This is a genomic window from Cryobacterium sp. PH31-AA6, from assembly GCF_030063195.1.
Classification (GTDB): Bacteria; Actinomycetota; Actinomycetes; order Actinomycetales; family Microbacteriaceae; genus Cryobacterium.
In genome coordinates, this window is record NZ_JASISS010000011.1 from 1 (window position 1) to 57,402 (window position 57,402).

Here is a 57,402-nt window from a genome sequence, read left to right on the forward strand (position 1 = left end):
GGTGCAACGCGCGCCCGCTTCCCGAACGCGGGCCGCGAGACCCGGAGGCGCCGGCGGTGCTCTCCAGCGGCGGATGCCGGCTCGTTCCCCTAGAGCCGGTACAGTCGTGCTTCCCAGGGGCCGAGGGCAGATCCGCCGCCGGGCGTCGGGTAGTTGGCGAGGACGAGCTCTGCGCCGGTCACGTCGACGGGGAGCGGGACATCCAGACGGGTGTCCGACGCGTTCGCGACCACGAGCAGGGTTTCGTCGCCGAGGGTTCGGGTGAACGCGTAGAGCCGCTCGTGTTCCGGGTCGAGCAGGGTGAAGGAGCCGAGCGCGACGACGGGGCTCTCATGGCGGAGGGCGATCAATCGCTGGTAGAACCGGAACACGCTCCGCTCCGCGGCCCGGTCGGCCGCCACGTTGATCTCGGTGTGGTTCGGGTTCACCGGGAGCCAGGGCGTGCCGGTGGTGAAGCCGGCTTGCTCCGTCCCGTCCCACTGCATCGGCGTGCGCGCGTTGTCGCGGCTCATGGTCTGGACCCCCGCGAGCACGGTCCCCGGGTCAAGGTCGAACTGGTCCACGGCCTCGCGGTAGTGGTTGAGCGATTCGAGGTCGCGGTAGTCGTCGATCGAGTCGAACCGCACGTTCGTCATCCCGATCTCCTCGCCCTGGTAGACGTAGGGGGTGCCGCGGTGCAGGTGCAGCACCAGCGCCCAGAGCGTCGCCGACTCGTAGCGGAACTCGGTGTCGTTTCCGAACCGGGAGACGAGCCTCGGCTGATCATGGTTGTTCAGGTAGAGGCTGTTCCAGCCGGTCTCGGCCAGGCCGTCCTGCCAATGCGCGAGGTTCTTCTTCAGTGCGGGCAGGCTGCGGGGGAGCACCTCGAACTTGTTCGCGCCCTGGTCGAGCCCGACGTGCTCGAACTGGAAGATCATGTCGACCTCGGCGCGGCCGGGGTCGGTGAAGAGCCGGGCATCGTCGGTGTTCACACCCGGCATCTCGCCGACCGTGAGGTGCTCGCCGTCGCGCCGGGCAAAGACGGCCTCGTGCATCTCCTGCAGGAAGTCGTGGATCTGCGGGCCCATCGGGGAGCCGCCGCCGGTCGCCGGCGCCGGGCCGTCGATCAGATCGACCTGCTTGGCGATGTAGTTGATCACGTCCATCCGGAACCCGTCGACGCCCCGGTCGAGCCACCAGTTCATCATCGAATAGACCGCTTGGCGCACCTCGGGGTTCTCCCAGTTGAGATCGGGCTGCTGCTTCGCGAACAGGTGCAGGTAGTACTCACCCGTCGCCTCGTCCAGGGTCCAGGCCGGGCCGCTGAAGGCACTGCCCCAGCCGTTGGGCGGGCCTTCGTCGCCCTGGGGCTTCCGCCACCAGTACCAGTCCCGTTTCGGGTTCGAGCGTGAGGACCGCGACTCCCGGAACCAGGCATGCTCGTCGCTGGTGTGGTTGACCACGAGGTCCATCACGATCTTGATGCCCCGCTCGTGCGCCTCGGCAACGAGCAGATCGAACTCCGCCAGGTCGCCGAAAACGGGCTCGATCTCCCGGTAGTCGCTGATGTCGTAGCCGTTGTCGTGCTGCGGCGACGGGTACACGGGGGAGAGCCAGAGGGCATCCACCCCCAGCTCGGCAAGATATTCCAGTCGGCCGCGGATGCCGCCGAGGTCGCCGATCCCGTCGCCGTCTGAGTCCGCGAAACTGCGCGGATAGACCTGGTAGACCACGGCGCTGGTCCACCACGGGGCTGCGCCGGGTTCGCCGGGGAGGGCGACGGTCGGGTGGGAACTGGTCATTTGATGGATCCTCTCATCAGGCCGGAGATGCGTCGCGGGTTCGCCGGTCGAATCCGGGGTGCGCGGCCACCTTGCCATATTCTTTCTATCCCGAAAGTAATCGGGCTGTCAACTCCGATGCATCGGCCAGAATTGGCCAGGCATTCGGCTGGGAGTTAGTATTTTGTGTCAATATGGAAGAAATCGCCGCGGGCGATCGCCCGACCCAGTCGTGCGCCACACGAGGACCGAGGGAGCCGCCATGCCCGCAGCGACGGCGACGGATGCGACGTCCGCCGTGAGCTCGTCCGCCGTGAGCTCGTCCTCCCACGAACTCGCCAGGGCCGTGCTCATCCACGGGCCGATCGCCCGCAGCGAGCTCGGCCGGCGGCTCGGCCTTTCGCCGGCCAGTCTCACCCGGCTCAGCAAGCCATTCCTCGATCGCGGCCTGTTCGTCGAGGCCGCCGAGGAGCACGACGGCACGGTCGGGCGTCCGGCGAGACCGCTGGACGTGCGGGTCGGTGCCGGCCGGTTCATCGGCGTGAAGCTCACCGGCGACGACGTGTTCGGCGTGCGCACCGACCTGCGTGCCACCGAACTCGCCGCAGCGCAGCGCGCCCTGGCCGGCCATTCGCTGGACGAGGTCGTGCGTCAGGTCACCGCGGTCGTGCTCGAGCTGGACGGCCCGGAGGGGGTGACGGCGCTGGGCGTGTGCATCGGCGGCTCCGTCGTCGGCGGAAGGGTCGTGCGGCGCGCCCCCTTCCTGGGCTGGCACGACGTGGACCTGGCCGGCGCGCTCGAGGCCAGGCTTGGGCTCCCGGTCACGATAGAGAACGACGTGGTGGCGCTCACCACGGCCGAGCAATGGTTCGGTGCCGGCCGCGGCACCCCCGACTTCGCGGTGCTCACGATCGGCGTCGGCGTTGGATACGGGCTGGTCGTGAACGATCGCGTGATCGTGACTCCGGACACCGGCCTGGGTCTGGGCGGGCACATCCCGCTCGACGCCAACGGCCCGATCTGCCCGGAGGGACACCGCGGATGCTCCCGGGCCATGCTCACGAGTTCGAGCGTCTGCGGCCAGGTCGGCATCGCTCTCGGCCGGGAGGTCGACTACGACGAGGTGCTCCGGCTCGCTGCGGAGGGGAACCCGGCGGCGGCATCCGTGGTGCTCGCGACCGGACGTGCCCTCGGCCGGATGATCGCCGTGATCGCCAACATCGCCATGCTCGACACGCTCGTGCTCGCGGGCGAGGGCATCGGACTCTGGCCACTCGTCGCCGCCGAAGCCACCGCGGCCGCCCGCCGCGACCGCGACCCGGATGCCGCGCCGCTCCGGATCGAGGTCGACGACGCGGGGGTCTCCTCCTGGGCCCGCGGCGCGGCCGCGACGGCGATCCAGGCCTCGCTCGACCGCCTGGTCCTTCCGCAGTAGCGGCACGCCGGCGAACTGGCGGCGGCCCGAGGGGGGACGAGGCTCGCCCTCCGAAAGCCCTGGCCCTGTCGTGGGCCCGAGCGGCTGGAATAGGATCGGGCATGCAGCGGGCGGCGTCTGAACCTCTGTGCATGATCTGAAACGGGAGGCCGGAAATGCAGTTCGGAATCTTCACGGTCGGCGATGTGACCCGCGACCCCACGACCGGCCGCACTCCCACTGAACACGAGCGGATCACGGCGATGGCGGCGATCGCGGTCAAGGCCGAAGAGGTCGGCCTCGACGTGTTCGCGTCGGGTGAGCATCACAACCCGCCTTTCGTGCCGAGTTCGCCGACCACCCTGCTCGGCTACATCGCGGCGAAGACCGAGCGGATCATCCTGTCGACGTCGACGACCCTGATCACGACCAACGACCCGGTGAAGATCGCCGAGGATTTCGCGATGCTCCAGCACCTCTCCGACGGGCGAGTCGACCTCATGCTCGGGCGCGGAAACACCGGCCCGGTCTATCCCTGGTTCGGCAAGGACCTCGGCCGGGGCATCCCGCTGGCCCTGGAGAACTACGCACTGCTCCGTCGGCTGTGGCGAGAGAACGTCGTCGACTGGAGCGGCCAGTTCCGCACCCCGCTTCAGGGATTCACCGCCACACCCCGCCCGCTGGACGGGGTGCCGCCCTTCGTCTGGCACGGCAGCATCCGCAGCCCGGAAATCGCCGAGCAGGCCGCGTTCTACGGCGACGGTTTCTTCGCAAACAACATCTTCTGGCCCAAGGAGCACTTCCAGAAGCTGATCGGCCTCTACCGGGCCCGGTTCGAGTACTACGGCCATGGCAGCGCAGACCAGGCCATCGTCGGCCTGGGCGGCCAGGTCTTCATGCGCCCGAAGTCGCAGGACGCCATCGACGAATTCCGCCCATACTTCGACAACGCGCCGGTCTACGGCCACGGTCCGAGCCTGGAGGACTTCACCGAGCAGACCCCGCTCACCGTGGGCAGCCCGCAGCAGATCATCGACCGGTACGCCGGCATGCGTGACTTCTTCGGCGACTACCAGCGCCAGCTGTTCCTGATGGACCATGCCGGCCTGCCGCTGAAGACCGTGCTCGAGCAGCTCGACATCCTCGGCGGCGAAGTCGTCCCGGTCCTCCGCAGGGAACTGGCGAAGAACCGCCCGGCGCATGTGCCGGATGCCCCCACCCACGCCAGCCTGAAGGCCGCCACCCGCGCCTGACCCCGGCCCATCCCAGTCTGCCTCTTCGCCGAGCTGTGAGTTGTGCACGCTTTCCCGCCGGGAAAGCGTGCCGATCTCACAGTTCGGCGTGACGCCGGGGCAACGTGGGAGGGGATGTGACGGGTCAGCCGGGTTTGACGTTCAGGAGTTGAACGAGCAGCCCCGGTCCGCAAGCGGCCGTGAATGAGGCGGGGCTGACCTGCACGGTCAGCTTCTCTCCCGCGGTGAGCGCCAGCCCGGCCTCGGAATACAGTGCGAGTTCGGTGCCGTCGTCGGTCAGGAAGGCGTAGCACGGGCCGGTTCCGCCGGTCGTCACGGTGCCTGTCCGCCAGATGGTGCCCTGTAGATCCGAGGGGTCCGTGGGGGGTTTTGCCGGAGGGGTGATCGTCGGCGGTGTCGTCGACGACAGGGACGGCTCGGGCGAGCCTGTCCCGTTCAGATCGGGTCCCCCCGCGCCGCCGGCACAGCCCGCGAGCGCGAACCCGGCGAGCAGGAGGATGGCTCCTGCCCGCCGGGTTCGCGCGACGCGTGACATGACGCGTCCTCCGTCGATGGGGCTCAGGTTCTCGGCTGCGTGCTCGAGATCCGAATCGTCATCGACGTGCCCTTCTGCTTCGTCACCTCGATCTTCACCCCGGCATTGGCCACCTTCACACCCTGGCCGATCGCCTCGATCCCCTCCCAGTTTTTCGTGTCGTCGAACACGGGCTGAGCGGGCAGCCCGCGGATCGTGGAGGGCTGGCTGTTGACGTTGAGCGTGAACGAGTCCGCGTTGAGCAGGCTGAACGGGGCGTCGTACAGCTGAATCCGGTTCCGCCACGGTGCCCCGCTTGCTCTGGTGAGGGGCTGAGGATGAGCGTCCACATACAGATTGCGTCCGGCTCCCGGGTGAGCGCTGACGTTGTTGTCGGACTGCGACGTGTCCCAGTAGGAGATCATCAGTCCCTGTTGGTACGCGAAGTGCTCGACGAGGTCTGGCTTCGTGTTCGCGAACCCGAAGTTGTACGGTCCCGTCTTGAGATAGCGGTCATAGCCGACGTAGGAGCGATTTCCGGCGATGTAGTAGTTGTCGTACTCCGACGTTTCGACACCCGTCGTGCGGATGAAACCGTTCGCCGTCCACCCCGGATCGAGCGTCTCCGCCCCATCCGAGAAGAGCACCGTCGCACCAGAGCTGATGCTGATCTCGTCGATGAAGATGCCGGAGGCCAGGCTCGGATCGTTGCCCTGCGCCGCACCGTCGGTCACGTAGCTGAAACGCAGATCGACCGTCTTTCCGGCGTAGGCCGAGAGGTCGAAACTGGCGGGCTGCCAGCCGTTGCTCTGGCCGTCGATGCCGTTGCCTTCCGCCGCATTCGCGATGGTGCCGGCCAGGGCCGTCCAGCCCGATCCGTCATTGACCTCCACATAGGCGTAGTCACACGCGTCGGGACCGCAATCCTCGATGTTCCAGTTTGCCTGGAAGGCGAGGGTCGCCGCACCGGCGGGCAGCGTCACGCGTCGGGCGAGGGTCTGGCCGAGATTGTCGCCCTGGCCGCTCCACCACTCGTACGTTCCGGCAGCCGGGCTGACCAGCGTGTTCGTGACGGTCTTCTTCGGGAGCACGACGACGGCGGCCTGCGGCTGTACCGAGTTGTACTCTTCCGGGCCGAGCTGGAGGGTCTTCTTCTCGCCGGCCTGCACCACGTCGTAGTCGAGCCAGCCGAGCTGGAGTTTCTCCCATGCGCCGATGTCACCGGGCTTCTCGCCGAGCGCCTGGCCCGCCGCGCCCAGTCGACTCTGCGACATCAGGGTCCACCACTCGTTGTTGTTGCTCGGGCCGCCCGCGGTGTCGTAGTCGTCCGGGAGTCCCAGATCGTGACCGTACTCGTGGGCGAAGACACTCAGTCCTCCGTTCTCCGGCTGGATTGTGTAGTCGCCCACCCACAGGCCGGTACCGGGGATCTCGGCGCCGCCGAGCAGGTTGCCGGCCGGGCCCGTCCGTCCGGCCTGGTTGAAGTAGGCGTACCAGCGGTGGCTCCAGATGGCGTCTTCACCCTGACTGGGGTCACCGTCGGCCTGGTCGCCGCCCGAGTGCACGATCTGGAAATGGTCGATGTAGCCGTCCGGCTCGTTGAAGACGCCGTCCTGGTCGTAGTCGTAGCGATCCCACTGGTCATAGCTGGCCAACGCCGTCTTGATCTGGGCGTCGCTCTGGCCGGCGGACTTCTGGTCGGCGACCCACTGGTTGAGCCCGTCTCGGACCAGATCCCAGGTGTTGCTGCACACGTTGGAGGCGCAGGGGAAACCGTCGGAGCGGCCGTAGCGCGCCTCGTTGAAGGGCACCTTCACCCAGTCCGAAACCTGACCGTCGACGCTGTAGCGACCGGACGATTGGGCCTCGTAGTAGGTCTTGAGCGACTCGACGCCCGCGCCCGTGCCGAAGTACAGCTTCTGGTAAGCGGCCGGGTTGTAGTCGGCCTGCCAGACGGTGCTGTTGTCGACGGCGCGGTCCGGCTGCGGGATCGCGTTGTGCAACGGACCGTTGAAGACGGTCGGGCCCGGGATGCTGGGGGCGGTGTCCTGGTCTGGGTAGGCCGGGTCGCGCTGGTCGCCGAACTCCGTCAGGATGACGAAGATCTTGTCGGTCTTCTCGCGTCCGATCTCGACGAATTTGTCCTGCTTCGTGCCATCGCGACCCTTGCCGCTGAGCTTGACGACCGTGCTTCCCCCGCTCCGGGTCGCGGTGGCCTCGCCGTTGAGGACCTGTTGAACCGCTTCCTCGCGGAGCGCGCGGCGCTTGTCCTCGGCCGGGTTGGGCAGTTCGTCGGACTGGGGTGCCCCGACGGAGGTGTCCGCCGGGGGTGCGGCCGTGGGTGGTGACGCAGCAGCGGCCAGCGGCCCTCCCACGAGGCCGGCCGCGACGAGCGCGGCTCCGGCAATGGTTGAGACGAACGTGGACATACTTCGGCTTTGCTTATGGCTCATGAACTGGTCCTTTTCGTGGAGGGACACCGTGACATCATGCCGGGAAGTTGCGCAGTGGCCCCAACCTAGCGGTCTGCTCGGCCCTCAAACGGGGGCTGAAGATAACGTTTCGATCACGCACGCCGCTGCCGACGCTCGAGGCCGGGGCAGGCTGCCGCTCCGCCGCAGTGAGGGGCTCAGATTTGGGGAGGGCCCTCCCCGCGCGGGATACTGGACGGGCGGCGCGGAACGGATGCGTCCAGCCCCGGAAGCAGACCAGATGACCAGCGCGCCCCCGCAGCCCCCGACGGATGCGCGTGCGGCGTTCTTCGCGGCCCGCCCGGCCATTCCCGGCACGGTCGATCTCACGGTGCGCATCGGTACCCTCACCCTCGCCAACCCGGTCATGCCGGCCTCCGGCTGCTTCGGCCCCGCCCTCGGCCGGCTGATCCCGGTGGAGGAGCTCGGCGCCGTCGTCACCAAGACCGTCTTCGGCACGCCCCGCGGAGGCAACGCCGCCCACCGCCTGACCGAGATCCACGCCGGGATGGTCAACAGCGTCGGCATCCCCAGCCGCGGGGCCGCGGGCTACCTCACCGATCTGCACCCGCGCTACACGGAACTCGGCGTGCCCGTCATCATCAGCGTCGGCGCCCATCGCCCCGGCGAATACGCGCCCGTGATCAGCGACCTCCACGGTGCCGGCGATGCCTACGAGCTCAACGTCTCCTGCCCGAACCTGGACCGGCTGGGCACGGATATCGGTGCCGACCCCGACGCCATCCTCACCGTCGTGCGCGCCGCCCGACGGGTCACGGACAAACCGCTGATCGTCAAGCTCCCCGTCCTGGCCTCCTCGATCGCCGAGTGCGCGCTCGCCGCCCAGGAAGCCGGCGCGGATGCGGTCTGCGTGGCCAACTCGATCCCCGCACTGCCGCTTCAGCCCTACACGCGCAGCCCGGCCCTCGGCAACATCATCGGCGGGCTTTCCGGTCCGTCGATCCGCCCGATCGTGCTCCGGCTGGTCTGGCTCGCCGCCCGCGCCGTGGAAATCCCGGTGATCGCCTGCGGCGGGATCGAGACCGCCGACGACGCCCTCGACTACTTCTCGGTCGGCGCGAGGGCCGTGCAGGTGGGCACCGCGAACTTCGGCCGACCATTCGCCATGGTCGAAATCGTGCGCGCGCTGCAGCAGCGCTGTGCAGACAACGAGGCGGTCGGCATCCGTGACCTGATCGACCTCTGGAGGGTGCAATGACCGGCACGGCCAACACCGCCCGCGAGGCGCTTCGGCGCCAGCAGGCCTTCACCGCGGCCGATGAGGCCGCACTCGAGGGCCTCATCGCCGTGCGCCCGGCCGCGGCGGCCCCTCGGCCGGCACCGGTCTGGGACGACGCCACGGTGCTCGAGCACACAGCGGTGGGCGATCGCTACCGCCGCCTGCTCCTGGCCACCGGCACGATCGCCCGCACGGCGCTCGCCGGGGCTTTCCTGATGATCACGGTTCCGCCCAGCGGCGGCGAACGGATCCTGCTGCCCCGCCCGATGGCGATCCACCGACGGCACCCTGAGGCCGGGACCGTGGAGGTCATCTACGGGATCGCAGGCCGCGGCACCACCGCGCTCGCCGATGTCGGCGTGGGGGAGCGCCTCCTCGTCACCGGGCCGCTCGGCCGCGGGTTCGAGTACCCGCCGGGCGCGCGCACGGCCCTGCTGATCGGACGCGGGGTCGGCGTCTGCGCCGTCATGGGCTCGGTCGAGGATGCCGCGGCGCAGGGCATCGAGGCCACCGTCGTGCTCAGCGGGCGCAGCCTGCCCGACCTGATCGGCGTCGCCGACTGCGCCGAACTGGGGGCCGCGGTCATCGCGGTCACCGACGACGACGGTTCGAGTGGCATCCCCGCACTCGGCGAACGGCTCCGGGCCGAGTTCGGCACCCGCCCGCCGGCGGTCATCCTGGTCTGCGGCGCGGGCGTGCTCGCCCGCCTGGCAGCAGAGCTCGGCGCCGAATGGGGCGTTCCGGTGCAGGTCTCGCTCGAGGCGCACATGGCCTGCGGCCTCGGCTACTGCCACGGTTGCGCCGCGCCGGTCGCCACCGGCGCGGAGGTCGAGGGGCCGCTGGTCTGCGTCGACGGTCCCGTCTTCGACGCCGTGCTCCCCGGCTCGGCGCGCTGAGCGCACCCGGTGCCGCCCGCCGTGCCAACCGGCAATCGGGAGGCGCTCTGTTAGACTGGTGGAGGTCAATCTCCGGATTGGCCGAACAAACGGAGCAGGTCGGCGGAACGCTGGCCCTCGGTGGTGGTTTCCCAACGCAGGTGGCAGCATCCGCGGATGGTGAACTTCTACTGGTGGCCAGCTCGAGCACAGAGTGACGCGCCCACGCCGGTTGAGATATCAACCGCACGAGTCGCGCACCGGCAGTGTCGTTCTGCCTGATTCCCGCTCAGACGCCCCACTCGCGCGCCATACGGGCAAACGAGTCTAAAAAAAGGAGAGAACCCCCATATGGAGGGTCCAGAAATCACGTTCGCCGAAACCGTTATCGATAACGGCAAGTACGGAACTCGCACCATCCGCTTCGAAACCGGCCGTCTCGCGCAGCAGGCGCAGGGCTCAGCCGCCGCCTACATCGACGAAGAGACCATGCTGCTCTCCGCGACGAGCGCGAGCAAGAACCCCAAGGAGAACTTCGACTTCTTCCCGCTGACCATCGACGTGGAAGAGCGCATGTACGCTGCCGGCCGCATCCCGGGCAGCTTCTTCCGCCGCGAAGGTCGCCCGTCGACCGAGGCCATCCTCACCTGCCGTCTGATCGACCGGCCGCTGCGCCCGTCGTTCGTCGACGGTCTCCGCAACGAGATCCAGGTTGTCGTGACCGTGCTGGCCATCGCGCCGGACGAGTACTACGACGTGCTCGCGATCAACGCCGCGTCGATGTCGACCCAGCTCGCCGGCCTCCCGTTCTCCGGCCCGATCGGTGGCGTTCGCGTCGCTCTCATCCCCGATGAGAACGGCTCCGGCCAGTGGGTCGCGTTCCCGAAGCACTCGCAGATCGTCGACGCCGTGTTCAGCATGGTCGTCGCCGGCCGCGTTGTGACCGACGCGAACGGCGCGCAGGATGTCGCGATCATGATGATCGAGGCCGAAGCCACCGACAACGCGTGGAACCTCATCAAGGGCGGCGCCATCAAGCCGAACGAAGAGGTCATCGCCGAGGGCATCGAAGCATCGAAGCCGTTCATCAAGCAGCTCATCGAAGCGCAGCAGAAGGTTGCCGCCTCGGCCGCCAAGCCGACCGGCGCCTACCCGGTGTTCCCGTCCTACCAGCCGGCCACCTACGACGCCGTCGCCGCTCTCGCGTACGACCAGCTGAAGGCCGTCTACCAGATCGCGGACAAGATCGAGCGCCAGAACGCGGATGACGCGCTCAAGGCAACCGTCAAGGACGCCATCGCCGCGAAGGTCGAAGCCGGCGAGCTCGAAGCCGGCGCCAACGCGCAGGTTTCCGCCGCGTACAAGTCGGTCACCAAGCTCGTCGTGCGCTCGCGCGTGCTCAACGAGGGCATCCGCATCGACGGCCGTGGGCTCGCGGACATCCGCCCGCTCGACGCCGAGGTTGCCATCATCCCGCGCGTGCACGGTTCGGCGATCTTCCAGCGCGGCGAGACCCAGATCCTGGGTGTCACCACGCTGAACATGCTCAAGCTCGAGCAGACGATCGACTCCCTGAGCCCGGTCACCAAGAAGCGCTACATGCACAACTACAACTTCCCGCCCTACTCGACCGGTGAAACCGGCCGCGTCGGAACGCCCAAGCGCCGCGAGATCGGCCACGGAGCGCTCGCTGAGCGTGCCCTGGTTCCCGTGCTGCCGACGCGTGAGGAATTCCCCTACGCGATCCGTCAGGTGTCTGAGGCTCTCAGCTCCAACGGTTCGACCTCGATGGGTTCCGTCTGTGCATCCACCCTCTCGCTGCTCAACGCCGGAGTGCCGCTGCGCGCCCCGGTCGCCGGCATCGCGATGGGCCTGATCAGCGACACGGTTGACGGAAAGACCCGCTACGCGGCCCTGACCGACATCCTCGGCGCCGAAGACGCCCTCGGCGACATGGACTTCAAGGTTGCCGGCACGAGTGAATTCGTCACTGCGATCCAGCTGGACACGAAGCTCGACGGCATCCCCGCGTCGGTGCTCGCCGGCGCGCTCACCCAGGCCAAGGATGCTCGTTCGACCATCCTCGCCGTGCTGAACGCCGCCATCGATGCCCCGGACGAGATGGCCCCGACCGCGCCCCGCGTGATCAGCGTGCAGATCCCCGTCGACAAGATCGGCGAGCTGATCGGCCCGAAGGGCAAGACGATCAACGGGATCCAGGACGAGACCGGCGCCGACATCTCCATCGAGGAGGACGGCACCGTGTACATCGGCGCCGTCGACGGACCGTCCGCTGAGGCCGCCCGTGCCATGGTCAACTCCATCGCGAACCCGACCAACCCCGAGGTCGGTGAGCAGTTCCTCGGCACCGTGGTGAAGATCGCCGCCTTCGGCGCGTTCGTCTCGCTGCTCCCGGGCAAGGACGGCCTGCTGCACATCAGCGAGGTGCGCAAGCTCGCCGGTGGCAAGCGGGTGGAGAACGTCGAAGACGTGCTCGGCGTGGGCCAGAAGGTCCTCGTGGAGATCACCAAGATTGACGACCGTGGCAAGCTTTCGCTCGCCCCGGTTCTCGAAGAGTCGGCCGACGCCGACTCGGCGGACGCATCGGTCACCACCGAGGCGTAGTCTGGAAGTTCTACCGACAACCTCTCGCCAGGTTAGTCGGTTAGACGGAAAGCCCGTCCTGCTCCGGCAGGGCGGGCTTTTTCGCGTTCTCGGCACTGTTCCTTGCCTCGTCGCTCGTCGCTCGTCGCTCGTGGCTCGCGTCGCGGAAGCCGGCCCGCGGCCCGCGCCGCGCCGGCTTCTCGGCGGCGTGCCATGAGCGCCGCGCGCGCCTTTGGCGGGCTCGGAGCAAATTTGCGGGATTCCTGGGATAATATGGCTGCGCACCCGCTCCCGTCCCCCCACGGTCGAGCGGGTGTTTCATCTGCGGGCCGCGGGGGCGGCCCCGGCCGGAATCACTCGTCCAGGAGTTCGGTGATCGAACGGAGCATCTCGGGGGAGACATCGCCGAGGGTGCGAGCCGCGAAACTGACGACGCGCTTGGCCCGGAGCTTCTTCACGAAGGCGAGCTGGGCATCCACCCGTTCCGGGATGTCGTCGTCGGAGCCGAGCAGGTAGGCGGGCGGGATGCGGAAGAACGCGGCGATGCCGGACAGCAGCGCTACGTCGGTGACCAGCGGGCCGGTGCCGGCGATCATGTAGGCCCAGCGTGCGCGGGAGAGCGAGAGACCGCGCTCGCCCAGGCCCTCCGCGATCGCCCGGTACGTGTATGGGGTGTTGCCCTCGGCGACGACAACATCGAGCAGGAGGTTGAGCTTGCGGGCAAGCTCCTGCTGGGGGGTGAGGGCCGGGTCGGACGGCACGAGGGGGGTGATCATGGCTTCAGCCTCTCGGGCGCGTCGGGTGCACGGGCGGCGCTAATCTCGCTCGCCGGGTCCGCGCCGGCCCGGACCGGAGTGAGGCGCCGGCGGGGCTCGTCCGCCCGCTCGGCGTGGGTGTGCCGCTCGACCGCCTCGAGGAGGGCGCGTTCGGCCGGAGTGGCGTCCTGCGGGTGGAGAAGCAGGCTGTCGCGCACCTCGACGTAGCGCCGGTAGAGACGCGCTCCCGGCTCACGTGCGAGGGCGAGGAACAGGCGAGGCGCAGCCGCTTCGAGGCTGAGCTCGGGGGAGTCCGCGATCAGCCGTTCCCAGAGCGGTGTGATGCGCAGGAGGAGTGCCCGCTCTCGCAGGCTTCGCTGCACCGACGCGACGCTGTCCACCGCGGTCGTCAGGCCCAGGCCGATGGCGAGACAGATCGGGGCCGTGATCAATGCCGCGAAATACGGCACCCTGGACCAGTTGGTGAATGCCTCGTCCTGGTGCAGGCTCGACATTGTCGCGTTGGTCAGGCTCACCACGGAATAGACCAGAACTCCGAGGCAGCCGACGGCCACGAAGGCGAGGGAAACCCTGGTCACCCTTCGGCGCTGCCTAGGCAGGTCGGCCAGACACGCGCGTGCGACGGAAACGGAGAAATAGGCGAGAGCGATCCACGTGGTCGAGGCATACAGCGTGTAGTCCCAGCGGCTGACGAACATGTGTTGGATGCCGTCCGTGAGACGCCAGTCGCTGCCGAAGAACAGGGCAGCCTGAACGGCGATGATGACAAGGCCGACGGCGATGGTGCCCCGTTGCCTCGCACGGGTGATTCCGCCTTCGACCGTGGCATCCTGCACGAGGCTGTCGACCAGGGCCAGTGCGATGATGGCGAAAGCGTGGAAGACGAAATAGGTGATGTTCACGCCCCCGATGGCGGGATCGACGATATCGTAGATGGGCGCTGGCTGCAGGGTCATCGCGGCCGCAAAGACGACCAGGAACCAGAACAGCAGCAGTCGGCGGCCATGCAGGGCGGCCTTCAGGCAGAGGAGCGCGGCAACCCAGAGGAGACCAGCCATGCCGATCTGGATGGCGCCCAGCATCAGAGCACCCTTCCGAACCCGGTGCGCGGGCCGATGCGGGCATCGGTGCGATCGCCCAACATGACCAGGGCGAGTTCGTCGCCGATGGCCTCGGCGAGGGCCTCCTGCTCGTCGGTGAAGCTGCTCCGGGAGAGCGCGTGCACGATCGCGTCCATCGGGATCAGCGGCGCCAGCAGCGCGACACGTTCGGCCGGGAGGAGTTCCTTCTCATGCCGGAGGATCATGTGCCCGTACTCGTGGTTGATGAACTGCTGGCGGTGCACGGCCGATTCGGTCGGCGCGTAGTGCACCCGTTCGAAGTCCTCGCCCGCGATCTCCAGCCACAGTCCGCAGACCCCGGACGTGACCATCTGGGCACTGGCGGGTCGGATCACGATGCGTTTCCGGCGCAGGCCCTCCATGTGACTGTGCAGAGTGTCGGCCGTGAGCGGCCGCGGCAGGTCGAGGTCGGCGACCAGTTGGCGGGCCCGCTCCCGGCGTTCTTCGCGCTTCACGCTGGTCTCCGTTTCGTGGGTCCGCGGCGTGTTGGCAAACGTTGGACATGTCTAATTCGTGCTACCGTTGGATTCGGTTGGACATGTCTAGGCTACCGGTTTCCGGAACCGCCCGGACCTCTGTGTGATCTGCGCGTCACGTGTCGGGCGAAAGCGGGGGGCATGTGGACGTTCGCGTGGCGCGGTGCGGTCGGGGTGGGACCGCACCGCATGCCCTGCCCATCTATTTGAGAATATTGTAAATTAGCGATATGCTCGGGTGGTGTCGACCACCGGACTGCCCATGGCCCTTCTCAAGGCCGAACTGTTCAAATCGCTCGGGCATCCCCTGCGTGTGCAGGTGCTCGAGCAGCTCGTCGGCGGCGAACGCTCCGTCGGCAGCCTGGCCGAGGCGCTCGGTTCCGAACTCTCCAATCTCTCGCAGCAGCTCGGCGTGCTCCGCCGGGCCGGGGTCGTCATCACCCGGCGCGAGGGCAACACGATCTACTACGGGCTGCGCGATCCGATGGTCGCCGAATTGCTCGCGGTCGCCAAGCGGATGCTGGTGGCCACCCTCGAAGACTCCAACGCGCTCCTGCGCACGATCGAGCAGGACATTCCCTAGCCGTCCGGGAGGCGCTACAGGTCGTTCCCCGCGTAGGACTGGTTGAAGCTCTTGTTCACCAGGGGAAAGTCGGGCACGATCGTCTCTGCCAGCGCCACCGGAAGGGCCGGCCAGTTGAAGTAGGACGGATCGACGATCTTCACCCGGGTGAGGCGGCCGTCGGCGCCCAGCTCGGCCCGGTGGCAGATCGTGCCGCGCCAGCCCTCGACCAGGGAAACCCCGGCGCCAGGCCCGACGGGGTCGACCGCCCGGCCGCTGCCCAGTCGGCCGTCCAGGCGGCGGATGAGATCGGTCGCCACGGCGATGGATACCGCGAGTTCCCCAGCGCGCACCCGGTAGCGGCCGAGCACGTCCCCGCCGGTGTCCGTGACGACGTGGAACGCCTCGCCGAGGTCGACGAACGGATGGTCGCGGCGGGCATCCGCGTCGATGCCGGAGGCCCTCGCCACGTAGCCGAGCGTTCCCATCGCCTCGGCCTGAGCGGTCGGGAGGGGCGCGGTGCCGGTGAAGCGATCCCGAACGATGGCGTGGCCGAGGGTGACGGCGATGATCTCCTGCATCTCGGCCCCAACCCGGTCGAGCTCGGCGGGGTCGGGGAGCGCGAGCACGGCGGCCCCGCCGATGGTCAGGCCGCCGCGGAGGTACCGGTGCCCGGTCACGGCCTGGTTCAGGCGGAGCAGGGTCTCCCTCAGCCGCTGGGTGTGGGAGTGCACGATGCCGAAGCCGACGTCGTTGGCGAGACCGCCGAGGTCGGACACGTGGTTGTAGATGCGTTCGAGTTCGAGCAGGAGGGCGCGCAGCATCCGGTCCTCCTCGGAGACCTGGATGCCCGCGGCCGCCTCGACGGCCATCAGCCAGGCCACGGTGTGGCCGGCGACGGTGTCGCCGGTGACCTGTTCGGCCAGCTCAACCGCGTCGCGGGGGAGTCGGCCCTCGAAGAGCCGTTCGACGCCCCGGTGCATGTACCACTGGCGCGCTTCCATCCGCACGATGGTCTCGCCCACGACGGAGAAGCGGAAGTGGCCGGGGTCGATGATCCCGGCGTGGATGGGGCCGACCGCGATCTCGTAGACGCCGGGTCCCTCGACCTCGACGAACGGGAACGACTCGGTGTCGGGCAGGAACTCGGGATCGGCCATGGCGTCCCGGCGCATCGGGTACCAGCCGCGGGGCCAGTGGCCGTGCCGCACCAGTCGGAACGGCTGCGGGTGGTCGGCCGGGCGCACCCCGAACAGGTCGCGCATGCCCCGCTCGAAGTTGCCGGCCGGGTAGGAGAGATCGGCCAGGCTCGGCACCCAGGCGTCGTCGTAGGGCACCGGCACGACCAGATCGATCCGGCGGCGCGGGTACACGGCCGCGAAGGAATACACCACGCGCAGGGCGTCACCGTCGTCGTGGCAGGTGATGATCGCGAGCCGGTTCCCCTCCGAGAGCACGGCGGCGGCCTGCTCCCGGAGGTCGTCGCGAGCGACGGGGCGCACGTCGGGTTCCTGGGTCGGCTGGGTCGACATCGACGGGGTCATTGGATTCCTCCCAGAACGGCGGCCGCGCGCGCCAGGAGCGTGCCGACCGGCTCGGCGATGAAGGCGACCACCGCGGTGGCGCCCAGGGCGAGGAAGAGGGGCAGGCGGGGGCCGTGGGACGACCGGTCCGGCGGGACGGCGTCGGGACGCTCGCCGGTCACGGCGTCGCCGGCCCCGTCCAGCCTGGTTTCGGCCGCGACGCCCGGTGCGGGAGCGGCGGCCGGGGCGCCGATGGTCATGGCGACCGTCAGCCGGGTGAGCGCGGCGAAGATGACGAGCAGCAGCACCAGCGCGATTCCGACGACGACGCCCAGGCCGGCGTCGAAACCGGCGACGATGATGCCGATTTCCGAGAAGAAGATGCTGAACGGGGGAAACCCGACCAGGGCGGCCATGGCGATCAGCCACGGAACGGCGAGGCCTGGGCGGCGAACGAGCAGGGCACGGACATCGTCGATCCGGGGGGTGCCCTCCACCTCGAGGATGCGGCCGGAGAGCACGAACAGCGTCGCCTTGGTCAGGCCGTGGCCGAGCACGTAGAGCAGTACGGCGGGCAGGGCGGCGGCGCCGATGGCGGCACCCACAGCCATCATCCCCATGTGCTCGATGCTGGAGTAGGCCAGCATCCGTTTGAAGTCGCGTTGCCGGATCAGCAGGGCTGCGGCCACGAACAGGGAGAGCAGGCCGCCGACGCTGAGCATCACGCGCAGGAAGTCCGGCCCGATCACGGCGTTGGTGATGGTTTGGATGCGCAGGATGGCGTAGAGGGCGACCGCGAGCAGAACCCCGCTCATCAGCCCGGAGACCGGAGCGGGCGCCTGGCTGTGCGCGTCGGGCAGCCAGCTGTGCATCGGGGCGAGCCCCGCCTTGGTGGCGAAGCCGAGCACGGCGAGTGCGCCTCCCGCCCGGATCAGGGTCGGGTCGAGCGGCAGGCCGGTGCGGCTGAGTTCGAGCCAGGACAGGGTCGGTTCCCCCGTTCCGCGTGAGGCGGCGTAGATCAGCACGATCCCGAGCAGGGCGATGGCGACGCCGACCGAGCCGAGGATGACGTATTTCCAGGCGGCCTCCAGCGACGAACGGGTGCGGTGATGCCCGACCAGGAAGGCGGTGGTGATCGTGGTGGCCTCGACGGCGGCCCACATCAGCCCGATGTTGTCGGCCAGGACCGCGAGCGACATCGCGGCCAGGAACACCGAGATCAGGGCGTCGTAGGAGCCGGCGTAGCGGCCGGGAACAACGGTGGCATGGCCGAGCCCGCCCCAGGTGGACACCAGTCCGACCGCGCCGACGACGGTGAGCATGTAGGCGGACAGGGCGTCCGCTCTGAGCAGTCCGCCGCCGAGGTCGGGGACCGTCCCCGCGAGCACCGCACCGTCCAGGAGCAGGCCGGAGGCGAGCACGGCGGCGCTGGACCCGACCGGGCCGAGGCGAGCGAACTGTCGCGAGCCGCCGGCGAGGCTGAGCGCGGCCAGGACGACCGGAACGGCCAGAGGGATCCACAGGGCGAAAGACATCAGTCGTGCAACTTTCTGAGCTGATCAATGTCGGTGTTGCCGAACTTATTGCGCATCCGGCCGGCGAAGACGTAGAGGATGACCACGACCAGCAGCACGTCGAGGGAGATGCCCAGCTCGAGAAACAGCGGAACCCCGCCGGAGGTCAGGAACGCGACGGTGGCGATGCCGTTGTCGAGCACGAGGAAGCCGATCAGCTGCGAACCTGCCTGCCGCCGGGTGACCAACAGCAGGAAGCCGATCAGCACCATGGCGAGCCCGATCCCGGCGGCGTGAGCCGAGACGCTCGAATCGTCCCGGAGCAACCGGCTGGCGACGACGTAGCTGAGGATGGTCAGCAGCGCCACGGTCAGGAGGCCGGCCGTCGGATTCAGCCGCGGCGCCTCGTCCGTGCGCGTGGTGGCGCGGGTCTCGTGGGCGAGCACCCATGGCAGGCCCATCCCTTTGACCAGCAGTACGAGGACGGAGACGATGATGACCTCGGCCGCACCCTCCTCGACGCCGATCACGGCCACCAGGGCGGCCAGAGCGAAACCTTGTGCGCTGAGCAGCCGGATCGAGGCGAGCAGGGAGTGGCGCCAGACCATCAGCGCGCTGGTGAGCAGCAGGGCGCCGGTGCAAAGGCCGATCAGTTGGGGGTAGACGGTGTCGAACACGGATGCTCCTAAGCGACCAGGTAGGAGGCGGTCACGGCGAGCAGGGCCAGGGCGAACGACCCCGCCAGCAACTCGGGCACCCGGAACAGGCGCACCTTGGCGAGGAAGACCTCGCCGACGCTGAGCAGGGCGCCGAGCACGAGCACCTTCACGGTGACGGCGGCCAGGCCGACGAGCACGCCCGCCACGGAGAAGTCGGTCAGAACGCCCCAGGGCAGGATCAGGTTGCTGAGCAGGCCGAGCAGGGCGGCGAGCTTGAGCCAGGAGCCCAACTCGAGCCAGGCCAGGTCGCGCCCGGACGCCTCGAGAACCATGGCCTCGTGCAGCATTGTCAGTTCGAGGTGGGTGGAGGGGTTGTCGATCGGCAATCGGCTGGTTTCGGCCATGATGGCGATGGCCAGGGCGACCATCGCGAGCAGGCTCACGGGTGAGATGATCACCGCCGGGTTCTCCAGCCGGGTCTCCACGATCAGCGACAGGGTGGAGGTGCCGGCCGGGATGGACAGCGCGTAGACCGCCAGCAGCAGGGTTGGTTCGACCAGGGCGGCCACGGTCATGTGCCGGCTGGAACCCATCCCGCCGAACGCGGTTCCCGCGTCCAGGCCGACCAGGGCCAGGGCCACCACGCCGATCAGCATGATCGAGACGATGACGAAGAGGTCGCTCGGCACCAGCGGCAACGGCAGCGTGCCGACGAGGGGCAGCAGCACGCAGAGCAGCAGGCTGGAGACGAGGAGGGCGACCGGGCCGACCGTGAGCATCCAGCTGCTGTCCGCCGCACGCACCGGGTCCTTGGCAACGAGCTTGCGCACGTCGCGCCACGGTTGCCAGAGGCCGGAACCCGCCCGCCCCTCAAGCCTGGCCCGCACCTGGCGGATCACGCCGATCAGCAGGGGAGCGAGGAACACGAAGAGCGCGAGTTGCAGCAGGGCGATCGGGATCGCCGCGAGGTTCACAGCGCCCGATATCACAGCGACACCACGATCAGCACGACGAGCAGGGCAAGGAAGGAATAGGACAGGTAACGGTGAATGCTGCCGTTCTGCGCCCGCCGGGCGCGAACGCCGAACCGTTGGGCGAGGATGAGCACGGGGCGGTAGAGCCGGGTCTCGATCACGTCGGAGACACTCTGCTCGACGTGGACGCGTTCGACCAGGTAGCGGGACTCGCCGACGTGGGTGACCTCGACGTCGCGGGTGGGGCGGAGCACGTCGTCGAAGACCCGCACCAGGGGCTCGGCGTAGGAGGTCGCGGTGTACTGCATCCGTGGGCGCAGCCGGGAACCGCCGCCGGCCCAGGGCAGGGGCGACACTCGGGTGGGGTGGCGCCTCGCCGAGGCGAGCACGGCCATCAGCACGGGGACGAGCAGGACGGCGGCGAGGGCGAGGAGGGTGGTCGGGTCCAGCACCACGTCGATTCCGCGGGCGTCGATGCCGGCCAGTCCGATCGTGCGCACGTCCGGCCTGAACGCCGGTCCGAGTGCCGAGGCGAGTGCCTCGGCGAGCGGGCCGGGCAGCAGGCCGAGCCCGACCACGAGGATGGCGCCGATGGCGAGCGGGACGCGCATGATCACGGGGACCTCGCGGGCCTGCTTCGCCTTCACGGAGCGGGGGCGGGCGAGGAAGGCGATGCCGTAGGCCTTGACGAAGGTGAGCAGGGCCAGCCCGGCGGTGAGGGCGATCACGGCGACGGCGAGCGGCATGGCGACGGATGCCGTGACGGAGACGACCTCCCCGCCGACCCGGGAGCCGTGCACCAGGGCCTGCAGCAGCATCCACTCGGCCACGAAACCGCCGGTGACCGGCAGGGCGGCGGCGCCGAGGGCGGCCGCTCCGAAGGCCGCGGCGGTCCACGGCATCCGGCTGCCGAGACCGCCGAGCCGGTCGAGGTTCATCTCACCGGTGGACCGGGCCACCGCACCGGCGCCGAGGAACAGCGTGGCCTTGAACGCGGCGTGGCTGACCATCAGCAGCAGTGCGGCCAGGAGGGCGGCATCGGCGGCGCCGGTCGCGTGGTCGCCGCGCAGCAGCACCGAGGCGCCGAGGCCGAGGAAGACCAGGCCCATGTTCTCGGTGGTGGAGTAGGCGAGCAGAACCTTGAGGTTGCTGGCCACCGAGGCCTGCAGGATCCCATAGAGCGCCGACACGGCGCCGAGGGCCATGACCAGCACGCCCCACCAGGCCGGTCCGTTCGGCAGCAGCCGCACGCAGACCAGGAGGGCGCCGTAGACGCCGATGTTGACCATCGCGCCACTCATCGCGGCGGCGACATGGCCGGGGGCCTCCGGTAGCACCCGCGGAACCCAGACGTGCAGGGGGACGAGTTCCGCCTTGCCACCGAAGCCGAGAAGGAGCAGCACGAAGGCCAGGCTCGCCTGCCAGGATGCGGGGTCGAGCGTCGCCAGCGCCGCGAAGCCGGTTCCGCCGGTGACGCCGGCCAGCACCGCGAAACCGGCCACCACGAAGAAGAAGCTCAGCTGGCTCATCGCCGAGTACCAGACCAGCGCGGATGCGACCGTGCCGCGGGTCGCGTGGTGGGCCAGCAGCAGCGCCGTCGAGCCCAGTGTCATGATCTCCCAGAACAACAGGAACGACACGACATCGGTGGCGGCCGGCACCAACTGCATCCCGAACAGGAACACGGCCATCGACACCCAGGCGGTGCGGGACGCGGAGGCGACCCTGGCCGAGCCGATGCCGAACAGCGAGGCGAGCAGGCCGACCACGGACACGACGAGCATGACCAGGCCGCCGAGGCGGTCGGGGGAGAGGACGAGCGGGTCCAGGGGCAGGGCGGTGGGGATGGTCAGCGAACCCCGACCGCCGAAGAGTGCGAGCGCGCCGGTGACGACACCGGCCCCGGCGAGCAGGGCGCAGAGGATGCCGCTCACCCGCGAGCGCCACCGTGACGAGGTGAGTAGGGCAGCGGCGACGGCGGTGAGCATCAGGAGAACCTGGCCGAGCATCCCGGCCGCGACGCTGGTCATCGGCCGGTCATCCGGCGTAGGGCCTCGACGATGAGGGCGGGGGCCGGCGGGTTGCCGGGCACGGAGAGGTCGACGTGAACGAAGTCGGACACCACTCCGGCGATCCCGTAGCCCGCCGCAAAGACGCCGCCGGTGAGGGCGCAGTCCCCGACCGCGATGACGAAGCGCGGGGTGGGGGTGGCGTCGACCGTGCGCCGGAGCGGCTCGATCATGTTCCGGGTCACCGCGCCCGTGATCAGCAGCACATCGGCGTGCCGCGGCGAGGCCACCAGCCGGATGCCGTAACGCTCCACGTCGTAGACCGGGCCGAAGGCGCTCGCTACCTCCTGGGCGCAGTCGTTGCAACCGCCGGCGTTGACGAACCGCACCTGCACGCTGCCGCCGAAGACCTCGGCGCCTCTGAAAAGGTCGGGGGCCGGCGGGGCAGCCTCGGCGATGCGTCCGCTCTGCCTGATCAGGCGGGTCAGGCGCGTGACGCTCACCTCAGGCCCCGGTAATCGGGTGGATGCTGGCTGTCATCGCGTTCTCGGTTCTCGCGGCCGCTGGTGCGCTGGGCGCTCGCCCTTCATTGACAGTAGCAGCGCGGACCCGGCGGGCATCAGGTCGAACGTCACGCTAAACATCATTACTTCTTTATATGCCTATATGATGGATTTGTCAAATAGATGTGTCGAAATGTGGCCGCGCTCGCGAGCGCCGCGCCCAAATCGGCGGGATGCGCCCGCAGGCGCGGGCGCGCCCTGCGGATTCGGGCGCGGGCTGGGCGGGCGCGCGGTCCGGGGCCGGGGGCCGGGGGCCGGGGGCCGGGCTAGGTGTCTGTGCGGTCCGCAGCGGCGTTGCGGCCGACGCCGGCGTCGCGTCCGGCACGGTCCAGCAGCGGGGTGACCCGGTAGGGGATGAGCTCGCCCATGGCGAGCGACGTCTCGGTGCGATCGACGCCTTCGCAGGCGAGAATGGTGCCGTCGATCCGGAAGAGATCGTCGGCATCCGTGCAGACCACCCGCACCAGGATGTCGGTCGGGCCGCTCATGCCGTGCGCCTGCACGATCTCCGGGATGAGGGTGAGCTCGGCGATGATCTGGGCGAGGCGTTTCTGCTGCACGTGCACCTCGATGAACGCGGTCAGCGGGTAGCCGAGGGCGACCGGGCTGATCCGGCGGTCAAAGGAGAGGAACGCCTTCGACTCCTCGAGCCTGGCCATCCGGGCCTGGACGGTGTTCCGGGAGAGCCGGAGCTGCTGGGCGAGGGCGACGAAGGTGCTGCGCGGATCGACGCACAGGGCGCGGAGCAACTGTAGGTCGACTCTGTCCAGGCTGTGCATAGTGCACGAGATTAGCACGCAGAAGGACCCCTGAATAGAGCAGAATGCCCAGTCTCTCTCGAGATGGTTGTGCTCCGTGCCGCGTGAACGTACGCTCTCAACAACTTCGGCAACGACGCTGGGAGCGGCTCACAATGTCAGACTCATTCACGGGGTACACCCCCGCCAATCTCTTACAGCTCGTGTCACCGGATGGCGCGCGGGTGGCATCGGACACGGCCGATCCCTGGCTGGAGGATGTCTCTGCTGCGGACCTCGTCGGCCTGTACCAGGACATGGTCGTCGTGCGACGGATCGACACCGAGGCGACGGCGCTGCAGCGGCAGGGGGAGCTCGGCCTGTGGCCGCCGCTGCTCGGCCAGGAGGCCGCCCAGGTCGGCTCGGCCAGAGCCCTCCGCCCCGACGACTTCGTCTTCACCAGCTACCGCGAGAACGCCGTGGCGTGGTGCCGCGGGGTCAGCCTGACCGACATCGTGCGGGTGTGGCGCGGCAACGCGCAATCCGGCTGGGACCCGTACTCCGTTGGCATGGCGGCGCCGGCGATCATCATCGGCGCGCAGACCCTCCATGCCACCGGATGGGCCCTCGGCGCCAAGTTCGACGGCACCGACTCGGTGGCGGTGGCCTACTTCGGCGACGGTGCCACGAGTGAGGGCGACGTGAGCGAGGCTCTGGTCTTCGCCGCCAGCTTCCAGGCGCCGGTCGTCTTCTTCTGCCAGAACAACCAGTGGGCGATCTCCGAGCCGGTCGGCCTCCAGTCCCGTGCCAACCTGGTCGACCGGGCGCTCGGCTTCGGTATCCCCGGCATTCGGGTCGACGGCAACGACGTGCTCGCCGTTCTCGCGGCCACCCGGATTGCGCTGGACCGCGCCCGCACCGGCGGGGGGCCGACGTTCATCGAGGCGGTCACCTATCGGATGGGGCCGCACACCACGGCCGACGATCCCACCCGCTATCGTCCGGCCGCCGAGCTGGAGGAATGGAAGGCCAAGGACCCGATCCTGCGGGTCGAGCGGTTGCTGGACTGGGGGGGGCTCCTCACCGCCGAGCTCGTCGCCCAGACCACGGGACTGGCGGATGCCGCGGCCGCCGAGCTGCGGGCCGGCTGCATCGGCCTGGCCGACCCGGAGCCGCTCACGGTCTTCGACCACGTCTTCGCCACCCCCAACGCCACCCTCGACCGTCAGCGGACCGAGTACGCCCACTACCTGGCAAGTTTCGAAACCACCGGAGGGAACGCGTGATGACCATGACCGCCATGACGAGGCCGACGGCATCCGCCCCACTCGGCCAGACGACCGGCGCCGGCGGCGATGCCCGGGAGCCTGTGGCCGCGCCGCGCACCCCGGAGCCGCTGGAAACGACGACCACCCTGACCATGGCCAAGGCGATCAACGCCGGACTCCGTCAGGCCATGCTCGACGACCCGAAGGTGGTGCTGCTCGGCGAGGACATCGGCCTGCTCGGCGGCGTCTTCCGGGTGACCCAGGACCTGCTCGCCGAATTCGGCGCGCGCCGGGTGATCGACACGCCGCTGGCCGAGTCCGCGATCATCGGCACCGCGGTCGGCCTTGCCTACCGCGGTTACCGCCCTGTCTGCGAGATTCAGTTCGACGGGTTCATCTTCCCCGGCTTCGACCAGATCGTCAGCCAGGTGGCCAAGCTGCACTACCGCAGCCAGGGCCGGGTGAGCATGCCGATCACCATCCGGGTGCCGTTCGGTGGCGGAATCGGCGCGGCGGAGCACCACTCGGAGTCGCCGGAGGCCTACTTCACCCACACCTCCGGGCTGCGCGTGGTCGCGGTCTCCAACCCGCAGGACGCCTACGGCCTCATCCGCCAGGCGATCGCCTCGGATGACCCGGTGCTCTACTTCGAACCCAAGCGCCGCTACCACGTCAAGGGCGAGGTCTCGCCGGAGCTCGGCCAGCCGATGGAGCGCGCGGCGATCGTCGCCGCGGGCACCGACGTCACCCTGCTCTGTTATGGGGCGCTGGTGACCACGGCGAGGGATGCCGCGCTCGCCGCGTCCGACGAGGGCGTCTCGGTCGAGGTCATCGACCTGCGCTCGCTCTCCCCGGTGGACTACGAGACCATCGAGGCCTCCGTGCGGAAGACCGGCCGACTCGTCATCACCCACGAGGCCGCCCGCTCAGGGGGGCTCGGCGGGGAGATCGCGGCGGTGATCACCGAACGCTGCTTCGACTACCTCGAGGCCGCGCCCGTGCGGGTCACCGGCTTCGACATCCCGTATCCGGCGGCGAAGCTGGAGAGCCACCACCTGCCCGACCTCGACCGGATCCTCGATGGCGTCGACCGCGCATTGGGGCGTCGGCGATGATCAAGGTGTTCCGGCTCCCCGACCTCGGCGAGGGGCTGACCGAGTCCGAGATCGTGGCCTGGCGGGTGGCGCCGGGCGACACCGTCGAGTTGAACCAGCTCATCGCCGACGTGGAGACCGCCAAGGCCGTCGTCGAACTCCCGTCGCCGTTCGCCGGCGTCGTCCACGAACTGCACCAACAGCCGGGAACGGTCGTGCATGTCGGCGAGCCGATCGTCTCATTCGAGGTGGCCGGCACCGAACCGGCCGGCACCGAACCGGCCGGCACCGAGGGTGCCGGCCGTGCGGGCGGCGCGGCGGCGAGCGACCCGCCCGGCCAGGCGAGCGCCGCGGCCCCGGCGGAGGAGCGCGAGGCCGTGCTCGTCGGCTACGGTGCCGCGCCGGAACGCCAGGGCAGGCCGCACCGGCGCGCCCGCACCGGTGCCGAGGCTGACCTGACGGAGCCGGCCACGGTTGAAGCGCTGGAGCCCGCCGCGACTGCCGCGGTTTCGGAGCCCGCCGCGACCAGGCCGCGCTCGACCCCGCCCGTTCGCGCCTTGGCCAGGGGACTCGGCATCGAACTTTCCCAGGTCACCGGAACCGGACCCACCGGCCTGATCACCAGGGAGGACGTGCAGGCCCGGAGCGACCGGTCCGCCCCGGAGTCCGCCCCGGAATCCGTCGCGGACCCGGCAGCGGGGGAACGGGAAACCCGCAGCCCGATCCGGAGCGTGCGCAAGCACACCGCGGCGGCGATGGTGCGGAGCGCCTTCACCGCGCCGCACGTCACCGAGTTCCTCACCGTCGACGTCACGCCGACCATGGACCTGATCGAGTCGCTCAGGACGAACCGGGCGTTCCAGGGAGTGCGGATCGGCATCCTCGCCGTCGTGGCGAAGGCGCTCTGCCTGGCCGTCGCCCGTAACCCGAGCGTGAACACCCGGTGGGACGAGGCGGCCGGGGAAATCGTGCAGTACCACTACGTCAACCTCGGGATCGCGGCCGCGACGCCGCGCGGACTGCTCGTGCCCAACATTCCGGATGCCGACCGGCTCGGCCTCGCCGACCTCGCCGCGGCGCTCGCCGGGCTGACCGAGACGGCCAGGGCCGGCACAACGGCCGCGGAGTCGCTCCGCGGCGGAACCATCTCGATCACCAACGTCGGGGTCTTCGGCATCGACGCCGGAACGCCGATCCTCAACCCGGGCGAGGCGGCCATTCTGGCCCTCGGCGGCATCCGTCGCCAACCGTGGGAGCACCGCGGCGAGATCGCGCTGCGCCAGGTGATGACGCTCAGTCTGTCCTTCGACCACCGGCTGGTCGACGGTGAGCAGGGCGCCAGATTCCTCGTCGACGTCGGCACCATTCTGGCCGACCCGGCCATGGTCCTGACCATGGTCTAGCCGGGCCGGGACAGGTTGACCGGCCGCCGCCTTCGGAGCACAGTGGGGGCATGAGTCCAGCGCGCACCATCCTCAGCCCCGTCCAGACCGAGTCCGTGCTCGCCGGGGGTGCCTTCGTGCACCTGGACGGCACCCTGCACGGCGGCTTCAGCACCACCGACTTCGGCTCGGCGGCCCGTCTGGTCGCCGCGATCGCGGAGGCGGCGGATGCGATGAACCACCACCCGGAGGTTCGCCTCGGCTACGGCACCGTCGGCATCCGGCTGCACTCCCACGACGCCGGCGGGGTCACCGAGCGGGACCTCGCCCTGGCCCTGCGCTGCCAGGAGCTCGCCGATGCCCAGGGCGCCGAGCGCGCCCGGCCGGCCCCGGCCCGCTACGACGTGGCGATCGACAGCACCGACGCCGAGGTGATTCGTGCGTTCTGGCGGGTCGGGCTGGGCTACGTCGAACTCGACACGAGTGACGGCATCGAACTCGTCGACCCGCGCGGCGACGGCCCGAAGGTCTGGTTCCAGCACATGGAGATCGCCCGCACCGACCGCAACCGGATCCACCTCGACGTGTATCTGCCCACCAGTGACGCCGAGGATCGCGTGCGGGCGGTCATCGAGGCGGGCGGGGCGCTGCTCACCGACGAACACGCCCCCGACTGGTGGGTGCTGGCGGATGTCGACGGCAACGAGCTCTGCGTCTGCACCACGCCGTACTGAGCCGCCACCGCACCCGCCGCACGCCGTCCCGCGGGTGCTGCGCCGCTGCGCGGGTGGCGCAGCCCCCGCGCAGCGGCGTGCCGCCCGCGCAGCGAGCTCAGGCGGTTCCGGGGGCGACGGGTACGCCCAGGGCGGCGAGCGCCATCTCCTCGAGCACGGGCCGCACGGTGCGCGCCGACGAGGCCTGCATGCTGTGCGGAGTCGAGTTGAGCAGTCCGAACGTGGCCTGCGCCCTGATCCGCAACAGCTGCGCCTCAACCGCGGGGTGCACGCTGCCGAGCAGGCGCACCCACAGTTCCACATAGGCCCGCTGCAGGGCGCGCACCTCGTGGCGCTCGGTGTCGGCGAGGCTGTCCAGGTCCCGGTCCTGCACCCGGATGACGTCGGGATTGGCCAGGGCGAAGGCCAGGTGGAAGCGCACGAGCGAGCGGAGGGCCGCCGCGGCATCCGGTTCCGTGGCGACGACCGTGCGGCCGCCCGCGACGAGGTCGGCGCTCGCCCCGACCAGAAGCGCGGCGAGCACGGCCTGCTTGCCGCTGAAGTGCCGGTAGACCGCCGGGCCGCTCACACCGGCGGCCGCGCCCAGATCCTCAATCGACACGCCGTTGAAGCCCGAACGGGCGAAGAGCCCCGCGGCGGCCTCGAGCAGCGCCAGACGCCGGTCGGCCTTCGCCCGGCTGCGCGGCGTCGACGGCCCGGTGGACGGCGCAATCGTGGCCACGGGCGGCTCCTTTCCGGCAGAGGGTCTGGACTTCTCAGTTACGAACCGCTAACCTGAATTTTCGGTTAGTGATCACTAACTGTATCGGATGCGTGGCGAACTGTCTCCCGGTAATAAGGCCGGGAACCAGACCAGGTGTGCACGAACGGGAAGTCGTCGATGGAGACACTCGCGAGTCGGATCGACCCGACCAGTCCGGCATTCGCCGAGAACGACTCGGCCCAGCGCGCGCTCGTCGCCGATCTCCGGCAGCGCCTCGCCGTCGTGGCCCTCGGCGGCCCGGAGAAGTCCAGGCAACGCCACGTCGCCCGCGGCAAGCTCCTGCCCCGCGAACGCATCGACGCGCTCCTCGACCAGGGCAGCCCGTTCCTCGAGATCGCGCCACTGGCGGCCAACGGGCTCTATCAGGACGCCAGCCCCGGCGCGGGGATCATCGCCGGAATCGGCCTCGTGCACGGCCGCCCGGTTCTGGTCATCTCCAATGACGCCACCGTCAAGGGCGGCACCTACTACCCGATGACGGTGAAGAAGCACCTCCGTGCCCAGGAGATCGCCCTGGAGAACCGGCTGCCGTGCGTCTACCTCGTCGACTCCGGCGGGGCGTTCCTGCCCATGCAGGACGACGTCTTTCCCGACCGCGATCACTTCGGCCGGATCTTCTACAACCAGGCTCGGATGTCCGCGGCGAAGATCCCACAGATCGCCTCGGTGATGGGCTCGTGCACCGCCGGCGGCGCCTACGTGCCGGCGATGAGTGACGAGACGGTCATCGTGCGCGGGCAGGGCACCATCTTCCTCGGCGGGCCGCCGCTCGTGAAGGCCGCAATCGGAGAGATCGTCACCGCGGAGGAACTCGGCGGTGGTGAACTGCACTCGACGACGTCCGGCGTCACCGACCACCTCGCCGAGAACGATCGGCACGCCCTGCAGATCGTGCGCGATATCGTCGACACCCTGCCGCGGCCGCTCGCCCCGGCCTGGGAGGTGCGGCCGCCGGTCGCCCCCCTGGCCGACGAGTCGGAACTCTACGGCGCCGTCCCCGTCGACGTGCAGGGCCGCTACGACGTGCACGAGGTGATCGCCCGGATCGTCGACGGCAGCGAGTTCCACGAGTTCAAGAAGGAGTACGGCAGCACCCTGATCACCGGCTTCGCGCACCTCCACGGCCATCCCGTCGGCATCGTGGCCAACAACGGGGTGCTGTTCTCCGAGTCGGCACAGAAGGGCGCCCACTTCATCGAACTCTGCGACCAGCGCGGCATCCCGCTGATCTTCCTGCAGAACATCTCCGGCTTCATGGTCGGCCGGGACTACGAGGCGGGCGGCATCGCCAAACACGGCGCGAAGATGGTTACCGCCGTCGCCAGCACCCGGGTGCCCAAGCTCACGGTCGTGATCGGCGGGTCGTTCGGCGCCGGCAACTACTCCATGTGCGGCCGGGCCTACTCGCCGCGGTTCCTCTGGATGTGGCCGGGAAGCCGCATCTCCGTGATGGGCGGCCCGCAGGCGGCATCCGTGCTCGCCACCGTGAAGCGCGAGCAGTTGGAGGCGGCCGGCGGGCAGTGGTCGGCCGAAGAGGAGGCCGCGTTCAAGGCCCCGATCACCGAGCAATATGACCACCAGGGCAGCCCGTACTATTCGACGGCCCGGCTCTGGGACGACGGGGTCATCGATCCGGCCGACACCCGCACCGTGCTCGGCCTCGCCCTCGGCATCGTGGCCGCCGTCCCTCTGCCGGAGACCGCCTTCGGTCTCTTCCGGATGTGAGAGAGACCATGACAACCTTCGACACCGTGCTCGTCGCCAACCGGGGCGAGATCGCCTGCCGCATCATCCGCACCCTGCAGAGGCTCGGCATCCGCGCCGTCGCCGTCTACAGTGACGCCGACCGGGACGCCAAACATGTCGGGCTGGCGGATGTCGCGGTGCGGCTCGGGCCCGCGAAGGCCTCGCTCAGCTACCTCAACCCCGAGGCGATCCTGGGCGCCGCGCGGTCCACCGGTGCGCAGGCGATCCACCCCGGCTACGGCTTCCTCAGCGAGAACCAGGCCTTTGCCCAGGCCTGCGCCGCCGCCGGTGTCGTCTTCATCGGGCCCAGCGTGCACGCGCTCACCGTGATGGGCGACAAAATCCGCTCCAAGAACCATGTCGCCGAGTCCGGGGTGCCCGTCATCCCCGGGGTGTCCCTGCCCGGCCAAACCGACGACCAGCTCACGAAGGCCGCGCCGGACATCGGCTACCCGATGCTGATCAAACCCTCGGCCGGCGGTGGCGGCAAGGGCATGCTGCGCGTCGATCGCCCGGAGGAACTCGCGGCCGCGCTTGTGACCGCCAGGCGAGTGGCGGCCGGGGCCTTCGGCGACGACACCCTGCTGATCGAACGTTTCGTCAGCACCCCCCGCCACATCGAGGTGCAGGTGCTCGCCGACGCCCACGGCGGCGTCATCCACCTCGGCGAACGCGAATGCTCGCTCCAGCGCCGGCACCAGAAGGTCATCGAAGAGGCGCCGTCGCCGCTCCTGGACGAGGCCACCCGCGCCCGGATCGGCGAGGCCGCCTGCTCGGCCGCCTTGAGCGTCGGGTACACCGGAGCCGGCACGGTCGAGTTCCTCGTCTCCGATGCGGCTCCCGATGAGTTCTTCTTCATGGAGATGAACACCCGGCTCCAGGTGGAGCACCCGGTCACCGAGATGATCACCGGCATCGACCTGGTCGAATGGCAGGTGCGCGTGGCCGCGGGGGAGCCGCTCGCCCACCGGCAGGAGGACATCGTGCTGACCGGGCACGCGATCGAGGCCCGGGTCTACGCGGAGAACCCCGAGCGCGGTTTCCTGCCGACCACGGGCACCGTGCTGGCCCTTCGAGAGGCCCACGGCGACGGCATCCGAGTGGACAGCGCCCTGATCGCCGGCCTCGTCGTGTCCGCCGACTACGACCCGATGCTGGCCAAGGTGGTCGCCTGGGCGCCCGACCGCGTCGGGGCACTCGCCCGGCTAGACCGCGCCCTCGCCGACACCCTCGTGCTCGGGCTGCGCACCAACCTGGAATACCTGCGGCTGCTCGTGCGGGACAAGGACGTGGCCGCCGGCCGCCTCGACACGGGCCTGATCGAGCGCAAGCTGCCCGGGCTCGCGTTTCGCACCATCGACGACCACGTGCTGGCCGCCGCCGCCCTCTTCCTGCACCGGGCGGCCTGGTCCGTCCCGTCCGGCGCCGACCCGGCCTGGTCGCGACCGACGGGCTGGCGGATGGGCCCGCACGTTGCCACCCGATACGTCCTGGCCACGAGCCCGACCGAGGTCGTCACCGTGGCCGTCCTGGGGGCCCCCGGCGGGGCATCCGTCTCGATCGACGGCCGGACGGCCGTACCGGCGAGCCTCGGGGTGGCGAGGAGCGGTCCGGTGAGGACCCCGGCGAGCGGCGGGGAACAATCCTTCCGCGTCGAGGTCGCGGGCGTCAGCCGGGTGTTCACCATTGCCGCAGACGGCGCCAGACTCTGGATCGGTGCCGACGGTTTCTCGGTTGACGTCGTGCAGCGCACGGGAGCGGAGACCCTCGCCGACGAGCTCGCCGGGCTGGGCCGGGTCGCGGGGGCGGCCAGCCCGGACGTGCGTTCGCCGATGCCGGGAACCGTGGTCGCCGTGCACGCGGCGAGCGGAGACCGCGTCACCGTCGGACAGGCCATCCTCTCGGTGGAGGCCATGAAGATGGAGCACCAACTCACCGCGGCCACCGCGGGAATCGTCACCGTCACCCTCAAACCCGGCGACCTGGTCAAACTCGACCAGATCGTCGCCACGGTCGCCGGCGCGCCAGACCCGGATGCGCCGGAACCCGACACCGCCACCGTCAACGCAGACAAGGGAGCACCACAATGAGCCACGAACTGACCGAGGACAACCAGAAGCTGCAGGCCATGGTGCGCGACTTCGCCGACACGGTCGTCGCTCCCGCCGCGTACGAGTACGACACCAAGCGCGCCGTGCCCTACGGGATCATCGCCGAAATGGGGGAGATGGGCCTGTTCGGCCTGCCGTTCCCCAGGGAGTACGGCGGTCAGGGCCGCGACTACTTCGCCCTCTGCCTCGCCGTCGAGCAGCTCGCGCGCGTCGACCAGAGCATCGCCGTCACCCTCGAGGCCGGCGTGGGCCTCGGCATCATGCCGGTGTACCGCCGGGGTACCGAGGCGCAGAAGCAGGAGTGGGTGCCGCGCCTGGCCAGCGGATCCGCGCTCGCCGCGTTCGGCCTCACCGAGGCGGATGCCGGCTCCGACGCCGCGGGCACCAAGACCACCGCCGCCCTCGAGGGCGGGGACTGGGTCATCAACGGCACCAAGCAGTTCATCACCAACTCGGGCTCCGAGATCACCCGGCTGGTCACCGTCACCGCCGTCACCGGGGAGCAGACCAGACCGGACGGTTCGGTCAAGAAGGAGCTCACCGCGATCCTCGTCCCGACGCCCACTCCCGGCTTCACCGCGCTCCCGGCCTACGACAAGGTCGGCTGGCACACCTCCGACACCCACCCGCTCGTCTTCGACAATGTTCGCGTGCCGGAGGCGAACCTCCTCGGGGAGCGGGGCCGCGGTTTCGCGAACTTCGTGCAGACCCTCGACGAGGGACGAATCGCCTTCGCCGCGCTCTGCACCGGGGCCGCGCAGGGCTGCCTCGAGGAGTCCATCCGCTACGCGAACAGCCGCAACGTCTTCGGCCGGTCGATCGGGTCGAACCAGCACATCGCGTTCAAGATCGCCCGGATGCAGGCGCGCGTGCACACCGCCCGCCTGGCCTGGCACGACGCGGCGCTGAAGATGGTCAACGGGCAGCCCTTCAAAATGGAGGCATCCATTGCCAAGATGGTGGGCAGCGAAGCGGCGATGGACAACGCGCGTGACGCCACCCAGATCTTCGGCGGCTACGGCTTCATGAACGAGAACCCCGTCGCCCGGCACTACCGCGACTCCAAGGTGCTCGAGCTCGGCGAGGGCACCACGGAGGTCCAACTCATGGTGATCTCGCGGGCACTGGGCTTCACCGGCTAGGAGGGACCGAGAATGATCGACGAACGCCGCACCATCGAACAGCGCGGGCTGTACTACGAGGAGTTCGACCTCGGGGTGCGCTACCTGCACCGGCCGGGTCGCACGGTCACGGAGGCCGACAACGTGCTCTTCAGCACCCTGACCATGAACGGCCAGGCGCTGCACCTTGATGCGGCCTGGGCGGCGACCCAGCCGTTCGGACAGCGACTGGTCAACTCCATGTTCACCCTGTCCACCCTGGTCGGCAGCTCGGTCGCCCAGCTCACCCAGGGCACGATCGTGGCGAACCTCGGTTTCGCCGAGGTGACCTTCCCGCATCCGTTGTTCCACGGTGACACGCTCTACTCGGAGACCATTGTGACCGCAAAACGGCTGTCCGCGTCACGGCCCGGCCAGGGCATCGTCACGCTCGGCCACACCGGGCGCAACCAGTCCGGCGACGTGGTGGCGACCGCCGTGCGCACCGTGCTCGTCTGGTGCGAGGAGGAGGCGCCGTGAGCTTCGACCTCGGACCGGCGCTCCTGTTCTGCCCCGCGGACCGGCCCGACCGCTACCGCAAGGCGGCCGACCGGGCCGACGCGGTGATCATCGACCTCGAAGACGCTGTCCTGCCGCACAACCGGGCCAGGGCCAGAGGCGCGCTGATCGCGCATCCGCTCGACCCGGAACGCACCATCGTGCGGGTCAACCCTGGCGGCACGCCCGACTTCGCCCTCGACCTCGAAGCGCTGGACGAGACCGCCTACCGCACGGTGATGCTGCCCAAGACCGTCGACGCGGCACAACTGCGCCGGCTCGCCCGGTTCGAGGTGATCGCGCTCTGTGAGACCGCAGCCGGGGTGCTCGCGGCCCCCTCGATCGCGGCCGAACCCAATGCGGTCGCGCTGATGTGGGGCGCGGACGACCTCGTTGCCTCTCTCGGCGGAAGCTCGAGCCGGTTCGCAGACGGCAGCTACCGGGCCATCGCCCGGTACGCCCGCTCGGCCGTGCTGCTGGCCGCCGGGGCGCATGGGAAGGCGGCGGTGGACGGGGTATTCCTGGCCATCCCCGACCTGGCCGGCCTGGCGGCCGAGGTCGCCGACGCCGTGGCGAGCGGTTTCCGGGCCACCGCGTGCATCCACCCCAGCCAGGTCTCGGTGATCCGGGATGCCTTCCGGCCCACCGCCGAGGAGGTCGCCGCGGCCTGGGCGATCCTGGAGGCGGCCGCCGGCGAGGACGGCGTGTTCGCGTACCAGGGGCGGATGATCGACGCCCCGCTGCTCCGGCACGCCGAGGCCGTGCTGCGCCGCGCCGCGCCCACCGACCCGAGCGGGCTCACCACCGACTAATCCCCGGCCCTCACTCCGCCGAACTGTGAGTTGTGCACGGTGTTGGCCGGCGAAACGGTACACAAGTCACAGTTCGGCGAAGGAGTGCGGCGGGGGAGATGGGCGGGGAGTGGTCAGGCGGCCCTGGATGCCAGGGTGTTCTCGATCGCCCGGACAACCTCGTCTGAGCCCGGTTCGACGGTCGAGGCGAATCGGTCAACGATTTCCCCGGTCGGGCTGACCAGGAACTTCTCGAAGTTCCACTTGATCAGCCCGGGGAGCAGGCCGGACTTGAACTGGGTGAGCTGGGCGTAGAGCGGGTGCTGGTGCTTGCCGCGCACGTCGACCTTCTCGGTCAGCGGGAACGTCACGCCGAAGTTCAGCTGGCAGAACGACTCGATCGACGCCGCGTCGCCGGGCTCCTGGCCCATGAACTGGTTGCAGGGCAGGCCGAGCACGACCAGGCCATCGTCCGCGTACTTCTGGTAGAGCGCCTCGAGGCCGGCGTACTGCGGTGTGAACCCGCACTTCGAGGCAACGTTGACGATCAGGACCGTCTTGTCCCTGAACTGGCCGAAGGTGGTTTCGGTTCCATCGATGAGGGTGAGCGGGGTCTCGTAGAGCGCTGCGGCTGACATATTTGGAGACTATCGATTTCCGCTTCGAGAACGCTGGGCAGTTGCTGGGGGAATCCCCGCAGGCAACCGTCGGACCGCTCCGGGACCGGCGTGCGGTAGGCTGGAGAGTCGCCATCATCACGCCTGCCGGCACCGGCGGCCACGCGATCGTGGCAGAGCCGCCGGCGCGAGTCGGCCCAGGCACCGTTGCCAGTCGGGCCTGTAGCCCGGCCACATCCGCCGGGGCGAGGCGCTTTCACCAAACTTTGCACCACCCGTTCACCAGGGCCGCACGCCGGTCCACCGACCGAGACCTGATTGCTTCGCGCGCGGTCTCACCCTGAGAAATGAGTTTCATTGACCAAGCACGAGCTTGACCTGTCCACGCCCCCGGCATTGCCGAAGCGCGGCCTCCGCATCACGCCCCTCGGCGGCCTCGGCGAAATCGGCCGCAACATGACCGTCTTCGAGCACAAGGGCAAACTGCTCATCGTGGACTGCGGCGTCCTCTTCCCCGAAGAGACCCAGCCCGGCATCAACGTTATCCTGCCCGACTTCTCCGCCATCCGCGGGCGGCTCCAGGACATCGAGGCGATCGTGCTCACCCACGGTCACGAAGACCACATCGGCGGCGTCCCGTACCTCCTGCGCGAGCGCAAGGACATCCCGATCATCGGGTCGGAGCTCACCCTCGCCTTCCTCAGCGCCAAGATGGAGGAACACCGCATCGTTCCGCGCCTGATCCAGGTCAAGGAAGGCGAGCGCCGCAAGGCCGGCGTCTTCGACCTCGAGTTCCTCGCGGTCAACCACTCCATCCCCGATGGACTCGCCATCGCGATCCGCACCGAGGCCGGCCTGGTGCTCGCCACCGGCGACTTCAAGATGGACCAGTTCCCGCTCGACAATCGCCTGACCGACCTGCCCGGCTTCGCCCGCCTCGGTGAAGAGGGCGTCGACCTGTTCATGACCGACTCGACCAACGCCGAGGTGCCCGGATTCACGACGACCGAGGAGGACATCCGTCCGGCCATTGATTCGGTCTTCCGCACCGCGCCGCGCCGGATCATCGTGTCCAGCTTCGCGAGCCACGTGCACCGCATCCAGCAGGTCATCGACGCCGCTGCGCGCCACAACCGCAAGGTCGCCTTCGTCGGCCGCTCGATGGTGCGCAACATGGCCATCGCCGAGAAGCTCGGATTCCTCAAGGTGCCCAAGGGCCTCATCGTCGACGTCAAGGCGTTCGACCGGATGAAGGACGACAAGGTCGTGCTCATCTGCACCGGCTCGCAGGGCGAACCGATGGCCGCGCTGTCGCGGATGGCCAACCGGGAACACCAGATCAAGATCGGCGAGGGCGACACCGTGCTCCTGGCCAGCTCCCTGATCCCCGGAAACGAGAACTCGATCTACCGGGTGATCAACGGCCTCACCCGCTGGGGTGCCAACGTCGTGCACAAGGGCAACGCCCGGGTCCACGTCTCCGGCCACGCAAGTGCAGGCGAGCTCGTCTACTGCTACAACCTCGTCAAGCCGAAGAACGTCATGCCGATCCACGGTGAATGGCGCCACCTCAAGGCGAACGCCGACCTGGCCGTGCGCACCGGCATCCCGGAGGAGCAGGTCCTGATCGTCGAGGACGGCGTCGTCGTCGACCTCATTGACGGCCTCGCCAGGGTCACCGGCCGCGTCGCCTGCGAGCTCATCTTCGTCGACGGCATGACCGGCAACGGTGGAGTCACCATCGGCACGGGTGCGACCCATGAGGCCCTGGCCGACCGCGTGCAGCTCGCCAACGACGGCGCCGTGACCATCCTCGGAATCCTGGACACCCGCACCGGTACGCTCACCGAACCGGTCGAGTTCATCGCACGCGGTTTCGTGCAGGACAAGGAATGGATCGCCGGAGCGACTAAGTCGATCGACGACGCCCTCCGCGCGGCCAACAAGATCAAGATCGTCGACGGCCCGCAGCTCGAAGACATCTTCACCCAGAGCGTGACCCGCTGGATGCAGCGCAAGTACCGCCGCATTCCCGTGATCACCTCGGTCGTCGTCGACGCGTAAACGGATGCCGCCGGGCCCCACCCGGCGGCCTTCGTCTCCGCCGAACCCGGAAGTGACCTCTTACATGAGTACTGAATTTCGCAGCAGGAAAAAGTCGCGCCGCGTGCGCCGTCGATCGATCGTTCTGATCGCCGCCGGCGTCATCGTTGCGATACTGGCCACGTCCGTGGTCGCCCTCGTCGTGAGCCTGCCCGACGACCTGGAAATCGGCCGACTGTCGCAGAAGAGCAACGTCTACGCGACCAACAGCGACGGCACGCCGCACCTGCTCGCGTCCTTCTACGACCAGAACCGGGTCGAGGTCCCCGCGAATGCGATCAGCCCGTTCGTGAAGGATGCGACGACCTCAGCCGAGGACCCGGGCTTCTACGAGCACGGCGCGATCGATATCTGGGGAACCGTCGCCGGTCTTGTCTCGACGCTGGTGACCGGTACGGCCCGCGGCGGGTCGTCGATCACCCAGCAGTATGTCAAGAACGTGCTGGTGCAGAAGTGCGAGACCCTGGCCGACCCGGACGAGCGCACCCAGTGCTACGACACCGCCACCGAGACCACCCCCGACCGCAAGCTCAAGGAAATGAGCCTCGCGATCGGCCTGGAGAAGAAGTCGTCCAAGACCGACATCCTGCGCCAGTACCTGAACATCACCGGCTTCGGCGGCTCCATCTACGGAATCGAAGCGGCGGCGAACTACTACTTCAACAGCACGGCGGCCGCGGTGACTCTTCCCCAGGCGGCGAGCCTCGTCGCGATCGTGAACAACCCGGTCAAGTTCCAGCTCGACAAGCCGGAGAGCACCAGCAACGGTGCGGCCAACGGCTACGCGGACAACAAGGTTCGACGCGACTACATCCTCGGCGAGATGCTGAAGCACAAGAAGATCAGCAAGGCCGACCACGATGCCGCAGTCGCAGCGCCGGTCGAACCGACCATCTCAGAGCCGAGCACCGGCTGCCAGACCGCGGCCGGTGGCGCGTATTTCTGTGACCTGGTCCTGCGCACCCTCCGGGACGACCCCGCCTTTGGCGCGGATCGCGCCACCAGGCTGGCCAACTTCCGGCTTGGTGGGTTTGACGTGTACACGACCCTCGACCTCGACCTGCAGGCGGCGGCCGAGGCCACCCTGGCCGAGAACGTCCCGAAGTCCTACGACGGCTGGGACGTCGGCGGGGTCATCACCAGCGTGGGCGTCGGCACCGGTCGGGTGCTCGCGATGACCCAGAACAAGGACTACACCCAGGAATCCGCTGTCGCGGCGGAGAACCCCGATGCCACCGGGATCAACTTCAACACCGACTACTCCCAGGGTGGGTCGACCGGCTTCCAGACCGGGTCGACCTACAAGGTCTTCACCCTGGCCGAATGGCTGAAGGAGGGCAACTCCCTCGCCGACTCGGTCAGTTCCCGGGAGCGCTCCGATTGGGGTGTCTTCGAGGACAGCTGCAATGGTCCCCAGGAATACGGCACGAGTTTCGACCCCAGCAACGACGCGTCCTATGAGAACGACTGGTACTACTCCGCCCTCGAATCCACGATCAGCTCGATCAACACCGGATTCATCGGCATGGCGAAGAAACTGGACCTGTGCGGCATCCGCAAGACCGCCGAGGCCTTCGGAGTGCACCGGGCCGATGGAGACCCGCTCCAGCAGGGCGCGGCCTCGGTCCTGGGTACCAACGAGATCGCCCCCCTCACCATGGCGGCCGCGTACGCCGGCATCGCCAACAACGGAACCACCTGCACGCCGGTCCTGATCGACCGGATGGTCGGCACGGACGGGACGGAGCTGCCGGTGCCGAAGTCGACGTGCACGCAGTCCGTCACGCCGGATGTCGCCGCGGGGATGAGCTATGCGATGCAGCGGGTGATGACCAGCGGCACGGGGGCGCCGTCGCGTCGAGCGACGGACCCAGAGGTGCCGATGATCGGCAAGACCGGCACCACCGACGAGAACAAGGACACCTGGATGGCCGGGGCGAGCACCAAGGTCGCCACCGTCGTCGGCGTCGTGACGGTGTCCGGCACCGGCGAAGACCAGCGCGAAACATACTTCGACGGCGGTCAGGCGGCGACCGCACGGCACCGGATGTGGCCCGCCGTGATGAGCGTCGCCAACGCCAAATACGGCGGCGACGAGTTCGCCGACCCGCCGCGGAGCATGACCCGCTGATCCGCTGCAGCGGCCGGTCGCCCCGCGGGGCGCCCCGCCGCTTGCGTGCGGCTCGGTGGGGGCTCCGTGCCGGGTTCAGCGCGCGGCGGCGACCTCCGGGCTGCCGGTGGCGAGGTCCTCGAGCAGGAGCTCCGGGTGGTCGCGCACGGTGTTGCGCAGCCGCCAGACCGTGCTGAACAGCGCCAGCAGGGTGCCGTCCGAGCGCATCAGCACCTCGACCTGCCGGTCGTGGCCGAGAATCTCGGCGCTCTCCCGGTCGGTGCGCCTGGCGATCTGGTAGGGCAGGGCCTCCGAACGGATGGCCGCACCGAAGTCGTGGGTCATCCGTTCCTCGACCACCTCGAACTGCATCGGCCCGACCGCGCCGAGCACCGGGGCCTGGTCGCCGCGCAGCTCGGAGCGCATCACCTGGATGACTCCCTCGTGGTCCAGCTGGTCGATCCCGCGGCGGAACTGCTTGTGCTTGCTGGTGTCGGCGGACCTGACAACCCGGAAGTGCTCGGGGGCGAACATCGGCAGCGGCGGGTATTCGACCGGGTCGCCGTCGAAGATCGAGTCACCCACCCGCAGTGCGGAGGCGTTGACCAGGCCGACGATGTCGCCGGGCCAGGCCTCGTCGGCCACCTCGCGTTCACGGCCGAACAGGTGCTGCGCGTACTTCGTGGCGAACGGCCGCCCGCTGGCCGCATGGGTCACGACCATCCCGCGACGGAACTGGCCGGAGCAGACCCGGACGAATGCGACGTGGTCACGGTGTGAGGCGTTCATGCCCGACTGCACCTTGAAGACGAAGCCGGAGAACGCGCTGCCGACGGGCCGGTGGCCGCCGGAAGCGTCCTCCCTGGCCTCTGCGGCGGGCGCGAAGTCGACGAGCGTATCCAGGATGTGTTGCACCCCGAAGTTGAGCACCGCGGCGGCGAAGAGCACGGGGGTGGTCTCGTTGGCCAGGAACCGGGCCTCGTCGTGATCCTGGTTCTCCTCGGTGAGGAGTTCGGATTCCTCGGTCGCGGTCAGCCAGGCGTCGCCCTCGTCCGCGGCGGCGACGTCCGCGCCGACCCGTTCGAACGCGGCGGCCTTCGCGCCGCCGGCGGTGCGGGTGAACCGCACGAACTCGTGGCTGGATCGCTCGATCACGCCGCGGAAGTCCCCGGCGATCCCGACCGGCCAGGTCAGGGGAGTGGGGATCAGTCCCGTGCGCCGGCGGATCTCGTCCATCAGGTCGAGCGCCTCCGCGCCGGGGCGGTCCCACTTGTTGATCACGGTGATCACCGGGAGGTTGCGCTGACGGCACACCTCGAAGAGCTTCATGGTCTGCACCTCGAGGCCCTTGCTCGCATCCACGAGCATGACGGCGGCGTCGACGGCGGAGAGCACCCGGAAGGTGTCCTCGGAGAAGTCGGCGTGCCCGGGGGTGTCGACGAGGTTGATCACGCTGTCGCGGTACTCGAACTGGATGGCCGCGCTGGTCACGGAGATACCACGGGCCTGCTCCATCGCCATCCAGTCGGACACCGTGCCGCGGCGTCCGGCCTTGCCGTGCGTCGCCCCGGCGGTCGTGATGGCGCGCGCGTGCAGCAACAGCGCCTCGGTGAGCGTGGACTTTCCCGCGTCGGGGTGGGAAATCACGGCGAACGTACGGCGCCGTCGAGCCTCAGAAAGTACCTCGGGCGTGGACAGGCCGGTGGGCTGCGTCATGGATCCTTCTTTCACGGGCGATTCGGGCGGGCGTTGGCGACGCCTCTGCGGCCGCCGGGTCAGAATCGTTCCCCTCCAACTCTAACTTGACCCGCGAGTAGGGCGTTTCGCGCCGGGGCCCACGGTTTGGTAACGGTTCCGGCGCGTCCTTTGCCGGAGTGGGAGCCGGGGATATTCTCTGCAGTGGAGGAGAGGAGCGAGGATGCCCCGCTCGGCCATGCACGCACACGGCACGCCGACAACGAGCACGCCGACCGTGAGTGCGCCCGGCACCGGCCCCGCCCGGCTTCAGGGTCCGCCCGCCATCTCGCTGCCCGTCGCGGTGCAGTCCCTCCCGCTTCCCCGCACCCTGCGCCGCACGATCGCGGACACCGACCTGACGGTGCATCCCCTGGCCCTGGGCACGAGCGTGTTCGGCTGGACGGCCGACGGAGAAACGAGCGCTCGCGTGCTTGACCGGCACCGCGACCTCGGCGGCAACTTCCTCGACACCGCCGATAGTTACACCTCCGGGCGCAGCGAGGTGATCGTCGGTTCGTGGCTGCGCTCACGCGGCGCACGCGACAGCACCGTGATCGCCACCAAAATCGGCAAGAACCGGGATAATCCCGGGCTCTCGCCGCGGAGCATCGTCGGCGCGGTTCAGGCCTCGCTCGACCGGCTCGGCACCGACTACATCGACCTGCTGCATTTCCACTACGACGACCCGACCGTGCCGCTGGAGGAGAGCCTCGGCGCCGTCGACGGGCTCATCCGCAGCGGCCTGGTGCGGTACCTCGCCGCATCCAACTTCTCCGCCGAACGGTTGATGGAGGCGCGGGTGCTAGCCGCCAACGGCCTGCCCCGGTTCGTGGCGTTGCAGACCGAGTACAGCCTCCTCCGTCGCACGCCATTCGAGTCCTCCCTGGCCCTGGTCACCAAGGCCCAGGGAATGTCAGTGCTGCCGTACTTCGCGCTCGCGCACGGCTTCCTCGCCGGGCGCTACCGGTCGAAGGCCGACCTGACGAAGACGACCCGCGGGGCGCGTGCCGCCAAGTACCTCACCAGGCCCGGCCTGCGGATGCTCGCGGTCGTCGACCGCATCGCCGAGCAACATGCCGTCGCCCCGGCCACGATCGCGATCGCCTGGCTGCTCGCCCGTGGCCAGGTCGTGGCCCCGGTGGCCAGTGCCAGCCACCCCGACCAGGTGGAGGCGCTCGTGGCCGCCGCCGGCATTCGCCTCACCCGCGGCGACATGATGGACCTGGACCGGGTGTCCGCGTAGCGAGAACCCGGCCGGGAACGTGTTTCCGCAAGGCGGGTCGACCCCGGCCGGCCGACGCGGTGACATAGGCTGGGAAGATATGAACGGTGCCGTTGAGTTTCCCCTGGACCTGGCCGAACTCTCCTTCCGAGCGGCCGGTGAGTCCCTCGTGCGCCGCAGCGTCCTGCCCAGCGGGGTGCGCATCGTCAGCGAGCAGGTGCCGGGCAGCCGCAGCCTGACCATCGGTTACTGGGTCGCGGTCGGCTCCCGCGACGAACAGCCCGGCCACTTCGGATCGACCCATTTCCTCGAGCACCTGCTCTTCAAGGGAACCGCGAAGCGCACCGCACTCGACATCGCGATCGCGTTCGATGCGGTCGGTGGCGAGCACAATGCCATGACCGCCAAGGAATACACCTGCTATTACGCCAAGGTGCAGGATCGGGATCTGCCGATGGCGGTCGAGGTGCTCACCGATATGCTCACCTCCTCCCTGCTTGACCCGGTCGAGTTCGAGAACGAGCGCGGCGTCATCCTCGAGGAACTCGCGATGGCGGATGACGACCCGTCCGATGTGGCCAACGAGCGGTTCTTCGAGGCAGTGATGGGCGATCATCCGCTCGGACGGCCGATCGGCGGCAGCCCCGACACGATCCGGGCCGCCACCCACGCCGCCGTGCAGGAGCACTATCGGGCCAACTACCGGCCTCAGGACCTCGTCGTCACCGTGGCGGGCGCTGTCGACCACGACGCGCTCGTCGACGGCGTCACCCGTGCGCTGATCCTGGCCGGCTGGGATCTCAGCGCCGACGCCATCCCGGTCGGGCGCCGCTCCGGCAACCCGGCAAGCATCACCCAGGGGGCGCGGGTCACCATCGTGCAGCGGCCGCTCGAGCAGGCCAACCTGTTGATGGGGTTCCCCGGCCTCCTCGCCAGCGACGACCGGCGCGTCACCATGAGCGTGCTCAACTCCATCTTCGGCGGCGGCATGTCGTCGCGCCTGTTCCAGGAGGTGCGGGAGAAGCGCGGCCTGGCCTACTCGGTCTACTCCTTCGCCCCCGGATACTCCGACGCCGGACTGTTCGGCATGTACGCCGGCTGCACGCCGGCGAAGGCCGGCCAGGTCGCCGAACTCATGCTCAGCGAGCTGCACCGACTCGCCGAGCACGGTGTCAGCGCCGACGAGATGGCCCGGGCGGCCGGACAGCTGTCGGGGGCATCCGCCCTCGCCCTCGAGGACTCCGATACCCGGATGTCCCGGCTCGGCCGGTCCGAGATCACGCTCGGCGAATTCGTCGACCTCGACGAGGCCCTTCGCCGCCTCGCGCTGGTCACCGCGGCGGATGTGCAGGAACTGGCCGCCGAACTGGCCGCCGGTCCGCTGTCCATCGCGGCCGTCGGCGCGCTGGAGCCCGACGCCTTCGCCGCCATCCTGCCCGACCCGATCCGCTCCTGACCCGCACGAACCGACGCCGCCCCCGGGGTCGGCACCCCGACTGGCCGCCCGTGTTGTCGCTGCGAATTGAAAGAGAAGACCTTGCCCCACTACATCTACCTCGTGCGCCACGGTGAACAGCAGGATGCCGAACACGGTCTGCCGGACGGCCCGCTTTCTGCCCGCGGCACGCGCCAGGCCCAGCTGATCGCCGAGCGTCTCGGCGGCGTGCCGTTCACGGCGGCGTTCCATTCCCCGCTCCAGCGGGCCGCCGAAACCGCGAAGATCATCGCCCAACGCCTGCCGGCACTGACCCCGGAGCCGACAGCGCTACTCTTCGACTGCATACCGTCCGGCATGGCGCCGGAAACCCCCGCGGCCTACGCGCCGTTCTTCGGCGCGGTCACCGAGGCGGAGATCGAGGCGGGGAGTGCCCAGATGGAGGATGCCGTCGCCGAGTTCCTGCAGCCCCGCCGTGGTGAGCACCACGACCTGCTGATCACCCACAACTTCGTGATCGCCTGGTTCGTGCGCGAGGTGCTCGGAGCGCCCGACTGGCGCTGGATCAGCATCAACCAGGCCAATTGCGGCCTCACCGTGCTGCACCAGAAACCCGGCCGCCCCTGGACCATGATCACCCACAACGACACCGGGCACCTGCCGGTGGAGCTGCGCACCGGCCTGCCTGACCCGCTTCTGTTCTGAGGCGTGCCCGCCCGGGCGGACCGGCGGAGTACCGGGTCAGTCGAGGCGCTTACGGTACCAGTTCGTGGCGTTCGGGTTGTCGTTGTACGGCGCGCAGTCCTCGTAGCCGGCCCGAGAATAGAGCACCCCCGCGGCCGTCAGGCTCGCGTTCGTGTCGAGGACGACTTCGTCGGCGCCGAGGTCCAGCGCACGCCGCTCCAGCTCGGCGAGCAGAGCCCCGCCCCAGCCCCGACCGCGCACCTGCGGCTGCAACCAGAGGTGCTTGATCTCGAAGCGCGCCAGCCCCTGTGCTGAATCCTCGATCCGGCGCACACCGCCGCACCCGACGAAGGCGCGTTCGCGTTCCCCGTTCTGCTCGCTGACGAGCAGGAACACTCCGCGTGGCCGCACGAACTGGTCCGGAGTCGGAAATGTGGTGCGGTACTCACCCTGGGCTGCCGGGAAGGTCGACTCGCGGTCGCTGAAGTACTGGGTGAGCAGCACGATCGAGCCGGCATCCGTCACCGACACGTCGCTGAAGGCCAGGGCGGGAGAATCGGACATGAGTCAAGGCTACTTCGCCCCGCGGCTGCGGCAAGGCCCGGCCGCCCTTGGTAGATTGGTCGCATGACAACACGGGTGGCCATCGTCGGCGTAACGGGAACGATGGGCCGCCTCGTCGCCGCATTGATCGAGAAAACCGACGGCTATGAACTCGTCGCCGGGCTGAACTCCGCCAGCAACCTGGCCGAGATGCTCGGTGCCGACGTCGTGATCGACCTCACGGTGCCCGGGGCCAGCCAGGGCGTCGTCGACTTCGCCGTCGACAACGGCCTTCGCGTGCTGGTCGGCACCTCCGGCTGGTCGCAGGACCGGATCGACGCCCTCGCCCGGCGCATCGCGGGGCGCGACGACACCGGCGTGGTCATCATCCCCAACTTCTCCATCGGCTCCGTCATCGGCACGGCACTCTCGGCCATGGTCGCCCGCTTCTTCGATTCGATCGAGATCGTCGAGGCGCACCAGGCCGCAAAGGTCGACTCTCCCTCCGGTACCGCGGTGCGCACGGCCGAGCTGATCGGTAAGGCCAGAGCGGGCCTCGGTCCGGTTTCCGCCCCGCACATTGATCAGCGCGCCCGTGGCCAGCAGGTATCCAGTGTGCCCGTGCACAGCCTCCGGCTTGAGGGGCTGCTCGCCCGTCAGGACGTCATCTTCGGCGGCACGGGGGAGACGCTGACGATCAGCCACAACACCCTCTCCGCGGCGGCCTACGAGCGTGGCATCCTGCTCGCCCTCGCCGCGGCCGTGACTGCCAACGGCGTCACGGTCGGACTCGACCAGATCGTCGACCTGGGCCTCGGCGAGCCGGCCGCCCGGGAGACACCGCCCGAACCGGGGCCGGACGACTCCGTTCCGGGCGACTCGGTTGCCGGCGCTGCAGGGACCGAATAATGAAGAGCCGGTTGGCCGTCGTTCCGATGGCGTTGCTCCTCGCGTTCTACCTGGTGCTCGTCGGCTGGCGCGCGGTGCTGTTCGTGCAAAGCGGTGACCCCGTCGGCATCGTGATCGGTGTGGCACTGATGATCCTGCCCGTGATCGGGGTGTGGGCACTCGTGCTCGAACTTCGGTTCGGCCGGCGGTCGGAACAACTGGTGCGCCGGCTCGAGCGTGAGGGAGAGCTTCCCGTCGAGGAGCTGCCGACCCGCCCGAGCGGGCGGCCGCTACGCGACGCGGCAGACGCCGAATTCCCCCGGTTCAAGGCGGAGGTGGATGCCGCCCCGGAAGACTGGCGGGCCTGGTTCCGGCTCGGACTGGCCTACGACGCTTCCGGAGACCGCCGCCGGGCCCGCGGCGCCATCCGCACCGCAATCGCCCTCGAACGCTCCGTAGAGGCGGCCGCCCCGCCCCGGTAGACGCGCCGGTGCCCGGGGAGGCCGGGGATCCGCCGACCCAGGATCAGGGCTGCTCAAGCATCCACTCGACCGCCGCGGCCGCCGTCCGGTGCGAGAAGACGAATCCGTCGTCCTGGAGCAGGGTCGAGTCGACCTCCTGGTCGGCCAGCAGCAGCGCACGCGCGGCATCCTGCAGGGCCAGGGTCAGCAACGGTTCGGGTACGGGGATCCTGAATGGGCGGTGCAGCGCAGTGGCGACCGCCTTGATCACATCGGTGGAGGTGGCCGGGGTCGGGCCGACGAGATTCACCGGTCCGGACAGGTCGGACCCAAGCAGGTGCACGATCGCGGCGGCCTCGTCGTGCAGGCTGATCCACGGCCAGTGCGCGGTGCCGCGACCGAGCGGACCGGCCAGGCCGAAGCGGACCAACGGCAGCACTGGCCGCAGTGCTCCGCCCCTGGCAATGACCAGTCCGGTGCGGAACGTCACGACCCTGGTCTGCTCGGGGGCGAGCCCGGCCTCCGCTTCCCAGGCGGCGACGACGCCCGCCAGGAAATCGGTGCCCGGGGCCGACTCCTCGGTGAGCACTTCCCCTGGACGGTCACCGTAGATGCCGACCGCTGAGGCATTGAGGAGGACGGCGGGCGGGCGGGTGCTGCGCCGCATTGCGTCGGTCAGCGTGCGGGTGGACTGCACTCTCGATTCGAGGATCTGCCGACGGTAACCTGTGGTCCACGGCAGACGGGCGAGCGACGCACCGGACAGGTTGATCACCGCATCCACCTGCCCGAGCGCGGCCTCGTCCAGGCTGAGTGCGGCCGGGTTCCACCGGAATTCATTCGGCGTCTGCGGGGCACGGCGCACCAGGCGCGCGATCGTGTGGCCCGCCGCGCCGAGCTGGCGGCAGACCTCGGTGCCGATCAGGCCGGAGGCCCCTGAGACCAGTACTCGCATGACGCCGACCCTGGCTAGGCCAGTTCGGCTTCGATCGTGATCGGGATGCCGGCCAGCGCCTTCGAGATCGGGCAGTTGGCCTTCGCGTCGGCCGCGAAGGCCTCGAATTCCGCTTCGGTCAGGCCGGGCACGCTGGCGCTCACGAGCAGGTGGCTGCCGACGACTCCGACCCCGGCCTCGAAGGTGACAGCGGCGGTGGTCTGGATGTTCTCCGGGGTGTGCCCGGCGGCGCTGAGCCCGTTGGCGAGCGCCATCGAGAAGCAGGCGGCGTGGGCTGCCCCGAGGAGTTCCTCCGGGTTGGTCGTGTTCGGGCTGCCGACCGAGCGGGCCTGCCAGGTCACCGGGAATTCGGCGGCGTGCGATGAATCGAGGGAGACAGTGCCCTGGCCGGACTTCAGATCGCCGGTCCAGACGGTGGTTGCTTCGCTGGTCAATGCCATGGTGTTACCTCCAGAGTGAACCCCCAGCCTAGCCATCCGGCCTCGGAACGGGGCGAACCAGTCTGGGAATCGGCAGGGAGGCGCCTATCTGGCGTCGCGGGGACCGCGCCCGAGGAGGCCCGCCCGCACGAGCAGCAGGAAGAGCTGGCAACCAAGGCAGTAGTCGAACACGGCGTTGAGGAAGGCCGCGATGAATGCGGCGGCGGCCGCAATGCCCACGGCCGGCGCCAGGCCGGCCAGTCCCAGGACCACTCCGACGAGGGTGACCAGCAGGCCGACGCCCTGGGCGAAGGTCGGCGGGGCCGGATTCTCGAGCGCGGTCGGCGGGGCCAGCCTCGGTCGCACGAAACGCTTGAACAGAAGCCCCCACGGATGACGGCCTGCGCCGGCGAACGCACCCCAGGCGAACAGGACGGCGAGCCCGGCCAACAGGGAGAGAGCGGCAGCGGATGCCCCGATGAGCGACAGGAACACCACGACGAGCAGCAGCACGGCCGTGATCCCGGCGCCGAAGCGCGGCCCGCGCGGGTCGAGGTCGGCGCGGCGCGGGCGGGGTGCGCCCGCGGACGCTCCGGCCCCGCCGGGATCAGTGGGGGAGGTTGGCATGGAGGCTCCCTGGCAGGGTGTCGAGGTGGGCGATGATGCCGGCCCTGTGGGGCGCGCCGCCGACCCTCTCGCGCACCCGACCGGACCGGTCCAGGATGAGGGTGGTCGGGGTCTGCAGAACCTGGAAGCGGCGGGCGAGATCGGCCCGGTGGGTCAGGTCCACCTCGATGTGCACGACGCCGGGCCGGGACCGGGCAACGTTGGCGAGCATCGTGCGCGTGCCGGGGCAACGGGCGCAATGCTCGGTCGAGAACTGAACCAGGGTGGCGTCCGCCCCGAACGACACGGTGCTGGCGAGATCCGCCGGGGTGAGCGCCGGAGCCTCAACCACGGTCGTGTAGCGGTCCTGCCTCGCCCGCCAGGCCAGCCCGAGCAGGGTCGCGGCGGCCACGAGCGCCAGCACACCGCCGAGGGCGAGAAGAGGGTCCATGGTTCAACGGTACGGGCCTCGGGCCGCGGCAGGGGGACTATGACGACAGGTTACGGCGCACGCGGGTTGCGCCGGAGCCTGCGCGTGCGATCCGGCACGGTGACCGGTAGCCTGTGATTCGTGTCTACGTCCTATAACCCATTCGGCCAGGTCCTCGTCGCCCTGGTCACACCCTTCACTGCCGACGGCGAAGTCGACTGGGCGGGAGTGGCGAAACACATCGACGATGTGATCTGCGCCGGGGCCGACGGCATCGTCGTTTCCGGCACCACCGGCGAGACGTCCACCCTGACCGACCCGGAGAAGATCCGTCTGGTCGAGGTCGGCAAGGACGTCGCGGGCGGCCGCGCGAAGATCATCACCGGCGGCGGGTCCAACGAGACCGCCCACGCCATGCAGCTCGCCAGACAGAGCGAGAAGGCCGGCGCCGACGGCAACATGATCGTCACCCCGTACTACAACAAGCCGACCCAGTCGGGCATCCTCACCCACTTCCGGATGATCGCCGACGCCACCGACCTGCCGGTGATCCTCTACGACATCCCTGGACGCACCGGCGTGCCGATCAACTACGAGACCATCCTGCGCGCCGCGAAACACCCCAACATCCTCGCCGTGAAGGACGCCAAGGGCGACCTGGCTCAGGTCAGCCGGGTGCTCAACCAGACCGACCTGCTCTACTTCTCGGGCGACGACCCGAACGTGCTCCCGCACCTGTCGATCGGCGCGACCGGCCTGATCGGAGTCACCGCGAACATCGCGGCAATGCCGTACCGCCAGATGGTGGATGCCGTCAACGCCGGCGACCTGAGGACGGCAACGGCCGCGCACCGGCAGCTCGAGCCGCTCGTGCGCGCGTGCATGACGCATGTGCCGGGCACCGTCGCGGTCAAGTACATCCTGCACGGCCTCGGCCGGATCAGCAGCCCGCGGGTGCGCCTGCCCCTCGTCGGCCCGGAGGACTTCGAGGCCGCGCAGATCGAGGACGAAATCGACCTGGTCAGGAACATCCCCGGCGTCGACTTCTCCAACTTCCGCCCCGACCGCAACGCCGCCGCGGGCGGCGCGCTGCCCAGGATCGCCGGGACGACACGCTAATCACGCCACCGACCACCTAGGAGGGCACATGCCCATCGACGTATACGACCCGACTCCGCTCGAACCGGGCACGCTCAGGGTCATCCCGATCGGGGGTCTGGGCGAGATCGGCCGTAACATGACCTCCTTCGAGATCGACGGCAAGATCCTCATCGTCGACTGCGGGGTACTGTTCCCCGAGGAGCACCAGCCGGGCGTCGACCTCATCCTGCCCGACTTCAGCCCGATCAGGGACCGCCTCGACGACATCCTCGGGGTCGTGCTCACCCACGGCCACGAGGACCACATCGGCGCCGTGCCCTACCTGCTCAAGCTGCGCCAGGACATCCCGCTGATCGGGTCAGGGCTGACCCTCGCGTTCATCGAGGCCAAGCTCAAGGAACACAAGATCACGCCGTACACCCTCCAGGTCAAGGAGGGCCAGACGGAACGCCTCGGCCCGTTCAACCTCGAGTTCGTCGCCGTCAACCACTCGATTCCCGACGCCCTGGCGGTGGCGATCAAGACCGTCGCCGGCACCGTGCTGCACACCGGCGACTTCAAGATGGACCAGCTCCCGCTCGACCACCGTCTGACCGACCTGCGCGAATTCGCCAGGCTCGGCACCGACGGCGTCGACCTCTTCCTGGTCGACTCGACGAATGCGGACGTCCCCGGCTTCACCCCGTCCGAACGGCTGATCGGACCGGTGCTCACGGACGTCATCGCCCGCGCCCCGCGCCGGGTGATCGTCGCCAGCTTCTCCAGCCACGTGCACCGGGTGCAGCAGGTGCTCGACGCGGCCTACGCGAACGACCGACGGGTGGCGCTGCTGGGCCGGTCGATGGTGCGCAACATGACCATCGCCGCCGAGCTCGGCTACCTTCGGGTCCCGGAGGGGGTGCTGATCGATTTCAAGAAGGCCGGCAGCGTCCCCGACGACAAGATCGTCTACATGTCCACCGGATCGCAGGGCGAGCCGATGGCCGTGCTCAGCCGGATGGTGAACATGGACCACCAGGTCGAGGTGGGACTCGGGGACACCGTGATCCTCGCCTCCAGCCTGATCCCCGGCAACGAGAACGCGGTCTACCGCATCATCGACGGCCTGACCAAGCTCGGCGCCACCGTCGTGCACAAGGGCAACGCGAAGGTACACGTCTCCGGGCACGCCGCCGCCGGTGAGCTGACCTACTGCTACAACATCCTCAAGCCCAGGAATGTGCTGCCCGTGCACGGCGAATACCGCCACCTGGTCGCCAACGCCAAGCTCGCGGTCGAGACCGGCGTGCCCGACGCAAACGTTTTCCTCGCCGAAGACGGCACGGTGCTCGACCTGCGCGCCGGCGTGGTGCGGAAGGTCGGCCAACTCGACCTGGGCTACGTCTACGTCGACGGGTCGACCGTCGGCGAGATCACCGAGGCCGACCTCAAGGACCGGCGCACCCTCGCTGAGGAGGGGTTCATCTCGATCATCATCGTCGTCGACGCTTCGACCGGTAAGGTCATCGTCGGCCCGGAGATCCACGCCAAAGGCTTCGCCGAGGACGACTCCGTCTTCGACGCGGTGCGACCCAAGATCGAGGCGGCACTGGCCGAGGCCGCGCAGAACGGAGTGCGCGATTCGCACGCCCTGCAGCAGATCGTGCGCCGCACGGTCGGCCGCTGGGTGAACGTCGCCTTCCGCCGCCGACCGATGATCGTTCCCCTGGTGATCGAGGCCTAGGCCAACCGAACCCGGTCCCGGCCGGGGATTCGTCTGACCCGTCGCCCTCGACGGACCCCGAGCGGCTGGTCACCGAAAAGTCCGTTCCGTCAACGCCGGCTGGAATCGAGTGGGCGTGGGCTGACCCGGAAGTCGGGGGTCGGCGGTACCGTAGATCTCATGGCTACGAGCACTAAGTCGACCGGGCGCGCCCGCACTGCACCCGCGCGCGGCACGACCGCGCGGAAGCCCGCCCAGAAGACCCAGGCCCAGAAGACCGTCAAGTTCACCTCCGGCGACCCGGGCCCGGGCCTGTTCGTCCGGTTCTGGATGGCGCTCGCCCACGTCACCGGAGGCGCCGCGCGCGCCCTCGGCCCCGAAAAGCTCTCCAAAGACGAGCGCCGCGACGGCCTGCCGTTCTTCCTCGTGCTCCTCGCCATCGCCGGGGCGGTGGTCGAGTGGTTCCTGATCAACAGCCCGGTCGCCCAGACCCTCGACGCCTGGACGTTCGGCGGCCTGTTCGGCCGCGTCGCGTTCGCCCTGCCCGTGATCATGCTGCTCTTCGCGGGCTGGCTTTTCCGCAAACCCAGTTCGGTGCACGACAACGGGCGGATCGGCATCGGCCTGTCCCTGCTGCTCGTGTCGGTCTCCGGCCTCTGCCACATCTTCGGCGGCCAGCCCGCGCCCAGCGACGGCATGGAGGTGCTCGCGCTCTCCGGCGGCGTGATCGGCTGGATGGTCGCCGCCCCGCTGATCTACCTGACCACCGCCATCGGCGCCACGATCGTCGTCATCCTGCTCCTGACGCTCAGCCTCTTCATCATCACGAAGACCCCACCGAACCGGATTGGCGCGCGCAGCCGCGAGCTTTACGCCTGGCTCTTCGGCGCCCAGCTTCCCGACGCGGAGGAACGCGCGGCTATGAAGGAAGCGAAGCTGGAGAAGACCCTGCAGCTCGAACTCGACGGCGTCGACGAGGACGCCAACGCCCTTCCCTGGTGGCGGCGCAACACCAGCAAGCGCGAGGAAGACCCCGATTTCAGCAGCGCGCTGAGCACGGATGCCGAGGCCGCCGGCGAGGCGGAGCCGCCCGCATCCGACCCGATGAGCATGCTGCTCGGCGGCGACGGTCGCGGCAGCTTCGACACCGCCCTCGAACCGGCGCAGCCCACGACTCCCGTCGTGAAGGACCACTACGGCACCGAGGTGCTCGAGGACCTGCGCCGGGCCGAGGCTGCCATCACACGTTTCACCGGTGAGATCGATGTGCAAAAACGGGGTTCGGCGACCGGACTGTACGCCGACGACCCGACCGGACAGACCGAGGTGCTTCCCGGCTTCGACGAGCTCGACGCGGCAGCCCTGGCGCCGCGCCCGGAGACCGTCGCCCCTGAGCCGGCCGCCCCGTACCAGCTCCCCTCGACCACGACGCTGACCAAGGGGCCGCCCGCGAAGGCCCGCTCGGCCGCTAACGACGAGATCGTCAAGTCGATCACGGAGGTGCTTCGCCAGTTCCAGGTCGACGCGAAGGTCACCGGCTTCTCCCGCGGCCCGACCGTCACCCAGTACGAGATTGAACTCGGCCCCGGCGTCAAGGTGGAACGGGTCACCGCGCTGAGCAAGAACCTCTCCTACGCCGTGGCCTCGAACGAGGTGCGCATCCTCTCGCCCATCCCCGGCAAGAGCGCCATCGGCATCGAGATTCCCAACACCGACCGGGAGATCGTCACCCTCGGCGATGTGCTCCGCTCCGGGACCGCCACCAACAGCACCCATCCGATGACCATCGGTGTCGGCAAGGACGTCGGCGGCGGGTTCGTCATCGCCAACCTCGCGAAGATGCCCCACCTTCTCGTGGCCGGTTCCACCGGGTCGGGCAAGTCGAGCTTCGTGAACTCGATGATCACCAGCCTGCTCATGCGTGCCAAGCCCAGCGATGTGCGGATGGTGCTGATCGACCCGAAGCGGGTCGAGCTCGCCGCATACGCCGGCGTTCCGCACCTGATCACGCCCATCATCACCAGCCCGAAGAAGGCCGCCGAGGCCCTGCAGTGGGTCGTCAAAGAGATGGACATGCGCTACGACGACCTGGCCAGCTTCGGCTTCCGCCACATCGACGATTTCAACAAGGCCGTCGTGGGCAACGAGATCGTGCTGCCCGCCGGGAGCGCCCGCACCCTCAAGCCGTACCCCTACCTGCTCGTCGTCGTCGACGAGCTCGCCGACCTGATGATGGTCGCCCCGCGCGACGTCGAGGACTCGATCGTGCGCATCACCCAGCTCGCGCGCGCCTCCGGCATCCACCTGGTCCTGGCCACCCAGCGACCCAGCGTCGACGTCGTCACCGGCCTGATCAAGGCGAACGTGCCCTCCCGCCTCGCCTTCGCCGTGACCAGCGTCACCGACTCCCGGGTCATCCTCGACCAGCCGGGCGCGGACAAGCTGATCGGCCAGGGCGACGCCCTGTTCCTGCCGATGGGAGCGTCCAAGGCCATCCGTGTGCAGGGAGCCTGGGTCAACGAGGCCGAGATTGAACGCGTCGTCAAGCATGTCACCCAGCAGGCCAGACCCGACTACCGGCCCGATGTGGCAATGGTCGCCCCGCGCAAGGAGATCGACTCCGACATCGGCGACGACCTCGAGGTTCTGCTCGCCGCGGCGGAGCTCGTCGTCTCGACCCAGTTCGGCTCGACCTCGATGCTGCAGCGAAAACTGCGGGTCGGTTTCGCGAAGGCCGGCCGCTTGATGGACCTGCTCGAGTCTCGGGAGATCGTCGGCCCGTCTGAGGGATCGAAGGCCCGGGACGTGCTCGTCACGGTCGAACAGCTACCCAGCGTGCTCGCGCTGCTGCGCGGGTCGGACGAGCAGCACCACGCGGCCACCGCGAACGCGCAGGCGGCCGCCGCGCACCAGGCGGATAGCGCACCCGACTCCCGATACGCCAACGACCCGGTCGCGAAAATGTCGGAGGGGTACCCTGAGGAAGAGGCCGCCCCCGATGAGGATGCCTGGCAACTGACCGACAGGGAATGACCGATGGACACACCACTCACGCCCGTCGCGCGGCCCAGCAACTGGAATCTGCCCAACCTGATCACCATCGTGCGGATCCTGCTGGCGCCGCTCTTCGTCTGGCTGCTCCTGGCCGATGCCGGCCAGGACGGCGCCCTCCGCTGGGCCGCCGCCGTGCTGTTCATCCTCGCGATCGCCACCGACGGGATCGACGGCGCAATCGCCCGTCGCAACAACCAGGTCACCGATCTCGGCAAACTGCTCGACCCGATCGCGGACAAGGTGCTCACCGGTGGGGCCCTCGTCTCGCTGTCGATCCTCGGCGAGCTGTGGTGGTGGGTGACCATCGTCATCCTGGTCCGCGAAATCGGCATCACGGTCTTTCGGTTCCTGATGCTGCGGGACCGGGTCATCCCGGCGTCCCGGGGCGGCAAGCTCAAGACGGTGCTGCAGTCAGTGGCGATCTCCCTGGCGCTCGTGCCGCTGTGGTTGCTGCTGGGCGACTGGATCTTCTGGCTGAACTGGACCGTCATGGCCGCCGCGCTGGTCGCCACCGTGGTCACCGGGGTCGGCTACCTCCTCGCCGCGCGTCGCGAGAACCGCGGCCCCCGAGCCGCCGGGTGACGATCGCCGACGCGCCGGAGGGCACGGCAGCCCTGGTGGCCGCCCTGACCCGGGCGGGCCTCACGATCGCCGTCGCCGAGTCCCTCACCGGCGGCCTGCTCACGGCCGAACTGATCCGGATCCCCGGGGCCTCGCTCTGCGTCGCCGGGGGAGTCGTGGCCTACCAGACCGAACTCAAGCACACCCTGCTCGGCGTCGACCTCGCGCTGCTGGCCGAACACGGCCCCGTGCATCCTGAGGTGGCCGTGCAGATGGCCCGCGGGGTGCGCGACCGGCTCGCCGTGGACGGCCGACCGGCCGATCTGGGCGTGGCGACGACCGGCGTCGCCGGCCCCGACCCGCAGGGCGGGCAGGCCCCAGGTACCGTCTTCCTCGGACTGTCCCGAGGTGCCGAAGCGTGGGCGATTCCCCTGCGGCTCACCGGGGATCGCGCGGCGATCCGCGCCCAAACCGTGGCCAGGGCGGTCGAAGCTGTGCAGACCCTGATAGCCGGGGCGACTGCGGAATAGTTCCCGCGACACGGCGGTTACAGAGTACAGATTCACAAGAAAAGCCCAGTAGTCGTGGGTAGTCTCGGGGTGTCGGATGAATGTAGTACTGTAAACAATCCCCACCCCAGACAGCAGATGACCGAAGTTCACAAGCAGTACTTAAAGGGTACGAGAAGGAGGTTCCGATGATTCTTGTAAGACAGGAAATCGGCGATGTGCTCAGGGACTTCCGCCTGCAGAAGGGGCGCACCCTGCGACAGGTTGCGAGTAAGGCCAGCGTGGCTCTCGGCTACCTCAGCGAGGTTGAGCGCGGTCAGAAGGAAGCGTCCTCCGAAATTCTGGCCTCCGTCGCAGATGCGCTGGACACCCCGATTTCGGTCATCATGCGCGAGGTGGGCGACCGTCTCGCGGTCATCGAAGGCATCGACCGGTTCCCGGACACCGTTCCGGACGAACTCGTGGCGAACTTCGACACCGGGCTGATGGTGCGCTGACGATTCCGTCCGCGTCAGCCTCCCGAGTGATTCCGCTTCCCGCAGTGATCCCGCGTTCCGCAGCGATCCCCGTGGCTCCGGCATGCGCCTGAGTGAGTTTCGCCAGGCTCTGAAAGATGAGTTCGGCGACGGCTACGGTCGCGTGCTCACCCGGGATCTCATCCTCACCGCCTTCGGGCGCACCGCCGACCAGGCCCTGGCCGGCGGTGCTCCGGCGCGCGAGGTGTGGCTGGCGCTCTGCGCCGAAACGGATGTCCCGAAGAGCCGTTGGTACGGCGCCGGACTCCCCGCCGCACGAACGTAGCCCCTCCCTCGGGGCCCGCCCTGGTCGAGTTTCGACGACACGCCCGAACTGGGCGCTAAAAGCTCGAATACGTGTTCGGCTCTTGATAGGCTCCTCAACAGCAGACGTTGATGACGCATTCTCCACGTTCGCCGCCGCTTCCGGCCAGTGTCGGGGGTGCGGCGTACAGTCGGTTTTCGTTAGAGACAGACAGCGAAATGCCTTGTCGAGAACGGCACCCGGGGTCTTCCCGGCGGTCGCGGTCGACAGCCTATAGGCGCCGAAACGCACGACCGAAGGAGTCCACCATGGCATCAGCAGCAGACCGCGAAAAGGCGCTCGACAACGCCCTCGCCCAGATTGATCGCCAGTTCGGCAAGGGCTCGGTCATGCGTCTGGGCAGCGACGAACGCGCCCCGGTCGAGACCATTTCCACCGGCTCCATCGCCCTGGACGTCGCGCTGGGCATTGGCGGGCTCCCGCGCGGTCGCATCGTCGAGATCTACGGCCCGGAATCCTCCGGAAAGACCACGCTCACCCTGCACGCCATCGCCAACGCGCAGAAGGGCGGCGGAATCGCCGCCTTCATCGACGCGGAGCACGCCCTCGACCCCGAATACGCCAGGAAGCTCGGCGTCGATATCGACGCCCTCCTCGTCTCCCAGCCCGACACCGGCGAGCAGGCACTCGAGATCGCCGACATGCTCGTGCGCAGTGGCTCGATCGACCTCATCGTGATCGACTCCGTCGCCGCTCTGGTGCCCCGCGCCGAGATCGAGGGCGAGATGGGTGATTCCCACGTCGGACTCCAGGCCCGACTGATGTCCCAGGCGCTGCGCAAGCTCACCGGTGGCCTCAGCCAGACCAACACCACCATGATCTTCATCAACCAG

At 69.2% G+C, this 57,402-nt stretch carries 51 protein-coding genes (1 of these 51 only partly in view); 30 read left to right on the plus strand and 21 right to left on the minus strand.

The window, feature by feature from the left end:
* Positions 1-89: 89 nt before the first annotated feature.
* On the minus strand, positions 90-1,781 hold the full coding sequence (locus QMG61_RS09390) for a glycoside hydrolase family 13 protein (protein WP_283494083.1): 1,692 nt from the start codon (positions 1,779-1,781) through the stop codon (positions 90-92).
* A 241-nt stretch (positions 1,782-2,022) separates the two neighbouring features.
* Here QMG61_RS09390 and QMG61_RS09395 point away from each other — a divergent pair, with 241 nt between their 5' ends.
* Together QMG61_RS09395 and QMG61_RS09400 are read left to right on the plus strand one after the other, a co-directional pair.
* On the plus strand, positions 2,023-3,195 hold the full coding sequence (locus tag QMG61_RS09395) for an ROK family protein (RefSeq protein WP_283494084.1): 1,173 nt from the start codon (positions 2,023-2,025) through the stop codon (positions 3,193-3,195).
* Positions 3,196-3,350: 155 nt separating this feature from the next.
* Entirely contained in the window at positions 3,351-4,427 is a 1,077-nt protein-coding gene (locus QMG61_RS09400; RefSeq protein ID WP_283494085.1) for an LLM class flavin-dependent oxidoreductase, read from the plus strand.
* 124 nt (positions 4,428-4,551) lie between these two features.
* Here the strand turns inward: QMG61_RS09400 and QMG61_RS09405 are convergent, their stop codons facing one another.
* Together QMG61_RS09405 and QMG61_RS09410 are read right to left on the minus strand one after the other, a co-directional pair.
* Entirely contained in the window at positions 4,552-4,962 is a 411-nt protein-coding gene (locus QMG61_RS09405) for a hypothetical protein (protein ID WP_283494086.1), read from the minus strand.
* A gap of 23 nt (positions 4,963-4,985) precedes the next feature.
* Positions 4,986-7,394: an immune inhibitor A domain-containing protein gene (locus tag QMG61_RS09410; RefSeq protein WP_283494087.1), complete on the minus strand. Its 2,409-nt coding sequence runs from the start codon at positions 7,392-7,394 to the stop codon at positions 4,986-4,988.
* Between the two features lie 259 nt (positions 7,395-7,653).
* Between QMG61_RS09410 and QMG61_RS09415 the strand changes: the two genes are divergently transcribed.
* The 3 genes from QMG61_RS09415 (at position 7,654) to QMG61_RS09425 (ending at position 12,152) form a co-directional block, all read left to right on the plus strand.
* Positions 7,654-8,631: a dihydroorotate dehydrogenase gene (locus tag QMG61_RS09415; RefSeq protein WP_283494088.1), complete on the plus strand. Its 978-nt coding sequence runs from the start codon at positions 7,654-7,656 to the stop codon at positions 8,629-8,631.
* Positions 8,628-9,548 carry an iron-sulfur cluster-binding protein gene (locus QMG61_RS09420; RefSeq protein WP_283494089.1) on the plus strand — a complete coding sequence of 307 codons (921 nt, stop codon included), beginning with the start codon at positions 8,628-8,630 and terminating at the stop codon, positions 9,546-9,548. Before QMG61_RS09415 ends, QMG61_RS09420 begins: the two co-directional genes overlap by 4 nt.
* A 330-nt stretch (positions 9,549-9,878) precedes the next feature.
* Positions 9,879-12,152, plus strand: a complete 2,274-nt coding sequence (locus tag QMG61_RS09425) for a polyribonucleotide nucleotidyltransferase (protein ID WP_283494090.1) — start codon at positions 9,879-9,881, stop codon at positions 12,150-12,152.
* A gap of 332 nt (positions 12,153-12,484) precedes the next feature.
* Here QMG61_RS09425 and QMG61_RS09430 read toward each other — a convergent pair whose 3' ends face one another.
* Genes QMG61_RS09430 through QMG61_RS09440 form a run of 3 tightly spaced genes read right to left on the minus strand, consistent with a single transcriptional unit; the run spans position 12,485 to position 14,483 of the window.
* The gene (locus tag QMG61_RS09430; RefSeq protein ID WP_283494091.1) at positions 12,485-12,907 is read right to left on the minus strand and encodes a hypothetical protein; all 423 of its coding nucleotides are present in this window, start codon (positions 12,905-12,907) and stop codon (positions 12,485-12,487) included.
* Entirely contained in the window at positions 12,904-13,989 is a 1,086-nt protein-coding gene (locus QMG61_RS09435; RefSeq protein WP_283494092.1) for an MAB_1171c family putative transporter, read from the minus strand. Before QMG61_RS09435 ends, QMG61_RS09430 begins: the two co-directional genes overlap by 4 nt.
* A complete protein-coding gene (locus tag QMG61_RS09440) occupies positions 13,989-14,483 on the minus strand; it encodes a hypothetical protein (RefSeq protein ID WP_283494093.1) in 495 nt (164 codons plus the stop codon). Before QMG61_RS09440 ends, QMG61_RS09435 begins: the two co-directional genes overlap by 1 nt.
* 262 nt (positions 14,484-14,745) lie before the next feature.
* On the opposite strand from QMG61_RS09440, the gene QMG61_RS09445 reads away from it, so the two are divergent.
* The gene (locus QMG61_RS09445; RefSeq protein ID WP_283494094.1) at positions 14,746-15,087 is read left to right on the plus strand and encodes an ArsR/SmtB family transcription factor; all 342 of its coding nucleotides are present in this window, start codon (positions 14,746-14,748) and stop codon (positions 15,085-15,087) included.
* Positions 15,088-15,101: 14 nt separating this feature from the next.
* On the opposite strand, the gene QMG61_RS09450 is transcribed toward QMG61_RS09445, so the two are convergent.
* The 7 genes from QMG61_RS09450 to QMG61_RS09480 all read right to left on the minus strand — a co-directional run bounded on the left by QMG61_RS09450 (position 15,102) and on the right by QMG61_RS09480 (position 23,087).
* Entirely contained in the window at positions 15,102-16,610 is a 1,509-nt protein-coding gene (locus QMG61_RS09450; protein ID WP_283494095.1) for a hydrogenase large subunit, read from the minus strand.
* Positions 16,607-18,124 (minus strand): proton-conducting transporter transmembrane domain-containing protein, encoded by a 1,518-nt coding sequence (locus tag QMG61_RS09455; protein WP_283494096.1) that lies wholly within the window; start codon positions 18,122-18,124, stop codon positions 16,607-16,609. The genes QMG61_RS09450 and QMG61_RS09455 overlap by 4 nt, the downstream gene beginning before the upstream one ends.
* A complete protein-coding gene (locus QMG61_RS09460; protein WP_283494097.1) occupies positions 18,124-18,780 on the minus strand; it encodes a hypothetical protein in 657 nt (218 codons plus the stop codon). The genes QMG61_RS09455 and QMG61_RS09460 overlap by 1 nt, the downstream gene beginning before the upstream one ends.
* Positions 18,781-18,788: 8 nt before the next feature.
* On the minus strand, positions 18,789-19,751 hold the full coding sequence (locus QMG61_RS09465) for a respiratory chain complex I subunit 1 family protein (protein WP_283494098.1): 963 nt from the start codon (positions 19,749-19,751) through the stop codon (positions 18,789-18,791).
* Positions 19,748-21,766: a proton-conducting transporter transmembrane domain-containing protein gene (locus tag QMG61_RS09470; RefSeq protein ID WP_283494099.1), complete on the minus strand. Its 2,019-nt coding sequence runs from the start codon at positions 21,764-21,766 to the stop codon at positions 19,748-19,750. Before QMG61_RS09470 ends, QMG61_RS09465 begins: the two co-directional genes overlap by 4 nt.
* A complete protein-coding gene (locus QMG61_RS09475) occupies positions 21,763-22,248 on the minus strand; it encodes an NADH-quinone oxidoreductase subunit B family protein (RefSeq protein WP_283494100.1) in 486 nt (161 codons plus the stop codon). Before QMG61_RS09475 ends, QMG61_RS09470 begins: the two co-directional genes overlap by 4 nt.
* Positions 22,249-22,574: 326 nt before the next feature.
* Entirely contained in the window at positions 22,575-23,087 is a 513-nt protein-coding gene (locus tag QMG61_RS09480; RefSeq protein ID WP_283494101.1) for an Lrp/AsnC family transcriptional regulator, read from the minus strand.
* 134 nt (positions 23,088-23,221) lie between these two features.
* Here QMG61_RS09480 and pdhA point away from each other — a divergent pair, with 134 nt between their 5' ends.
* The 4 genes from pdhA to QMG61_RS09500 all read left to right on the plus strand — a co-directional run bounded on the left by pdhA (position 23,222) and on the right by QMG61_RS09500 (position 27,523).
* A complete protein-coding gene (pdhA, locus tag QMG61_RS09485) occupies positions 23,222-24,331 on the plus strand; it encodes a pyruvate dehydrogenase (acetyl-transferring) E1 component subunit alpha (protein WP_283494102.1) in 1,110 nt (369 codons plus the stop codon).
* A gap of 134 nt (positions 24,332-24,465) precedes the next feature.
* Positions 24,466-25,428 carry an alpha-ketoacid dehydrogenase subunit beta gene (locus tag QMG61_RS09490; protein WP_283494167.1) on the plus strand — a complete coding sequence of 321 codons (963 nt, stop codon included), beginning with the start codon at positions 24,466-24,468 and terminating at the stop codon, positions 25,426-25,428.
* A complete protein-coding gene (locus tag QMG61_RS09495) occupies positions 25,425-26,810 on the plus strand; it encodes a dihydrolipoamide acetyltransferase family protein (RefSeq protein WP_283494103.1) in 1,386 nt (461 codons plus the stop codon). Before QMG61_RS09490 ends, QMG61_RS09495 begins: the two co-directional genes overlap by 4 nt.
* Before the next feature lie 50 nt (positions 26,811-26,860).
* Complete coding sequence (locus tag QMG61_RS09500; protein ID WP_283494104.1) at positions 26,861-27,523, plus strand: 4a-hydroxytetrahydrobiopterin dehydratase; 663 nt, start codon at positions 26,861-26,863, stop codon at positions 27,521-27,523.
* Between the two features lie 97 nt (positions 27,524-27,620).
* Here QMG61_RS09500 and QMG61_RS09505 read toward each other — a convergent pair whose 3' ends face one another.
* Entirely contained in the window at positions 27,621-28,244 is a 624-nt protein-coding gene (locus tag QMG61_RS09505; protein ID WP_283494105.1) for a TetR/AcrR family transcriptional regulator, read from the minus strand.
* Between the two features lie 159 nt (positions 28,245-28,403).
* Here QMG61_RS09505 and QMG61_RS09510 point away from each other — a divergent pair, with 159 nt between their 5' ends.
* From QMG61_RS09510 to QMG61_RS09530, 5 genes are read left to right on the plus strand one after another with little or no spacing between them, the layout of a single operon-like run.
* Entirely contained in the window at positions 28,404-30,011 is a 1,608-nt protein-coding gene (locus tag QMG61_RS09510) for a carboxyl transferase domain-containing protein (protein WP_283494106.1), read from the plus strand.
* A gap of 8 nt (positions 30,012-30,019) precedes the next feature.
* A complete protein-coding gene (locus tag QMG61_RS09515) occupies positions 30,020-32,122 on the plus strand; it encodes an ATP-binding protein (protein WP_283494107.1) in 2,103 nt (700 codons plus the stop codon).
* Positions 32,119-33,285 (plus strand): acyl-CoA dehydrogenase family protein, encoded by a 1,167-nt coding sequence (locus QMG61_RS09520; RefSeq protein WP_283494108.1) that lies wholly within the window; start codon positions 32,119-32,121, stop codon positions 33,283-33,285. Before QMG61_RS09515 ends, QMG61_RS09520 begins: the two co-directional genes overlap by 4 nt.
* Before the next feature lie 12 nt (positions 33,286-33,297).
* A complete protein-coding gene (locus tag QMG61_RS09525; RefSeq protein WP_283494109.1) occupies positions 33,298-33,783 on the plus strand; it encodes a MaoC family dehydratase in 486 nt (161 codons plus the stop codon).
* Positions 33,780-34,613, plus strand: coding sequence for an HpcH/HpaI aldolase/citrate lyase family protein (locus QMG61_RS09530; RefSeq protein WP_283494110.1), 834 nt, complete (start codon positions 33,780-33,782; stop codon positions 34,611-34,613). Before QMG61_RS09525 ends, QMG61_RS09530 begins: the two co-directional genes overlap by 4 nt.
* Positions 34,614-34,726: 113 nt before the next feature.
* Here the strand turns inward: QMG61_RS09530 and QMG61_RS09535 are convergent, their stop codons facing one another.
* Positions 34,727-35,230 (minus strand): glutathione peroxidase, encoded by a 504-nt coding sequence (locus QMG61_RS09535; protein WP_283494111.1) that lies wholly within the window; start codon positions 35,228-35,230, stop codon positions 34,727-34,729.
* A gap of 336 nt (positions 35,231-35,566) precedes the next feature.
* Here QMG61_RS09535 and QMG61_RS09540 point away from each other — a divergent pair, with 336 nt between their 5' ends.
* Both QMG61_RS09540 and QMG61_RS09545 read left to right on the plus strand, forming a co-directional pair.
* The gene (locus tag QMG61_RS09540) at positions 35,567-37,273 is read left to right on the plus strand and encodes a ribonuclease J (RefSeq protein WP_283494112.1); all 1,707 of its coding nucleotides are present in this window, start codon (positions 35,567-35,569) and stop codon (positions 37,271-37,273) included.
* Positions 37,274-37,337: 64 nt separating this feature from the next.
* Positions 37,338-39,443 (plus strand): transglycosylase domain-containing protein, encoded by a 2,106-nt coding sequence (locus QMG61_RS09545; RefSeq protein WP_283494113.1) that lies wholly within the window; start codon positions 37,338-37,340, stop codon positions 39,441-39,443.
* A 75-nt stretch (positions 39,444-39,518) separates the two neighbouring features.
* Here QMG61_RS09545 and QMG61_RS09550 read toward each other — a convergent pair whose 3' ends face one another.
* Positions 39,519-41,138 carry a peptide chain release factor 3 gene (locus tag QMG61_RS09550; protein ID WP_283494114.1) on the minus strand — a complete coding sequence of 540 codons (1,620 nt, stop codon included), beginning with the start codon at positions 41,136-41,138 and terminating at the stop codon, positions 39,519-39,521.
* 202 nt (positions 41,139-41,340) lie between these two features.
* Here QMG61_RS09550 and QMG61_RS09555 point away from each other — a divergent pair, with 202 nt between their 5' ends.
* The 3 genes from QMG61_RS09555 to QMG61_RS09565 all read left to right on the plus strand — a co-directional run bounded on the left by QMG61_RS09555 (position 41,341) and on the right by QMG61_RS09565 (position 44,521).
* Positions 41,341-42,402 carry an aldo/keto reductase gene (locus tag QMG61_RS09555; RefSeq protein ID WP_283494115.1) on the plus strand — a complete coding sequence of 354 codons (1,062 nt, stop codon included), beginning with the start codon at positions 41,341-41,343 and terminating at the stop codon, positions 42,400-42,402.
* Between the two features lie 79 nt (positions 42,403-42,481).
* Complete coding sequence (locus QMG61_RS09560) at positions 42,482-43,837, plus strand: M16 family metallopeptidase (RefSeq protein ID WP_283494116.1); 1,356 nt, start codon at positions 42,482-42,484, stop codon at positions 43,835-43,837.
* 81 nt (positions 43,838-43,918) lie between these two features.
* Complete coding sequence (locus tag QMG61_RS09565; RefSeq protein ID WP_283494117.1) at positions 43,919-44,521, plus strand: histidine phosphatase family protein; 603 nt, start codon at positions 43,919-43,921, stop codon at positions 44,519-44,521.
* A 36-nt stretch (positions 44,522-44,557) separates the two neighbouring features.
* Here QMG61_RS09565 and QMG61_RS09570 read toward each other — a convergent pair whose 3' ends face one another.
* Entirely contained in the window at positions 44,558-45,064 is a 507-nt protein-coding gene (locus tag QMG61_RS09570) for a GNAT family N-acetyltransferase (RefSeq protein WP_283494118.1), read from the minus strand.
* 63 nt (positions 45,065-45,127) lie between these two features.
* Here QMG61_RS09570 and dapB point away from each other — a divergent pair, with 63 nt between their 5' ends.
* On the plus strand, positions 45,128-45,952 hold the full coding sequence (dapB, locus tag QMG61_RS09575; protein WP_283494119.1) for a 4-hydroxy-tetrahydrodipicolinate reductase: 825 nt from the start codon (positions 45,128-45,130) through the stop codon (positions 45,950-45,952).
* On the plus strand, positions 45,952-46,413 hold the full coding sequence (locus QMG61_RS09580; RefSeq protein WP_283494120.1) for a hypothetical protein: 462 nt from the start codon (positions 45,952-45,954) through the stop codon (positions 46,411-46,413). Before dapB ends, QMG61_RS09580 begins: the two co-directional genes overlap by 1 nt.
* 43 nt (positions 46,414-46,456) lie before the next feature.
* Here the strand turns inward: QMG61_RS09580 and QMG61_RS09585 are convergent, their stop codons facing one another.
* From QMG61_RS09585 to QMG61_RS09600, 4 genes are all read right to left on the minus strand, one after another.
* Positions 46,457-47,347, minus strand: a complete 891-nt coding sequence (locus QMG61_RS09585; RefSeq protein WP_283494121.1) for a TIGR01777 family oxidoreductase — start codon at positions 47,345-47,347, stop codon at positions 46,457-46,459.
* Between the two features lie 14 nt (positions 47,348-47,361).
* The gene (locus QMG61_RS09590; RefSeq protein ID WP_283494122.1) at positions 47,362-47,787 is read right to left on the minus strand and encodes an OsmC family peroxiredoxin; all 426 of its coding nucleotides are present in this window, start codon (positions 47,785-47,787) and stop codon (positions 47,362-47,364) included.
* A gap of 84 nt (positions 47,788-47,871) precedes the next feature.
* Positions 47,872-48,393 (minus strand): DUF4395 domain-containing protein, encoded by a 522-nt coding sequence (locus QMG61_RS09595; RefSeq protein ID WP_283494123.1) that lies wholly within the window; start codon positions 48,391-48,393, stop codon positions 47,872-47,874.
* Positions 48,374-48,823 (minus strand): TlpA family protein disulfide reductase, encoded by a 450-nt coding sequence (locus tag QMG61_RS09600; protein WP_283494124.1) that lies wholly within the window; start codon positions 48,821-48,823, stop codon positions 48,374-48,376. The genes QMG61_RS09595 and QMG61_RS09600 overlap by 20 nt, the downstream gene beginning before the upstream one ends.
* A gap of 120 nt (positions 48,824-48,943) precedes the next feature.
* Between QMG61_RS09600 and dapA the strand changes: the two genes are divergently transcribed.
* From dapA to recA, 8 genes are all read left to right on the plus strand, one after another.
* Positions 48,944-49,921 carry a 4-hydroxy-tetrahydrodipicolinate synthase gene (gene dapA / locus QMG61_RS09605; RefSeq protein ID WP_283494125.1) on the plus strand — a complete coding sequence of 326 codons (978 nt, stop codon included), beginning with the start codon at positions 48,944-48,946 and terminating at the stop codon, positions 49,919-49,921.
* Positions 49,922-49,949: 28 nt separating this feature from the next.
* On the plus strand, positions 49,950-51,626 hold the full coding sequence (locus QMG61_RS09610) for a ribonuclease J (RefSeq protein WP_283494126.1): 1,677 nt from the start codon (positions 49,950-49,952) through the stop codon (positions 51,624-51,626).
* A gap of 159 nt (positions 51,627-51,785) precedes the next feature.
* Entirely contained in the window at positions 51,786-54,638 is a 2,853-nt protein-coding gene (locus tag QMG61_RS09615; protein ID WP_283494127.1) for an FtsK/SpoIIIE family DNA translocase, read from the plus strand.
* A 3-nt stretch (positions 54,639-54,641) separates the two neighbouring features.
* On the plus strand, positions 54,642-55,241 hold the full coding sequence (pgsA, locus tag QMG61_RS09620; protein WP_283494128.1) for a CDP-diacylglycerol--glycerol-3-phosphate 3-phosphatidyltransferase: 600 nt from the start codon (positions 54,642-54,644) through the stop codon (positions 55,239-55,241).
* Positions 55,238-55,750: a CinA family protein gene (locus tag QMG61_RS09625; RefSeq protein WP_283494129.1), complete on the plus strand. Its 513-nt coding sequence runs from the start codon at positions 55,238-55,240 to the stop codon at positions 55,748-55,750. The genes pgsA and QMG61_RS09625 overlap by 4 nt, the downstream gene beginning before the upstream one ends.
* A 167-nt stretch (positions 55,751-55,917) precedes the next feature.
* A complete protein-coding gene (locus QMG61_RS09630; RefSeq protein WP_134566813.1) occupies positions 55,918-56,226 on the plus strand; it encodes a helix-turn-helix domain-containing protein in 309 nt (102 codons plus the stop codon).
* An 82-nt stretch (positions 56,227-56,308) separates the two neighbouring features.
* Positions 56,309-56,530, plus strand: coding sequence for a DUF3046 domain-containing protein (locus QMG61_RS09635; protein ID WP_283494130.1), 222 nt, complete (start codon positions 56,309-56,311; stop codon positions 56,528-56,530).
* A gap of 287 nt (positions 56,531-56,817) precedes the next feature.
* Positions 56,818-57,402 carry the 5' portion of a recombinase RecA gene (recA, locus tag QMG61_RS09640; RefSeq protein ID WP_283494131.1) on the plus strand. The gene runs 543 nt beyond the window's last position, so the window shows 585 of its 1,128 coding nt (coding positions 1-585); it begins with the start codon at positions 56,818-56,820; its stop codon lies beyond the right edge, outside the window.

Coding starts and splice junctions, on each gene's coding strand:
- QMG61_RS09390 (WP_283494083.1), bottom strand. CDS start 1,781: ATGACCAGTTCCCACCCGACCGTCGCCCTCCCCGGCGAACCCGGCGCA.
- QMG61_RS09395 (WP_283494084.1), top strand. CDS start 2,023: ATGCCCGCAGCGACGGCGACGGATGCGACGTCCGCCGTGAGCTCGTCC.
- QMG61_RS09400 (WP_283494085.1), top strand. CDS start 3,351: ATGCAGTTCGGAATCTTCACGGTCGGCGATGTGACCCGCGACCCCACG.
- QMG61_RS09405 (WP_283494086.1), bottom strand. CDS start 4,962: ATGTCACGCGTCGCGCGAACCCGGCGGGCAGGAGCCATCCTCCTGCTC.
- QMG61_RS09410 (WP_283494087.1), bottom strand. CDS start 7,394: ATGAGCCATAAGCAAAGCCGAAGTATGTCCACGTTCGTCTCAACCATT.
- QMG61_RS09415 (WP_283494088.1), top strand. CDS start 7,654: ATGACCAGCGCGCCCCCGCAGCCCCCGACGGATGCGCGTGCGGCGTTC.
- QMG61_RS09420 (WP_283494089.1), top strand. CDS start 8,628: ATGACCGGCACGGCCAACACCGCCCGCGAGGCGCTTCGGCGCCAGCAG.
- QMG61_RS09425 (WP_283494090.1), top strand. CDS start 9,879: ATGGAGGGTCCAGAAATCACGTTCGCCGAAACCGTTATCGATAACGGC.
- QMG61_RS09430 (WP_283494091.1), bottom strand. CDS start 12,907: ATGATCACCCCCCTCGTGCCGTCCGACCCGGCCCTCACCCCCCAGCAG.
- QMG61_RS09435 (WP_283494092.1), bottom strand. CDS start 13,989: ATGCTGGGCGCCATCCAGATCGGCATGGCTGGTCTCCTCTGGGTTGCC.
- QMG61_RS09450 (WP_283494095.1), bottom strand. CDS start 16,610: ATGACCCCGTCGATGTCGACCCAGCCGACCCAGGAACCCGACGTGCGC.
- QMG61_RS09455 (WP_283494096.1), bottom strand. CDS start 18,124: ATGTCTTTCGCCCTGTGGATCCCTCTGGCCGTTCCGGTCGTCCTGGCC.
- QMG61_RS09470 (WP_283494099.1), bottom strand. CDS start 21,766: ATGACCAGCGTCGCGGCCGGGATGCTCGGCCAGGTTCTCCTGATGCTC.
- QMG61_RS09480 (WP_283494101.1), bottom strand. CDS start 23,087: ATGCACAGCCTGGACAGAGTCGACCTACAGTTGCTCCGCGCCCTGTGC.
- pdhA (WP_283494102.1), top strand. CDS start 23,222: ATGTCAGACTCATTCACGGGGTACACCCCCGCCAATCTCTTACAGCTC.
- QMG61_RS09490 (WP_283494167.1), top strand. CDS start 24,466: ATGGCCAAGGCGATCAACGCCGGACTCCGTCAGGCCATGCTCGACGAC.
- QMG61_RS09495 (WP_283494103.1), top strand. CDS start 25,425: ATGATCAAGGTGTTCCGGCTCCCCGACCTCGGCGAGGGGCTGACCGAG.
- QMG61_RS09500 (WP_283494104.1), top strand. CDS start 26,861: ATGAGTCCAGCGCGCACCATCCTCAGCCCCGTCCAGACCGAGTCCGTG.
- QMG61_RS09510 (WP_283494106.1), top strand. CDS start 28,404: ATGGAGACACTCGCGAGTCGGATCGACCCGACCAGTCCGGCATTCGCC.
- QMG61_RS09515 (WP_283494107.1), top strand. CDS start 30,020: ATGACAACCTTCGACACCGTGCTCGTCGCCAACCGGGGCGAGATCGCC.
- QMG61_RS09520 (WP_283494108.1), top strand. CDS start 32,119: ATGAGCCACGAACTGACCGAGGACAACCAGAAGCTGCAGGCCATGGTG.
- QMG61_RS09525 (WP_283494109.1), top strand. CDS start 33,298: ATGATCGACGAACGCCGCACCATCGAACAGCGCGGGCTGTACTACGAG.
- QMG61_RS09535 (WP_283494111.1), bottom strand. CDS start 35,230: ATGTCAGCCGCAGCGCTCTACGAGACCCCGCTCACCCTCATCGATGGA.
- QMG61_RS09545 (WP_283494113.1), top strand. CDS start 37,338: ATGAGTACTGAATTTCGCAGCAGGAAAAAGTCGCGCCGCGTGCGCCGT.
- QMG61_RS09550 (WP_283494114.1), bottom strand. CDS start 41,138: ATGACGCAGCCCACCGGCCTGTCCACGCCCGAGGTACTTTCTGAGGCT.
- QMG61_RS09555 (WP_283494115.1), top strand. CDS start 41,341: ATGCCCCGCTCGGCCATGCACGCACACGGCACGCCGACAACGAGCACG.
- QMG61_RS09560 (WP_283494116.1), top strand. CDS start 42,482: ATGAACGGTGCCGTTGAGTTTCCCCTGGACCTGGCCGAACTCTCCTTC.
- QMG61_RS09570 (WP_283494118.1), bottom strand. CDS start 45,064: ATGTCCGATTCTCCCGCCCTGGCCTTCAGCGACGTGTCGGTGACGGAT.
- dapB (WP_283494119.1), top strand. CDS start 45,128: ATGACAACACGGGTGGCCATCGTCGGCGTAACGGGAACGATGGGCCGC.
- QMG61_RS09580 (WP_283494120.1), top strand. CDS start 45,952: ATGAAGAGCCGGTTGGCCGTCGTTCCGATGGCGTTGCTCCTCGCGTTC.
- QMG61_RS09585 (WP_283494121.1), bottom strand. CDS start 47,347: ATGCGAGTACTGGTCTCAGGGGCCTCCGGCCTGATCGGCACCGAGGTC.
- QMG61_RS09590 (WP_283494122.1), bottom strand. CDS start 47,787: ATGGCATTGACCAGCGAAGCAACCACCGTCTGGACCGGCGATCTGAAG.
- QMG61_RS09595 (WP_283494123.1), bottom strand. CDS start 48,393: ATGCCAACCTCCCCCACTGATCCCGGCGGGGCCGGAGCGTCCGCGGGC.
- QMG61_RS09600 (WP_283494124.1), bottom strand. CDS start 48,823: ATGGACCCTCTTCTCGCCCTCGGCGGTGTGCTGGCGCTCGTGGCCGCC.
- QMG61_RS09610 (WP_283494126.1), top strand. CDS start 49,950: ATGCCCATCGACGTATACGACCCGACTCCGCTCGAACCGGGCACGCTC.
- QMG61_RS09615 (WP_283494127.1), top strand. CDS start 51,786: ATGGCTACGAGCACTAAGTCGACCGGGCGCGCCCGCACTGCACCCGCG.
- pgsA (WP_283494128.1), top strand. CDS start 54,642: ATGGACACACCACTCACGCCCGTCGCGCGGCCCAGCAACTGGAATCTG.
- QMG61_RS09630 (WP_134566813.1), top strand. CDS start 55,918: ATGATTCTTGTAAGACAGGAAATCGGCGATGTGCTCAGGGACTTCCGC.
- QMG61_RS09635 (WP_283494130.1), top strand. CDS start 56,309: ATGCGCCTGAGTGAGTTTCGCCAGGCTCTGAAAGATGAGTTCGGCGAC.